44 protein-coding genes are annotated in these 47123 nt (G+C 67.6%); 19 read left to right on the top strand and 25 right to left on the bottom strand.

Going from position 1 to position 47123, the window contains the following annotated elements; all coding sequences use genetic code 11:
• Positions 1-203: 203 nt before the first annotated feature.
• Positions 204-3101: a serine/threonine-protein kinase gene (locus MMG85_RS16035; protein ID WP_241046943.1), complete on the top strand. Its 2898-nt coding sequence runs from the start codon at positions 204-206 to the stop codon at positions 3099-3101.
• 76 nt (positions 3102-3177) lie between these two features.
• A complete protein-coding gene (locus tag MMG85_RS16030; protein WP_241046942.1) occupies positions 3178-3975 on the top strand; it encodes a hypothetical protein in 798 nt (265 codons plus the stop codon).
• Between the two features lie 69 nt (positions 3976-4044).
• Here MMG85_RS16030 and MMG85_RS16025 read toward each other — a convergent pair whose 3' ends face one another.
• A complete protein-coding gene (locus MMG85_RS16025) occupies positions 4045-5502 on the bottom strand; it encodes a nucleotide sugar dehydrogenase (RefSeq protein WP_241046941.1) in 1458 nt (485 codons plus the stop codon).
• A 351-nt stretch (positions 5503-5853) separates the two neighbouring features.
• Here MMG85_RS16025 and MMG85_RS16020 point away from each other — a divergent pair, with 351 nt between their 5' ends.
• Complete coding sequence (locus MMG85_RS16020) at positions 5854-8586, top strand: LuxR C-terminal-related transcriptional regulator (RefSeq protein ID WP_241046940.1); 2733 nt, start codon at positions 5854-5856, stop codon at positions 8584-8586.
• Between the two features lie 10 nt (positions 8587-8596).
• Here MMG85_RS16020 and MMG85_RS16015 read toward each other — a convergent pair whose 3' ends face one another.
• From MMG85_RS16015 to MMG85_RS16000, 4 genes are all read right to left on the bottom strand, one after another.
• Positions 8597-9667 (bottom strand): DNA/RNA non-specific endonuclease, encoded by a 1071-nt coding sequence (locus MMG85_RS16015; RefSeq protein ID WP_241046939.1) that lies wholly within the window; start codon positions 9665-9667, stop codon positions 8597-8599.
• 1107 nt (positions 9668-10774) lie between these two features.
• Positions 10775-10975, bottom strand: a complete 201-nt coding sequence (locus tag MMG85_RS16010) for a hypothetical protein (RefSeq protein ID WP_241046938.1) — start codon at positions 10973-10975, stop codon at positions 10775-10777.
• 55 nt (positions 10976-11030) lie between these two features.
• A complete protein-coding gene (locus tag MMG85_RS16005) occupies positions 11031-12311 on the bottom strand; it encodes a glutamate carboxypeptidase (RefSeq protein WP_241046937.1) in 1281 nt (426 codons plus the stop codon).
• A gap of 27 nt (positions 12312-12338) precedes the next feature.
• Positions 12339-13109 carry a hypothetical protein gene (locus MMG85_RS16000; RefSeq protein WP_241046936.1) on the bottom strand — a complete coding sequence of 257 codons (771 nt, stop codon included), beginning with the start codon at positions 13107-13109 and terminating at the stop codon, positions 12339-12341.
• Positions 13110-13382: 273 nt separating this feature from the next.
• Here MMG85_RS16000 and MMG85_RS15995 point away from each other — a divergent pair, with 273 nt between their 5' ends.
• From MMG85_RS15995 to MMG85_RS15965, 7 genes are all read left to right on the top strand, one after another.
• Positions 13383-16241: a serine/threonine-protein kinase gene (locus tag MMG85_RS15995; RefSeq protein WP_241046935.1), complete on the top strand. Its 2859-nt coding sequence runs from the start codon at positions 13383-13385 to the stop codon at positions 16239-16241.
• 117 nt (positions 16242-16358) lie between these two features.
• Positions 16359-16679, top strand: coding sequence for a DUF2282 domain-containing protein (locus MMG85_RS15990; RefSeq protein WP_055939865.1), 321 nt, complete (start codon positions 16359-16361; stop codon positions 16677-16679).
• A gap of 22 nt (positions 16680-16701) precedes the next feature.
• A complete protein-coding gene (locus MMG85_RS15985) occupies positions 16702-17598 on the top strand; it encodes a DUF692 domain-containing protein (RefSeq protein ID WP_241046934.1) in 897 nt (298 codons plus the stop codon).
• Positions 17595-18383, top strand: coding sequence for a DNA-binding domain-containing protein (locus MMG85_RS15980; RefSeq protein ID WP_241046933.1), 789 nt, complete (start codon positions 17595-17597; stop codon positions 18381-18383). Before MMG85_RS15985 ends, MMG85_RS15980 begins: the two co-directional genes overlap by 4 nt.
• A gap of 1 nt (position 18384) precedes the next feature.
• Complete coding sequence (locus MMG85_RS15975; protein ID WP_241046932.1) at positions 18385-18918, top strand: DoxX family protein; 534 nt, start codon at positions 18385-18387, stop codon at positions 18916-18918.
• 28 nt (positions 18919-18946) lie between these two features.
• Positions 18947-19603 carry a sigma-70 family RNA polymerase sigma factor gene (locus MMG85_RS15970; RefSeq protein WP_241046931.1) on the top strand — a complete coding sequence of 219 codons (657 nt, stop codon included), beginning with the start codon at positions 18947-18949 and terminating at the stop codon, positions 19601-19603.
• Complete coding sequence (locus tag MMG85_RS15965; RefSeq protein ID WP_241046930.1) at positions 19596-20258, top strand: DUF1109 domain-containing protein; 663 nt, start codon at positions 19596-19598, stop codon at positions 20256-20258. Before MMG85_RS15970 ends, MMG85_RS15965 begins: the two co-directional genes overlap by 8 nt.
• Before the next feature lie 48 nt (positions 20259-20306).
• Here MMG85_RS15965 and MMG85_RS15960 read toward each other — a convergent pair whose 3' ends face one another.
• Positions 20307-20696 (bottom strand): hypothetical protein, encoded by a 390-nt coding sequence (locus tag MMG85_RS15960; RefSeq protein ID WP_241046929.1) that lies wholly within the window; start codon positions 20694-20696, stop codon positions 20307-20309.
• A 181-nt stretch (positions 20697-20877) separates the two neighbouring features.
• Between MMG85_RS15960 and MMG85_RS15955 the strand changes: the two genes are divergently transcribed.
• Complete coding sequence (locus MMG85_RS15955) at positions 20878-21114, top strand: hypothetical protein (RefSeq protein ID WP_241046928.1); 237 nt, start codon at positions 20878-20880, stop codon at positions 21112-21114.
• 463 nt (positions 21115-21577) lie between these two features.
• Here MMG85_RS15955 and MMG85_RS15950 read toward each other — a convergent pair whose 3' ends face one another.
• Both MMG85_RS15950 and MMG85_RS15945 read right to left on the bottom strand, forming a co-directional pair.
• Positions 21578-22951 (bottom strand): amidohydrolase family protein, encoded by a 1374-nt coding sequence (locus tag MMG85_RS15950; RefSeq protein WP_241046927.1) that lies wholly within the window; start codon positions 22949-22951, stop codon positions 21578-21580.
• Between the two features lie 472 nt (positions 22952-23423).
• Positions 23424-23990 carry a hypothetical protein gene (locus MMG85_RS15945; protein ID WP_241046926.1) on the bottom strand — a complete coding sequence of 189 codons (567 nt, stop codon included), beginning with the start codon at positions 23988-23990 and terminating at the stop codon, positions 23424-23426.
• Positions 23991-24167: 177 nt separating this feature from the next.
• Between MMG85_RS15945 and MMG85_RS15940 the strand changes: the two genes are divergently transcribed.
• Both MMG85_RS15940 and MMG85_RS15935 read left to right on the top strand, forming a co-directional pair.
• Complete coding sequence (locus MMG85_RS15940) at positions 24168-25604, top strand: M20/M25/M40 family metallo-hydrolase (protein WP_241046925.1); 1437 nt, start codon at positions 24168-24170, stop codon at positions 25602-25604.
• A gap of 108 nt (positions 25605-25712) precedes the next feature.
• Positions 25713-26294, top strand: coding sequence for a pyridoxamine 5'-phosphate oxidase family protein (locus MMG85_RS15935; RefSeq protein WP_241046924.1), 582 nt, complete (start codon positions 25713-25715; stop codon positions 26292-26294).
• Between the two features lie 70 nt (positions 26295-26364).
• Here the strand turns inward: MMG85_RS15935 and MMG85_RS15930 are convergent, their stop codons facing one another.
• The 6 genes from MMG85_RS15930 to MMG85_RS15905 form a co-directional block, all read right to left on the bottom strand.
• Positions 26365-26892, bottom strand: a complete 528-nt coding sequence (locus MMG85_RS15930) for a hypothetical protein (RefSeq protein WP_241046923.1) — start codon at positions 26890-26892, stop codon at positions 26365-26367.
• A 10-nt stretch (positions 26893-26902) separates the two neighbouring features.
• Positions 26903-27256, bottom strand: a complete 354-nt coding sequence (locus MMG85_RS15925) for an FKBP-type peptidyl-prolyl cis-trans isomerase (RefSeq protein ID WP_345778861.1) — start codon at positions 27254-27256, stop codon at positions 26903-26905.
• Positions 27257-27463: 207 nt separating this feature from the next.
• A complete protein-coding gene (locus MMG85_RS15920; RefSeq protein ID WP_241046922.1) occupies positions 27464-29326 on the bottom strand; it encodes a hemolysin in 1863 nt (620 codons plus the stop codon).
• Between the two features lie 44 nt (positions 29327-29370).
• Entirely contained in the window at positions 29371-29895 is a 525-nt protein-coding gene (locus tag MMG85_RS15915; protein ID WP_241046921.1) for a hypothetical protein, read from the bottom strand.
• Between the two features lie 130 nt (positions 29896-30025).
• The gene (locus tag MMG85_RS15910) at positions 30026-30571 is read right to left on the bottom strand and encodes a hypothetical protein (RefSeq protein WP_241046920.1); all 546 of its coding nucleotides are present in this window, start codon (positions 30569-30571) and stop codon (positions 30026-30028) included.
• Between the two features lie 208 nt (positions 30572-30779).
• Positions 30780-31247: a hypothetical protein gene (locus MMG85_RS15905; RefSeq protein ID WP_241046919.1), complete on the bottom strand. Its 468-nt coding sequence runs from the start codon at positions 31245-31247 to the stop codon at positions 30780-30782.
• A 692-nt stretch (positions 31248-31939) separates the two neighbouring features.
• Between MMG85_RS15905 and MMG85_RS15900 the strand changes: the two genes are divergently transcribed.
• Together MMG85_RS15900 and MMG85_RS15895 are read left to right on the top strand one after the other, a co-directional pair.
• Positions 31940-32614 (top strand): hypothetical protein, encoded by a 675-nt coding sequence (locus tag MMG85_RS15900; RefSeq protein WP_241046918.1) that lies wholly within the window; start codon positions 31940-31942, stop codon positions 32612-32614.
• A gap of 175 nt (positions 32615-32789) precedes the next feature.
• A complete protein-coding gene (locus tag MMG85_RS15895) occupies positions 32790-33260 on the top strand; it encodes a nuclear transport factor 2 family protein (RefSeq protein ID WP_241046917.1) in 471 nt (156 codons plus the stop codon).
• A gap of 101 nt (positions 33261-33361) precedes the next feature.
• On the opposite strand, the gene MMG85_RS15890 is transcribed toward MMG85_RS15895, so the two are convergent.
• The 11 genes from MMG85_RS15890 to MMG85_RS15840 form a co-directional block, all read right to left on the bottom strand.
• Complete coding sequence (locus tag MMG85_RS15890) at positions 33362-33787, bottom strand: hypothetical protein (protein ID WP_241046916.1); 426 nt, start codon at positions 33785-33787, stop codon at positions 33362-33364.
• A gap of 248 nt (positions 33788-34035) precedes the next feature.
• Entirely contained in the window at positions 34036-34782 is a 747-nt protein-coding gene (locus tag MMG85_RS15885) for a hypothetical protein (RefSeq protein ID WP_241046915.1), read from the bottom strand.
• A gap of 293 nt (positions 34783-35075) precedes the next feature.
• On the bottom strand, positions 35076-36290 hold the full coding sequence (locus MMG85_RS15880; protein WP_241046914.1) for a hypothetical protein: 1215 nt from the start codon (positions 36288-36290) through the stop codon (positions 35076-35078).
• A gap of 44 nt (positions 36291-36334) precedes the next feature.
• Positions 36335-37123 (bottom strand): sel1 repeat family protein, encoded by a 789-nt coding sequence (locus tag MMG85_RS15875; protein ID WP_241046913.1) that lies wholly within the window; start codon positions 37121-37123, stop codon positions 36335-36337.
• A gap of 24 nt (positions 37124-37147) precedes the next feature.
• On the bottom strand, positions 37148-37852 hold the full coding sequence (locus MMG85_RS15870; RefSeq protein ID WP_241046912.1) for a hypothetical protein: 705 nt from the start codon (positions 37850-37852) through the stop codon (positions 37148-37150).
• 35 nt (positions 37853-37887) lie between these two features.
• Positions 37888-38370, bottom strand: coding sequence for a hypothetical protein (locus MMG85_RS15865; RefSeq protein WP_241046911.1), 483 nt, complete (start codon positions 38368-38370; stop codon positions 37888-37890).
• 62 nt (positions 38371-38432) lie between these two features.
• On the bottom strand, positions 38433-38783 hold the full coding sequence (locus MMG85_RS15860) for a hypothetical protein (RefSeq protein WP_241046910.1): 351 nt from the start codon (positions 38781-38783) through the stop codon (positions 38433-38435).
• Between the two features lie 65 nt (positions 38784-38848).
• Positions 38849-39535, bottom strand: a complete 687-nt coding sequence (locus MMG85_RS15855) for a serine protease (protein ID WP_241046909.1) — start codon at positions 39533-39535, stop codon at positions 38849-38851.
• On the bottom strand, positions 39502-40311 hold the full coding sequence (locus MMG85_RS15850) for an NrdJb (protein WP_241046908.1): 810 nt from the start codon (positions 40309-40311) through the stop codon (positions 39502-39504). The genes MMG85_RS15855 and MMG85_RS15850 overlap by 34 nt, the downstream gene beginning before the upstream one ends.
• A 121-nt stretch (positions 40312-40432) precedes the next feature.
• The gene (locus MMG85_RS15845; protein ID WP_241046907.1) at positions 40433-41017 is read right to left on the bottom strand and encodes a hypothetical protein; all 585 of its coding nucleotides are present in this window, start codon (positions 41015-41017) and stop codon (positions 40433-40435) included.
• A 262-nt stretch (positions 41018-41279) separates the two neighbouring features.
• Positions 41280-43430, bottom strand: coding sequence for an adenosylcobalamin-dependent ribonucleoside-diphosphate reductase (locus tag MMG85_RS15840; protein WP_241046906.1), 2151 nt, complete (start codon positions 43428-43430; stop codon positions 41280-41282).
• Positions 43431-43983: 553 nt separating this feature from the next.
• Between MMG85_RS15840 and MMG85_RS15835 the strand changes: the two genes are divergently transcribed.
• The 4 genes from MMG85_RS15835 (at position 43984) to MMG85_RS15820 (ending at position 46927) form a co-directional block, all read left to right on the top strand.
• A complete protein-coding gene (locus tag MMG85_RS15835) occupies positions 43984-45450 on the top strand; it encodes a Do family serine endopeptidase (protein WP_241046944.1) in 1467 nt (488 codons plus the stop codon).
• 194 nt (positions 45451-45644) lie between these two features.
• Complete coding sequence (locus MMG85_RS15830; RefSeq protein ID WP_055941183.1) at positions 45645-46010, top strand: hypothetical protein; 366 nt, start codon at positions 45645-45647, stop codon at positions 46008-46010.
• A gap of 9 nt (positions 46011-46019) precedes the next feature.
• Positions 46020-46499: a phage holin family protein gene (locus MMG85_RS15825; protein WP_241046905.1), complete on the top strand. Its 480-nt coding sequence runs from the start codon at positions 46020-46022 to the stop codon at positions 46497-46499.
• A complete protein-coding gene (locus MMG85_RS15820; protein WP_241046904.1) occupies positions 46499-46927 on the top strand; it encodes a hypothetical protein in 429 nt (142 codons plus the stop codon). Before MMG85_RS15825 ends, MMG85_RS15820 begins: the two co-directional genes overlap by 1 nt.
• The last annotated feature ends 196 nt before the right edge of the window (positions 46928-47123 follow it).

The raw sequence follows: 47123 nt of genomic DNA, 5'->3' as shown, positions 1-47123 counted from the left end.
CGCAGCGCCACTCCGGCTCATGCCCGTGCCGCCGGTCGCTGATCACCCCGGACCACGCGAGGACGCCAGGCCCTCGCCCGGTGGCCGGGTCCTGTAGCCCTCGGCCGCCACGATATAGCCAGTTCAGCCGCAGCAAACAATGGCGGGCGCCGACGATGCCGCGCCTGCCCGCGCTGTGCCCCTGCCTTGCCACGAGTTCCTCGATGAATCCCGCCACGCTCCGCGCCCTCGACCTTTTCGATCGCTTCGTCACGCTGACGGGCGCCGCGCGCAAGGCGGCGCTCGACACGCTCGCCGAGGAAGAGCCCGATGCCCACCGGGCCCTGCGGCGCCTTCTGGCCACCGACCTGGGAATGGCGGACCACGTCCCGCTGCTCGACGCATTCCGCGACGTCGCCGACAGCCCGCTGTTCCGCGATGCGGAGGAACCCGCCACGCGCATCGGCGAACGGCTGGGATCGTGGCGCCTCACCGGCGTGCTCGGCAGCGGCGGGATGGGCACGGTGTACGAAGCGCAGCGCGCCGATGGCCAGTACCACCAGCGGGTGGCGCTGAAGTGCATCCGCCAGGACCTGTCGTCGCCGCGCGTGATCGAAGGCTTCCTGCGCGAGCGCGACATCCTGGCCAGCCTCGATCACCCCGGCATCGTGTCGCTGATGGATGGCGGCGTGGACGACGCCGGACGCCCATGGTTTGCGATGCGCCACGTGCAGGGGACGCCCATCGATGCCTGGTGCGACCAGCGAAGCGCCAGCGTGCGCGAGCGCGTGGCGATGCTGGCACAGGCCTGCGATGCGCTGGCGCACGCGCATGCCGCGCACGTGCTGCACCAGGACATCAAGCCTTCCAATCTGCTGGTGACCGACAGCGGCGACGTGCAGTTGCTGGACTTCGGCCTGAGCGTGTCGCTCGCCGCGCCGTACAGCACGCAGCGGCTGGCGGTCTCGCACGCCTACGCCGCGCCGGAGGCACTGGCGTCGGTGGCGCCCACCGTCGCCGCCGACATCTGGTCGCTGGGCATGGTGATGTATCGCCTGCTCGCCGGCACGCTGCCGCGCACGCGCTCGCAACTGATGATGGTGGCGGGCGACGGATCGGCGGTGCCGGTCGCGGCGTCGCTCTCGCGGCTGGCCGCGGCGATGTCCACCGAGGACGCACGCCGCCGCGGCTGCCGTCATGCCGGCGCGCTGGCCCGGCACCTCGCCGGCGACCTCAACGCCATCGCCCGACGCTGCATCGCGCAGGACCCGGCTGCGCGCTACGGCAGCGTCCGCGCCCTGCACGACGACCTGCGCGCCTGGCTGGACAGGCGCCCGGTCAGCGCGCGTCCCGACAGCTGGGCCTACCGCAGCGGGCGCTTCCTGGCCCGCCACCGCATCCCGGTGGGCCTGGCGGGCGTGCTGGCGCTGACCGTGGCCGGCAGCATCGGCGGCGTCGCCTGGAAGCGGGAGCAGGCCACCCACGCCGCGCGCGCCGCGCAGGCGATGGCCTCGGTGTTCGAACAGACCCTCGGTACGGCCACCCTGTCGGGGCTGGGCGAAACCCCGATCTCCTCGCACTCGCTGCTGCGACAGACCGAGCAGCGCGTGCGCGCGCTGCCGCTGGCCGATCACCCCGACGTGCTGGCGCAGGGCCTGGGCATGCTGGCGCGCAACCATGCCGTGATCGGCGACTACGCGCGCGCCACCGCACTCGCCCGCGAGGCCGCCGCCCTGCCCGGCGAAGACGCCACCAGCGCGCGCAGCCAGGCCACCCTGGCCGCGCTGCTCAACCTGCAGGGCAAGCCGGCGGAAGCCGAGCGCGTCGCCCGCGCCGCCCTCACGCGCACCGCCACCGATGAACCCACGTCGGCACGCCGGCAGTTGCTGACCGAATCGGCGCGGGCCCGCTGGCACCTGGCCGACCATGACCAGGCCCGCGCACTGCTCGACGCCGCCCTGGACGAGGCCCTCGCCGCCGACGACAGCGCCGCACAGGCGGAACTGCGCACCCAGCGTGCGCTGTGGAACATCAGACTGCAGCGTTTCGCCGCCGCCGGCGCCGATGCGCAGCGCGCCATCGCACTGGCCACGCCGCGGCATCCGCTGCTGGCGAACGAGGCGCGCCGCATCGCCGCGCACAACCTGGTGATGCAGGAGCGCCTGCCGGAAGCACGCACCACCATCGACCGCGTGCTGGCCGATTACCGCGCGCGGCTGGGCGAATCGCATCCGCTGGTCGGACGCACCTGGCGCGTGGTCGCCGGCCTGCGCTGCAGCGGCGGCGAACTCGACGCCTGCGAAGACGCACTGGACCGCGCCAGCGACATCACCCTGCGCCTGTACGGCGACCGCCATCCCGAACATGCCGAGCTGCTGCAGATCCGTGCGCTGCTGCTCGGCTTGCGCGGGCGCCACGACGAGGGCATGGCCCTGCTGCGCCACGCCGAAACCCTGCTGCGCGCCGCCTATCCCGAAGACCACAACTCCGTCCAGCACGTGCGCTTCATGATCGCGCGCCGCCTGCTGTATTTCCCGCAGGTCTCGCCGCAGCCGCGCCAGCAACAACTGGCCGAGGTGATCGAACGGATGGAAGCGGTGCATGCCAGCTTCGCGCGCGTCGGCCTGCCGCTGCGGCCGCTGGACCGCATGGCGCTGGCCGACGCCCTGCAGCAGCGCAGCGCACCCGGCGACCTCGCCCGCGCACGACGCGTACTGGACGACAACGCCGCGACCCTGCGCGCGTTCCCGCCCACCTACAGCGTCTACTACCGCAACGACTACGACCGCGCGCGGCTGGCCTATCTCGACAACGACACCGCCGCCGCAGACCGCCTGCTCGCGCCGGTCACGGAAGCGCTGGAAACCTATCTCGACCGGCCCGAGCGCACCCGTACGCACAGCACGCTGTCGACCGACAACAACCGGCGCACCCTTTGCCTGGCCTACGCACTGCGTGCGGCCCTGCTGGCGCGCAACGGCGAGCGCGGACAGGCACGCGCCCTGCTGCAGCGCGCGAGCGACAGCCTGGCGAAGGCGCGCGGCATCGAGGATGGTTTCGCCGAACGTGCACACGCGCGGCTGGTCGCGTTCGACCGTACCGGCGACGTGATGATCGACTGACATTGAGCGTGACCGCGTCCTGATTTTTGCGGTGAGTGCGAACAGACAAGAGGATCGGAATCCGGAGTCTTGCCTGATGTGTGGCCACTGCACCGAGCGCGCCGCGCTCGCCGAGCGCGTGCGGTTGCTGCGCACACAGCCAACACCTTCCTCCGATCCGCTGTTGTCGACGATCCACCTGCAGGAGATGCGCAACTGGCGACAGCCCGCCTGGCTGGCCGCCGCGCAGGACGACCCGACCGCCGCGCTGGTGGTGATGTGCCGCAGCTGGACCGACGCGGTGCACGGCGAACAGGACGAACTGCCGCACGACCTGCTTCCCGACCGGCTGCGCGCGCAACTGGAAGCCTGGCGCGCCCGCGTCGACCTGATGCCGATCCCCGCCGCGCCCGATCCGCGTGCCCTGCAGGATGCCCGTGCCGAACTGGATGCCTACCTGGGGGGCTGGTTGCATCTGCGCGGCCACACCGGCCCGCGCTGGGACGAAGCCACCCTGCACGAGCGCCTGCCGCACGTATCGGTGGCGCTGGACACGCTGGTGCGGCATGCGCCGCACGATGAGCGCCTGACCCTGCTGGCCGTGTCCTCGCCCGGCGCCGCCTCGCCCTTCAGCGCCATCGACCTGTGGCTGCAGCGGCGGGCGCTGCAGGCGCTCGCCGCTTACCACGGCATCACCTTCGTGACCGGACTGCTGCCGCACCTGCGCAGCGGCGCCGTGCTGGCGCTGGTGCTGCGCGGCGACCTGGACGAAGCCGCGCTGCTGGCGCTGCACACCGCCCTGCGCGACCGTCCGGACAACGGCAACGAGGGCGCGAGCGATCTGCGCACCGCCGTGGCACTGCTGCTGGCGGCACCGGCGGACGCGACCGCCTGACAAGGCGCCAACCCACGTCGGCGACGCGCGCCAGCGGACGCATTGCGCGCCCGCCGGCGTACGTCTCCCCTAAAGCGCAAGATAGAACACGTCCTCCGGCAGCAACGCCGGATCCACTGCCCCTTTCAGGTCCACGAACATGCCCTGCGGACGCAGCGACTGCTCGGCCTGGTCGTAGATGCGGGCGGTGAACTCCGGGTGCGGCACCGCCAGCACCAGCACGTCCAGGTCGCCCCAGTCGGTCTCGTCCTCCAGTTCGATGCCGAACGCGGCGCGGCTTTCGTACACGTCGGCGCGCGGGTCGGCGATATGCGCCTGGATGCCGTAGACAGCCAGCGCCTGCGCCAGTTCGACCGTCTTCGAGTTGCGGATGTCCGGCACGCCCTCCTTGAAGGTGACGCCCAGGATGCCGACCCGCGCACCGCGGATGCACGTCTCCTGCGCCGCCATCGCCAGCACGATCCGGCTGGCGATATAGGCGGGCATGCCTTCGTTGACCTGCCGCGCCGCCAGGATCAGCCGGGGCTGGTAGCCGAACCGCTGCGCCGTATCCGCCAGGTAGTACGGATCGATGCCGACGCAGTGCCCGCCGACCATGCCCGGCGAGAACGGCAGGAAGTTCCATTTGCTCGCCGCCGCGCCCAGCACATCGGCGACGCGGATGCCGAGCAGGCCGCAGATCTGCGCCATCTCGTTGATCAGCGCGATGTTGACGTCGCGCTGCGTGTTCTCCAGCAGCTTCGCCGCTTCGGCCACCTTGATCGACTCGACGCGGTGCACGCCGGCGCCGACGACCGTGCCGTACACCGCGGCGACCAGGTCGAGCGTCCGGCGATCCTGCGCCGCGATCAGCTTCACGATCGAAGCCAAATCGCGCCGGGCATCGCCGGGATTGAGCCGCTCCGGGCTGTAGGCGAGCTGGAAGTCCACGCCGCAGCGCAGCCCGCTGGCCTGCTCCAGCGCCGGACCGCAGACCTCTTCCGTGGTGCCGGGGTACACCGTCGACTCGATCACCACCGTCGCGCCCGGCGCCATCACCCGGCCGATCGTCGCGCACGCCTCCACCAGCATGCCCAGGTCGGGCTTGCCGGCCGCCGTCAACGGCGTGGGGACGGCGACGATGAAGAAGTTGCTGTCCGCCAGCGCCGCCGGATCGGAATGCAGCATCAGCCTGCTGTGCGCCAGTACGTCCGGGCCGACCTCGCCAGTGCAGTCGATGCCGTTGCGCAACGTCGACAGGCGCGTCTCGTCGATGTCGAAACCGAGGGTGGGGAAGGTGTCGGCGAATGCCGTGGCCACGCGCAGGCCCACATACCCCAGTCCGACCACGGCGACCGTCACGTTGCCCAGCAGGCTGGCGTCGCCGGCCGCAGGCGGATCGTAGTGTTCGATGCAGGCCGCCGTGCAGGCATGCGCAGCGGGTGCTTCCTCCACCAGCGACAGATCGCCTGCGGACGCCTCGTCGTATCCGGGCGCGGCGGGACGATCGGACTTCGAGCGGAAGTACGGATGTTCGTGGCGTTCCATGGTGTCCTCCTGGCCATCGACATTCAGAACTCGACGGATACCAATGTGGGACGCGGTTGGCGGAAGGTCACCGTCCGGAAGGACGGCACATTCGCCGGAGGCGTACCCGTCCTGTCACCTCCGGAAAGTGAACTCACACAAGACAGACGGCATGAGGATCAGGCGTAGAGTGGCCCTATCGCCGACGCCGATCCGCCGAGGCCGCTTGCACCGCCCCACTGCCGTTGCGCACGCAACCACACGGCGGCGCGGAAACGGAACGTACCCACCGGGTACGTCGTGGCACCAGGACGACGCCACCGCTACAGGTGCCATGCCGGCACCGCCTGCATGTTGCGACTGGAAGACATCATGTCGTCCGCTGCCCCGCAAATCCTGTCCACGAAACTCCGCCCGCCAAGCCGACCCGCGGGCGCCATCGAGCGGCCGCGGCTTGCGATGCCGGTGATCGACGACCTGCCCAAGGTCGTGCTGGTCGTCGCGGCGGCGGGCTTCGGCAAGACCACGCTCATCACGCAATGGCACCAGCATCTGGGCGACCGTGCGGTGTGGCTGTCGCTGGACCGCAACGACCAGGACCTCTTCATCTTCGTGCGCCACCTGATCGCCGCCTTCAACCGCGCGCAGGCCGTGATCTCGGCGGCGACGACGAGCTTCGTGGAAGGCCGCGTATCCGCGCTCGACGGCGACGAGACGACCATCAGGATCGCCAACGACCTGGACGGCCTGGACGAAGACCGCGTGCTGTTCCTCGACGACTACTACCTGGCCGAAACGCCCGCGCTCAACGACCTGGTCCACCAGCTGATCGAACGCTCGTCGCCGCGCCTGCACGTGGTGATCGCCAGCCGGGTGGCGCCGGCGCTGCCGGTCGCGCGCTACCGCGGACGCAACGCGCTGCGCGAACTCGGCATGCGCGACATGACGTTCAACCGCAGCGAGGCCGACGCCTTCCTCGCGCAGGCCCGCGGCCTGCGACTGGCCCCGCGCGAACTGGACCTGCTGCTGCGGCATACCGAAGGCTGGGGCGCCGGCCTGCAACTGGCCAGCCTGTTCCTGAAGGACAGCCGCGACGCGCGCAGCGCGATCCACGCGCTGTCCGGCGACACCCGCGACATCGCCGACTACCTGGCCACCGAGGTGGTGCGGCGGCAGCCGCCGGCGGTGCAGCAGTTCCTGCTGTACTCCTCGATCCTCGACCGCCTGAACGCCGATGTCTGCAACGCGCTGCTCGGCTTCGACGATGCGCAGGCGATGATCGAACAGGTCGAGACGCTGGGGCTGTTCCTGTTCCCGCTCGATGCCCGTCGCCACTGGTATCGCTATCACCACCTGTTCCGCGACTTCCTGCGTGCGCAGCTCAGGCGCCGGCACCCGGAATCGCTGGCGACGCTCTACCGCGACGCCAGCAACTGGTTCGCCGACGCGGGCCTGCACGAGGAAGCCGTCAACATGGCGCTGGACGCGGACGACTTCGACCATGCCGCGCTGCTGGTGGAGCGGTTCGCCGTGGACATGATCAAGCAGGGACACATCCCCCAGGTCGCACGCTGGATACAGCGCTTCCCGCCGCAGGTGCTCGACCAGAATCCGCGGCTGCCGCTGTACCAGTGCTGGGCGGTGGCGCACATGGCCCAGGTCCACCTGGCCGAAGCCTTGCTGCAACGGGTGGAAGCGGCCGCCGACACGCTGTGCCAGGGCGTCGAGGAAGCCCGCCGCGTGCTGGAAGGGGAGATCCACACCCTGCGCACCATCGTGGCGCTGATGGCCGACGACATCGACCGCACCCGCGCGCTGTCGGCGGTGCGCTTTCCGGATGCGCCCGACTACCACTTCCTGTCCGGATGCCTGAACAACGTGGCCGGCTTGGTCGCGCTGGCCCGGGGCGAATTCGCCCATGCCGTCGAGTCGGCCAGCCTGGCCAGGCGCTTCCACGCCGACTCCGGCTGTTCCTACGGCATCTGCTACAGCCATTGCATCAGCGGCCTCACCGACCAGGCCCAAGGCAGGCTGTCCGATGCGAGCACGCAGTTCCTGCGCGCGCTGGACGTCGCCGTCCGCGCCAGCGGCGAGCATTCGTTCAACGCCGCCATGCCGCGCGTGCTGCTGGCCGTGCTGCACTACGAAGCCAACGAGCTGGACGACGCCTACGCCATCCTCGAGAACGACCTGCCGCTGGTCGACGAATGCGCCTACGTCGACATCCGCACCGGCGGCTTCGTGGCGATGGCCGGCATCCTCGGCGCGCGCGGCCAGGTGCACGCCGCCCTCGCCCACCTGGACCAGGCCGTCACGATCAATGTCGAAGCCGCCTTTGAACGGACCTGTGCGCTGGCCAACAGCGAGAGCATCCGCCTGCGCCTGCTGGCCGGCGATGTCGCCGGCGCACGGCGGTTCGCGCACCACACCGGCATCGACGACGGTATCGCCCTGCCGACGGTGTGGTCGCGCCCGGCGGGACTGCGCGCGATCAGCCAGTGCCGCCTGCTGATCGCCGAGGGCCATGCCGCTGCGACCATCGCACCGCTGCAGGCACTGGCCCTGCTGGCCAAGGCCGCGGAGCGACGTGCGCGCAAGATCCAGATCCTGTCGCTGCTGATCGTCGCGCTGGTGCAGGTGCACCGGCAAGACGCCGCCTTCGCGACCGCACGCCGGATCCTGGCGCTGGGCGCCGAGGAAGGCTTCCTGCGCAGCATCCTCGACCAGGGCCAGGCGGCCGGCGACACCTTCGTGGCGTTCGCCCGCGACCGCGCCGGCACCTCGGTGCTGTCGCCGCTCGAAGCGGACTATCTGGCGCGCATCTGCGCCGCCGCCGGGCAGCCGACGACCCGCGCCGCCACACCGTTCTCGGCCGGCACGCGCGTGCCCTTTCTGGTCAATGGCGTCGCCGAAACGCTGAGCGGGCGCGAGCTCAAGGTGCTGCGCCTGCTCGCCGAAGGCGCCACCAACACCCACATCGGCACGACGCTGTTCATCTCGGTCAACACCGTGCGCTGGCACGTGGCCAACATCCTCAGCAAGCTGCAGGTGGAGAACCGCACGCAGGCCGCGGCGGCGGCACGCGAACTGGGACTGACGACGTAGCGCGGCACCGTCACTGGCACTGGATCGGATGCGCCACGCGCTCCAGCGCCGCCTGCTCGCGCGTCTCCAGGTCCGGCAGCACGTCGAAGCCGGTGGCGTCCTCGATCGCATCGATGCTGGCGACGAAATCGCCGAGCTGGGAGTTTTCCGGCAACACCTGGTTGGGCATCACCGCGGCCCAGGCACGCAGCTCGCCGGCCGGCGTGCGGTAGACCAGGATCTTCCAGGTGTGGGTGGGAATGACCACGCCGTCGCCGAGGGTATCGACGGTGATGAACTGCACATCGCGCTCGGTATAGATCATCGGCCCGCTGATCACCCACTTGGCCCCGCGCACCGGGCCGGTGGTGCGCGCACAGGCTTCCAGCCGCGCCCACTGGCCGCGGTTCATCGCGCGATGCTGCGGCACCGCGTTGGAAAGATAGAACGTGTCGGCGATGCGCGACTCGCTGCTGGAATGCGCCTCGGCCGGCGCCATGTGGCCGATGTCGATCGGGAACAGACCGGCGCGCGTGCGGTGCTGCGACGAGCCGGCGTAATCGGCCGGCACCGCGCGCGCCTGCTGCACTGACGGATCGGCCTTGAACGACAGTCCCGCCCGCTCGACGTTCTTCTGCAGCGAGCGCGTGGTGTAGGTCTCGCACACCCAGTACGGCGTCTTCAGGTCGGCGCTGTGCAGCAGCGCGTACCCGGCGCGCACGACGCGCTCGGTGGCACCGAAATCCAGTCCGCGACGCGGCACCGGCTCGCCGAAGGGACAGTGCGATGTCGCTGACGTCGACGCCCGCGCGGTCGTCGCGGTCGCGACCGCGTCTTCCGTCGCCGGCGGTGGGAGCGCGGCATCGCCGGCCAGCGCGGGTGGATCGAAAGCATCCTCCGCCATCGCGACGGACCCGGCTTCGTCATTGAAGTACGGACGGCTGACCGCATCGACGGGAACGCGGCTCGGCACCTGCTTCACCTCCGCATCGCCCCGCACGGCACGCGCCGGTCCCCGCGTCGTGCAGCCCCCGGCCACCACGCCCAGCAGGAGCAGCAAGGCCAGCCGCGGCCACGGACGAAGGTGCGGTGGAAGGCGCATCGTGGGCATCCGGTTGTCGGACAGGCGGACGGGCGCCGTGCAACGACCGTCCTGGCCGGTCGCACGGATCGCGGGGATCTCTCCTGCTGACACGCAGGTGCCTGCGCGGGTCGGCCATCGTTGGATCAGATGACACCGTCAGGCCACGGCCGTCCGCAATGCGGCGCCTCGCACGTTGTTGCGCGACTCGGAATGCGCCCGCTCCTCGCGACATGGGGACCCGCGCCAGCGAAAACCCCGTGCCATGAGCACCGCTCGTGGTGAGCCCGTCGAACCACGCTCTTTGCGGTGGATCGACGGGTCATGACGCTGCCGAAGTACGGTGAAAAGCGTGGTTCGACGGGCTCACCACGAACGGAAATCGAGGACGGCCCCAGCCAGCCGGATGCGTCCCGCCATGGCCTCCGCTTTTCATACACGCACGCGCATACAGGCACAGACCACATCACCGAAAGAGATCCCTCTGCACCGCACCACCCCGCACGTCACTGCGCGCCCCGGAGCGCTTCCGGCCCTTGCATCATCAAGACCCGGACCGGTGGAATCACCGGGACACCGACTCCGTTCGTGGTGAGCCCGTCGAACCACGCTCTTTGCGATGGATTGACGGATCATGACGCTGCTGCATTACGGTGAAAAGCGTGGTTCGACAGGCTCACCACGAACGGGAATCTGGGGACCGCATCAGCCCGCAGGATGCGTCCCGCTCTGACAACTTCTTTTCACACACGCACGCGCATACAGACACAGGCCACATCACCGAAAAGATCCCTCTGCACCACACCACCCCGCACGTCGCTGCGCGCCCCGGAGCGCTTCCGGCCCTTGCATCATCAAGACCCGGACCGGTGGAATCACCGGGACACCGACTCCGTTCGTGGTGAGCCCGTCGAACCACGCTCTTCGCGATGGATAGACGGGTCATGACGCTACTGCATTACGGTGAGAAGCGTGGTTCGACAAGCTCACCACGAACGGAAATCGAGGGACGGCATCAGGCAAGCGGACTTGCTGAACTTTTCCGATGCTCCGTACCGGCACCAGCACCGACGCCGGTGCCATCATCCAGCCATTGCATCGACACGGCACCAACCCGCACGGCGTGCATCACCTCGCACCATGCCGCTCGCGGATCACCTGCAGGCGTTCGCGGTAGTACAGGGAATCGGCGGCCTTCTCCGGCGGGTGGTCGGCCAGCCAGTCGAGCGCCTGCTGCAGGATCGCGGGCTTGTCGGCCTCGGGGGCTTCCATCGCGGTGTCCACGCGGTCGAGTTGCAGGATGACGTCTTCACGGGTCGAGGCGGGCATGGGGGCACTCCATCAGGAAAGGCCCCAGCCTAGGTCGCGCCGTGTATGCGTCGCGTCATGGCGATTCGGTATGCGCGCGCCGGCCCAGTTCGATCAGCATCCGCGCGGCCAGGTACAGGCGCGGCGGAATGGAATCGATCTCGATGTATTCGTTGCGCGCGTGGTAGCCCCAGCCCGCCAAGCCCAGCCCTTCCAGCACGGCGGCGTTGCCGGACCGCCCGGCGAAGCCGGCATCGGTGCCGCCGTTGGTGGTGGGATGCATCAGCAGCTGCCGCCCATCGAGCTCGGCGTAGATGTCGCGCGCCAGGTCGGCCAGTGCGCGGCCGCGGTCGCCGGCCACGTAGATCGGGCGCAGCGGTTCCAGCGTCACCGTCGTGGTGGTGTCGGGAACCAGCGGACGCTCCTTCACCTTCGCCTGCAGCGCCGCGAGCAGCTTCTCGTTGCTGTCGGCCTGCATCACGCGCACGTCGCCACCGGCCTCGGCACGCTCGGGGATCTGGTTGCGCGCGGTGCCGGCATTGGCGGTGGTCCAGTTGAGTTGCGCGCCGGGCACGCCGACGGCCACGTCCTTCGTCTGTAGCAGCTGGTGCGCCAGTTCGAGCAGCGCGTTGCGGCCCTGCTCCGGCGCGGCGCCGGCGTGCGCGGAGAGGCCCTGTACGCTCATGCGCACCTGCGAGGTGCCGGCGGCGCTCAACAGCACGCCTTCGTGTTCGATGACCGCCTTGGCCGGCGAGGGCTCGAACGACAGCACCACGTCGTGGTCGGCGGCCAGCGTGGCGATGGTTTCGCCGGAACCGGGCGAACCGATTTCCTCGTCCGGGTTGAACAGCACCGTGACCGTGGCGTAATCGTTCCAGCCGCGCGCCTTCAACAACGCTATGGCATGCAGGATCACCGCGATGCCGCCCTTGTCGTCGGCGATGCCCGGCCCATACAGCAGGTTGCCTTTCTGCTGGTACGGCTCGCGGGCGAGGATGCCGCGGTCGTATACGGTGTCGGCGTGGGCGATCAGCATCACCTTCAGCGCGCCGTTGCCGGTGAACACGCCGCGCACCATGTCCGGACCACCGGTGGCGGAGGGCATGCGATCGACCTTCGCATCCAGCGCGCGCAGCCGTGTGTCCAAGTACGCCATCAGCGTGGCGACGCCCTCGTGGTCGGTGGAACCGGATTCGGTCGTCACCAGCTCGCGCAGCGTCTCGATCACCGCCGGCTGCGCCTGCGTGGCGGCGTCACGCAACGCCGTGTCGACCTGTTCGGCCGAAGCCTGCGCGCCGGCACCCGCGGTGGCCAGCAGCAACACGGCGGTGTGCAAAGCGGTACGTGCGATCTGCATGGCGTCACTCCTGTGCGTGGGGGGCGATCAGAACCGGTATTCCAGCCCCAGGCCGGGGCCCTGCATCGTGGTGTCGAAGCGGAAGCCGCCGCCGGTCTCGAAGTCGGTCGACAAGCGCCGGTAGCCGGCGATCACCGCGAGGCGTTCGTTGATGTCGTAGCCGGCCAGCAGCATCAGGTCGGTGGACAGGTCGGATTCGCCGGTACCGGCCAATACCCATCCGCCGACGAACACGCCGTTGCCGAAGCCGTGCCGCCCCTTCACGCCGACCTGCGCATCGACCCAGCGGTGCGACTGCTCGCCCGAATACTGCTGCGGCACCGGCGGTGTCGGCACCGGCGCGGCGTAGGCCAGGCGCACGCGCGCCGACCACACGCGCACGCCGGCCACCAGGTCCAGGTGGGTGGCGTCGCGTTCGAGCAGGCCGTAGCGCCAGGCGAGCAGACCGCTGGTGGTGCGCGTCTTCAACCGCACCGGCAACGCGGCGCCGGCGACCGGCACCTGCACCGTGGTGGAGAGCTTGGCGAACTGGCCGTCCAGCAGCAGGCCATGGCGGCCCCTGCGTGCCTCGAACGCACCCATCGCGCCGGCGTCCAGTTCCTCCAGCGAGTCGCGGAAACTTTTTGAGGTATTCACCGTCACCGGCAGCCGCGCATGCGCGAACGAACCCTCGGTCGACGAGCCCCAGACATACGGCGTGAGCCGGAACGTCCACGCATCCGCCGCCTGTGCCTGCGCCAGCATCGGTGCGCTGCACACCAGTCCCGCCAACACCCTGACACGCCACGTGATCGCCATGCCGTTCCCTCGTGGTGGCCGTCGCCCCTGCCCCGCGACGGGCGGTGGAACCGCCGCCGTGCGGCGTTCCCCGCGGCCGCCTGTGTAGCACCAATGTGAGTCGACTGCCACCGGCCCCGCGTCCTCTCCGGCCGCGACGGCCCGATCACCTCACATGACACCGCCCGTCCTCCCCGGGCCCAGGGCACTCGCGATGCAGGTCCCCCCTTCCCGTCCGCCGCCGAGGCGCACGCCACGTTCCCCACGCCGTCCGCGCGCGACGCAGGCGCGGACATGAGCACCTCCGCCACGCGCGCACTGGCGCTGTTCGACGAATACATCACGCTCACGCCGGCACGGCGCGCCGCCGCGCTGGCGACGCTGGCGCAGGACGACCCGGCCACGCACCAGTTGCTGGCCCGGCTGCTGGCCTCCGACCAGGCGCTGGACGCGGGCCACCAGTCCGACCTGCTGGACGAACTACCCGGCACCCTGTCGGACCTGCAGACCGCATCCGAGCCCGGCGAGGACGCGCGCCTGCAGCAGCGGCTGGGGCCGTGGCGGATCGAGCGCCTGATCAGCGAAGGCGGCATGGGCAGCGTCTACGAGGCGCAACGCGCCGACGGCCAGTACCAGCAGCGGGTGGCGCTGAAGTGCATCCGCCGCGAACTCTCTTCGCCCGCGCTGATCGACGGCTTCCTGCGCGAGCGCGAGGCGCTGGCCGCGCTGGACCATCCCGGCATCGCCAGCCTGATCGATGGCGGCGTGGATGGCGACGGCCATCCGTGGTTCGCGATGCGCTACGTGCAGGGCGACCACATCGAGGACTGGTGCGATGCGCGCGGCGCCGACCTGCGCCGGCGCGTGGCGCTGCTGGTGCAGGCCTGCGACGCGCTGGCGTACGCGCACGACCACGGCGTGCTGCACCAGGACATCAAGCCGTCCAACCTGATGGTCAGCGACGACGGCCAGGTGCAGCTGCTCGACTTCGGCCTGACCGCCTCGCTCGCCGCGCCCGGCAGCCTGCCGCGGCTGGCGGCGTCGTTCGGCTATACCGCGCCCGAGGCGATGGCCGGCGCGCCGCCGCGGGTGACCGCCGATGTCTGGTCGATGGGCCGGCTGATGCATGTGCTGCTGGCCGGTGTGTTGCCGCGCAGCCCGTCCGTGCTGGCCTCCGTCGGCGGCCAGGACGCCGCGGTCGAGCCGATGTCCGCGCTCGCCGCGCTGCAACCCGTGGACACCGCCACGGCGCGCGCCTGCCGCACGCCGGCGGTGCTGGCGCGGCAGTTGTCCGGCGACCTGGACGCCATCGTGCAACGCGCCACGGCGACCTCGCCCGCCGCGCGCTACGCCTCCATCACCGCCCTGCGCGCCGACTTGCAGGCGTGGCTGGAGCTGCGCCCCGTGCAGGCCCGCGACGGCGGCATGGCCTACCGCCTGGGCCGCTCCATCGCCCGCCACCGCACGGTGGCCGCGGTGTCGGCCGGCTGCGCGCTGCTGCTGGTCGCCGGCGCCGGCGTGGCGGTCTGGCACAGCCTGCGGCTGGCGCACGAGGCGGCCGAATCGCAGGCGCTGTCGCAGGTGTTCGAACAGACAGTCGGCACCGCCACGCTGTCCGGACTGGGCGCCACGCCGATGTCCTCGCAGCAGCTGCTCGCCGACGCCGAACGGCGCATGCGCGCGCTCGACCTGCAGGACCATCCCAACGTGCAGGCGCGCGGGCTGGCGATGCTGGCGCGCAACTACATGGCCATCGGCGACTACGGCCGCGCCACCGCGCTGGCCCGCGAGGCCGGCACCCTGCAGCGCGACGATCCCGCCAGCAACGCCGCCACGCTGGCCGCCCTGCTCAACCTGCAGGGCAAACCGGCCGAGGCCGGCCGCGTGGCGCAGCAGGCGCTGGCCACCGCGGACAAGGACACCGCCGTCGCCGTGACGCTGCAACTGCTGACCGAACAGGCGCGCAGCCAGTGGCACCGGGTGCGGCACGCGGACGCCTACCGCACGCTGCAGCAGGCCCTGGCGCTGGCCGAACGCGCCGGCGACACCACCGCGCAGGCCGAACTGCGCACCCTGCGCGGCGAGTGGGCGCTGCGGCAGGTGCGCTTCGCCGATGCCGACGCCGACCTGCACGCCGCCATCCGCCTGTCCGGCGACGGCGCGCCGCTGGTGGCGCAGGCGGCGCGCCTGCTGTCCGCCCACACGCTGATGGCGCAGGGCCGCATGGAGGAAGGCCATGCCGCCACCCGCCAGGTGCTGGCCGAGTACCGCCGCCTGCTGGGCGATCAGCATCCGCTGGTGGGCCGCAGCTGGCGCCTGCTGGCGCATGGCGACTGCGTGCGCGGCCGCTTCGCGCCCTGCCTCGCCGCGGTGGAGCGCGCCGAGGCCATCGTCCGCCGCGACTTCGGCGAGCAGCATCCGGAATACGCCGACGTGCTGCGCGTGCGCGCGCTGGCGTCGATGTTCGACCCGGCCAGCACGGTCGACGGCACCGCCCTGCTGCGCCGCGCCGATGCCATCCTGCGCACGGCCTATCCGCCGGACCACACCGACGTGCTGCGGGTGGAATCGATGCTGGCGCGGCGCCTGCTGACCCTGCCGGCGCCGACCCCCGCGGCCCGCAGGCAGCAGCTGGAAGACGTCATCGGCCGGCTCGACGCGACCCTGGCGCAGAGCCGGCGCAGCGGGCTGCCGGTGCCGGCCTCGCACCGCATCACCCTGGTCGAGGCCCTGATCGAGCGCGACCGCCCCGGCGACCTCGGCCAGGCGCGAGGCCTGCTGGAGGAGAACCGGATACTGCTGCGCGCCTACACGCCCGACTTCGGCTGGCGCCTGCTCAACGAACAACTGGATGCCTCGCTGGCACTGCGCGACGGCGACCTCGACCGCGCCGATGCACGCCTGTCCGACCTGCTCGCCACGCCGCCGACGCAACCGGCCACGGCGGCGCAACGCAGGATGCGCGGACAGGCGCTGGTGATGCGCGCCCACCTGGCCCTACGCCGCGGCGACCGCGTGCAGGCACGCGCCTGGCTGGACCAGGCACTGGCGCACACGCAGGCCACGGCCGGCCCGGCGCATGCCGACACCGCCGCGATGCGCGCCACGCTGGCCACCTTCGAGCGCGGCGACCGCATCGCCGTGCCCGAGTGAGCGCGTGTCCGCGCGACGGCGGACGTAACCTTTTTTGCTCTGCGCACGAAGTCTTCCTGCGAGAGGGACATCCGGCACGGTGCCGGCCCCTCCGGTCCACCTACAGGAGACTTCCCGATGTCCAGCCCCTTCACCACCGCCGTCCCCGCCTTCGCCCTCGCCGCCGCCCTCGGTTCGGCGCTGGCCATGGGCGCCACGCCCGCCTCCGCCGCCGACAAGGCCGCCAAGGAACGCTGCTATGGCGTGGCCATGGCAGGCAAGAACGACTGCGCCGCCGGTCCGGGCACCACCTGTGCCGGTACCTCCAAGACCGACTACCAGGCCAATGCGTGGAAGTACGTGCCGGCCGGCACCTGCACCAAGATGGCGTCGAAGACCTCGCCGACCGGCTTCGGCCAGCTCGCCGCGTTCACGCCCAAGCCTGCCAAGGCCGGTTGATCGCAACGCCGGAGATGCGACGGTGACCTTTGCGATCCTTCCCCGTGGCACCGATCGTCTCCCGGTCGATGCCGGCCTGCCCGCGCAGGCCGGCATCGGTTTCAAGCCCCCGCACTTCGACGCGCTGATCGGCGACCCGCAGCCGCCCGGCTTCATCGAAGTGCATGCGGAAAATTACCTGGGTGCGGGTGGCCCGCCGCATGCGCAGCTGTCCGCGCTGTGCGAACGCCTGCCGCTCTCCGTGCATGGCGTCGGCCTGTCGCTGGGCGGCGAAGCGCCACTCGACACCGCCCATCTCGCCCGCGTGCAGGCATTGCTCGCGCGCTACCGGCCGGCCGTGTTCTCCGAACACCTGGCGTGGTCCACGCACGACGGCCGCTTCTTCAACGACCTGCTGCCGCTGCGCTACGACGCCGCCTGCCTGGCCCGCGTGTGCCGGCACATCGAACAGGTGCAGGAACGGATTGGCCTGCAACTGCTGCTGGAAAATCCCAGCACCTATTTCCCCATCACCGGCAGCACCTACAGCGAGCCCGACCTGCTGTCGGCCATCGTGCAGCGCACCGGCTGCGCACTGCTGCTGGACGTCAACAACGTGCACGTGTCCTGCCACAACCAGGGCCACGATCCGCTCGCCTATCTCGCCGCCCTGCCGCTGCACGCGGTGCGGCACATCCACCTGGCCGGCCACGCGCGCGACGTCGATGCCGCCGGCGAGACGGTGCTGATCGACGATCACGGCGCGCCGGTCGATGACGCGGTGTGGGCACTGTACCGGCACGTGCTGGACCGCACCGGGCCGCTGCCCACGCTGATCGAATGGGACACGCACGTGCCCGACTACGCCATCCTGCGCGCGCAGGCGCGGCAGGCGCAGGCGTGGCTGGACGAGGCCGCCACCCGGCGCGCCGCCGCATGAGCGCCGCGGCCAGCCTGCACGGCGCCTTCTCGACCGCGCTGCGGCATGCGGAGACCGCCTTGCCTGCCAGCGTCGCCGGCGAGCGTGCCGCGCGCCGACTGGCGATCCATCGCAACACCTTCGTCGTCAGCCTGGTCGATGCGCTGGTCGCGTCGTTCCCGGTGACGCAGGCGCTGGTGGGCGAGACGTTCTTCCGCGCGATGGCGCGCGAGCGCGTGCTGGCCGATCCGCCCCGTTCGCCGGTGCTGACCGACTACGCGTTGGACTTCCCCGATTTCATCGCCGCCTTCGCGCCGGCCGCCGCGGTCGCCGGCCTGGCCGACGTGGCGCGCATCGAAGCGCTGCGCATCCGCGCCTACCACGCCGCCGATGCGGTGCCGCTGCCCGACGCCGCCTACCACGCCCTGCTGCAGGCACCGACGCGCCTGCCCGGCACGCGCGTCGTGCTGCATCCGGCCTGCGCGTGGTTCCGTGCCTCGCATGCCGCACTGAGCGTGTGGCAGGCGCACCAGGGACTGGCCGATCTGGCCGACGCGCATCTGGACGGCCTCGACACCCGCGTGTCCGACGACGTCCTGATCGCACGTCCGGTCTTCGATGTCCGCGTGGCTGCACTGCCCGCCGGCGCCCTCGCCTGGCTCGACGCGCTCGCCGCGGGCCGCACGCTGGGCGAGGCCTTCGCCCTGGCGCATGCGTCTTCGCCGCACACCGATGACGGCGCGCTGTTCGCCCTGCTGCTGGCGCACGGCCTGGCCATTGCCTTCGACCTTCCACCGGAGTCCTGATGTGAGCACCCTCGATACCTCTCCCACGACCGCCCAACCCCGTCGCGCCGCCGGGCAGCGACTGGCCGACGCGCTGGCGCACTTCGCGCGCATCCCGCACAGCCTGATCGCACTGCTGGCGCGCGTGTCGGTGGCGGTGACGTTCTGGCTGTCCGGGCAGACCAAGATCGAGGGGCTGGTGCTGGATCCGCTCGGCGGCACGGTGCAACTGGGATGGCCGCGCATCTCGGAGAACGCCGTCGAACTGTTCCGCAGCGAGTACGCGCTGCCGCTGCTGCCGCCGGAGCTGGCCACGTATCTTGCGGCCGTCGCCGAGCACGTGTTTCCGCTGCTGCTGCTGGTCGGCCTGGCGAGCAGGCTGTCGGCGCTGGCGCTGCTGGGGATGACGCTGGTGATCCAGCTGTTCGTGTATCCGGCGGCGTTCGCCACGCACGGCCTGTGGGCGGTGTCGTTGCTGTATGTCATGTCACGCGGACCGGGCGTGCTGTCGCTGGACGCGCTGATCGCACGCCGCTACGGCGTGTCCACGCGCTGACTTGGCAGCCACCGACGCGAGCCGCATGATGGCCACCCTCCTCGCTTTCCCGTCACCCGTCGTGGTCGAGCCGCAACGCACCGATGCGATGCCTGCCGACGCCGTGCAGACGCCTGCCGGCGACGACGAAGCATGGGGCGCGTGGATGGGCCGCGCGCAGGGCGGCGACAACGCCGCCTACCACGCCCTGCTCAGCGCCATCGCACCGTACCTGCGCGCCATCGCGCGCCGCTACCTGGGCAACCGCGAAGACGCCGAAGACGCCGTGCAGGACATCCTGATGATCGTGCACGGCGTGCGCCACACCTACGAACCCGGGCGCCCGTTCAAGCCCTGGCTGGCCACCATCGCCACGCGCCGCTGCATCGACGTGCTGCGCCGGCGCGCGCGCCGGGTGGAGCACGAAGTGCTGGCCGAGGAACCGTTCGACCGCATCGACGACACCACCCCCGGCCCCGACGACGCGCTCGCCCGCGGCCAGGCCGCCCGCCACGTGCGCCAGGCGGTGGCCGACCTGACGCCACGCCAGCAGCAGGCCATCGAACTGGTGCACCTGAAAGACCTGTCGTTGAATGAAGCCTCGTCGGAAAGCCGGCAGAGCGTCAGCGCGCTGAAGGTGGCCTGCCACCGCGCGCTGAAATCGCTCCGGCACGCCCTGGGCAAAGAGGACGTCCCCCATGACTGACACCCGCCGCCTGATCGACCAGCTGGCCGCACGCGCCGAACCGGTGCGCCCGCTGTCCTCGCCGCTGCGCCGCACCGCGGTGTGGGTGGCGCTGGCCGGCGTGCTGATCGCGATGATCGCCTCGGTCTACGGCCTGCGCACCGGCCTGATGGCCGACCTGGCGCAGGCGCCGCTGCTGCTGGAATGGATCGCCAGCGTGCTGACCGGGCTGCTGGCCGCGTATGCGGTGTTCCAGATCAGCGTGCCGGGACGCTCGCCGCGCTGGATGTGGCTGCCGGTGCCGGCGCTGCTGCTGTGGCTGGCCGGGCTGGGCTGGGGCTGCCTGCGCGACTACGTGCGGATGGGCGCGGACGCCTTCCTGATGGAAGCGGTCAGTTCGGAATGCGCCGTGGCCATCACCATGACCAGCGTACCGCTGGGCCTGCTGATGCTGGTGATGGTGCGCCACGCCGGCGTGGTGCGCCCCACACCGACGGCGATGCTGGTGGCGCTGAGCGCGGCCGCGCTGTCCGCGGCCGGCGTCAGCCTGTACCACGGCGGCGAGACCGCGCTGATGGTGCTGCTGTGGCACCTGGGCGCGGTGGTCGTGCTGTCGCTGCTGTGCCTGCTGTTCGGCCGCCCGCTGTTCGCGTGGATCGGCTACGCCAAGCGCTGATAAGTCACGCAGGGACGACGCGCCGGCTGTCGACAACGGGCGGCGCCGTCACCGGTCGGGCGTGGATCCACGCTCGCTGGCGACGGGCGCACGCGTGGCGTTCCAGTTGAACAGGAAGTCGCGGTGCTCGGCCCAGGTCTGTCCACTGGCGGTGTCGCCGGTCAGGCAGACCGCGGTGTGGTACGGCCCCACGCCATCGGTAGTGCGGAAACTGGCACACAGGCGGCCGCGGCTTTCCTTCCACCGGCCGGCCTCGATGACGCTGTTGTAGAAGCTGCCCGTCACCGTGCCGTCGGCGTTGAGCGTCAGCTGCATGGGCTGGGTGTACGGCGTGCCCGGCTGGGTGGACAGGTCCACCACCCAGGCCCCGTCCAGCGACGTGGCCTGCAGGGGCATGGACAAGGACAGCGCGGCGGCGGCGATCAGGAACAGGCGCATCGGGATTCCGTTTGTCGGCGGGTGGCTCCAGCGCTACGCGTCGCGCAGGTAGAACGGATGCGCGACCACGACGACGGTGTGCCTGCGGGGGCATGTGCCTTCCCTCCCCCGATGCGGCCGCCGTCGCGCGCCTCCCACGGCCGTGGCGACAACTGCCCGCGTTTGGAGGTAAGGTCGTGGCATGACCGTCAAGACGATCACCGAAGACGGCCGCCAGCTGACCGTGCAGACGCTGCAGAAAGTCGATCCGCTCGGCGTCACCTACTGGCAGGGTCGCGCGATGTTCCGCATCGCCCACGGCAGCGCCCGTGCCGATGTGGTCACGCGCACCCGCCACGCCACGCGCGAATCCGCCGAGAACGCCGCCATCGCACTGGCCCGCGCGAACGGCTGGGTGGACGACGCCACCTCCCCGTAGGGTGGGCCTTGGCCCACCGCCTGTGATCGCATCGGGATGAAGACGAGCGTCTGCGTCTGAGCGGGCAATGCCGGCGCGCGGTGAAAGGTGTCGGGAGTGGATCACCGGAGTCAAGGACGGTCGTGCGTATTTCCCGTGGAGGGTGTTGTATTCCACACGCTCCCGACGCCCGCAGTCTGCGTCGACCACACGGCGCACGTCCATTTACATTTCTGTCTGCGTCGCATGGTTTCCCGCGTAGCCCGGGTACGGCCAACGGCCGCACCCGGGGACCCGGACACCTTCCGTGGAAAGCCCTCCCGGGTTCGCTGCTCGGACCCGGGCTACGGGTGTCGAGCGGCGATGCGCCACGCGCTGGCGCTGCCTTCGTAGCCCGGGTATGGCCGACGGCCGCACCCGGGGGCTCGGACACTCTCCGTGGCAAGCCATCCCGGGTTCGCTGCGCGGACCCGGGCTACGGGTGTTACGGGCGCGACAACGTGTCCTTGTAGATCCTTCCGTCCTTCATGATCAGACGGAAATTCTTCACCGGATCCGCGACCAGTGCGATGTCCGTGGTGGGATCGCCCTCCACCAGCAGCAGATCCGCCAGCGCGCCCTCTTCGACCACGCCCAGCCGACCCGGATACGGATTGCGCTCGCCCGACAACGCCAGCAGTTCGGCATTGCCCGAGGTCGCCATCCGCAACACCTCGACCGGCGTGTACCAGCGCGTGGTGGTGGCGAGGATCGCGCCCTGGTTGGCGGTCATCGCCGGGTCGAACAGGATGTCCGTGCCCCATGCCACTTTCAGCCCATGCTTCTTCGCGAGCCGGAACGCCAGATCGGTGCCGGCGAATACCTGCAGTTGCTTGGTCCGCCTGTCGCCCGTCTGGGGATTCGCGTATTCGTTGTCGATGAAGGGCTGCGCGCTCAGCCAGACTCCTTTTTCCGCCATCATCCTGGCGGTCTGATCGTCCATCAGCTGACCATGGTCGATCACCTTCACCCCACCCCGGATGGCGGCCTGCATGGCGCGCGGCGTATAGGCATGCACGGTGACGTAGGTGCCCCAGTTCTCCGCGGCCTCCACGGCCGCCCTGAACTCGGATTCGGTGTACTGACTGACATCGATGGGATCGTAATTGGACGACACGCCACCGCCGGCGGCCAGCTTGATCTGCGTGGCACCCAGCATCAGTTGCTCGCGCACGCGCTTGCGGACTTCATCCGCGCCATCCGCGATGACGCCGCCATTGATCGCTTCGCCGCGGCCGGGAGCCGCATTCCGTGCGGCCGGTACTTCATAGGGCATGCGGAAATCGCCATGGCCACCCGTCTGGGAGATCATCGCGCCCGACGGCCAGATCCGCGGCCCGGCCACGATGCCGGCGTCGACCGCGCGCTTGAGGGCGAACGCGGGTCCGCTGAGGTCACGCACGCTGGTGAATCCGCGCATCAGGGTGTTGCTGGCCTCGTGCGCCGCGACCAGGTTGATGTCGCCCACGTCGGCGACCAGCATCGTCGTCATCGGCATGGCGGCCATCATCGTGTGCCAGTGCGCGTCGATGAGCCCCGGCATCAGGGTTCGCCCGCCGCCGTCGACGATCCGCGCCCCGTCACCTGCCGCACCTTCCAGTGGGTCCGCGTCGATGCGCTCGATCAGGTTGCCGCGGACCAGGACATTGAGCGGGCCGGACAGTCCGGCGGAGCGGCCATCGAACACCCGCACATTCTTGAGCAGCACGGCGGTGGGCCGTACCGCGTCCTTGCCGTCGGGCGCTGCCGGCGAAGCGGCATGCGCGCACGGCACGACCATCGCGGCCGCCACGACGATCCGCACGACAGACCGAAGCATCCTGCTGACATTCATGCACTTCTCCTCGACGCGTAGTGGGTCATGAAGGACCGGCTGGTGACCGGCACCATGGGGCCAGGAGGCGCGAACCGCCGCACCGCGGGCGACAACCGGGCATGCCTGAAGCAGATGGGTACGTTGCGCCACGCCAGTCTGAGCGTGATGCCCCGCCCGAATGTGACATGACTATGCCACGCAACACGGGCAGTGTCAGGCAAGGACGGCAGCGGGAATCCTGATGCCGTACGGGCTACGTGTATCGCGCCGCAGTGCACCATGACCCCGTCGGCGGCAGACCTGCCCGCGTCGCCCGGGCAAAGCCGAAGGCGGCACCCGACTGCCCTGACACCTTCCGTGGCAAGCCTTCCCGGGTTCGCTGCGCAGACCGGGGCTACAGGGCTGCAGGTTGCGTTCCGCGTAGGGTGGGCCTTGGCCCACCGCCTTTCATCCTGCGCACGTGCGGGTGCACCGCTCAATGATGCCTACGCCGGACGCTGTCAGGCGAAAACGCGAGGGTCAGGAGCAGCGCATGCAGGAAAAGGGTCATTTGGAAAACACACGCTTGCGCGGCGGCACCGAGTGGGAAGAGGTGGCTGTCCGGGTGCATCGCCAAACGCAGCATGCGGCGGCGGCCCCGCACACCGGTATCCAGTGGTTCAATATCACCGTTAAGCGTAAGGAGTAGCACGGCATCCAGGACCAGCGTCACAAGGAGAAGCATCAGCAACGGCGGTGCGGATCTTGGCTTGGCCAACCGGCTCGCAGACATGGTTTTCTGCAGCAGCGGATACGCCGCGAGTGTGGCGATCGCGAACGCGGCCACCTTGCCCGGGCTGGAAGCCTCGTCGAGCATGCTGCGTAGCAGCGGCACGGCGCGCAGTGCGTCTTCCAGCCACGGCAGCAGGCCGATCCGGCCAGGCGCAAGCGCGACCGCGAGTGGTACCGCACCCAGCCAGAGCCACCAGCCATACCGTCGCCACCACTGCGCGACACGTGAATTGTCCCTAAAGTCCTGGGGCTGGATGTCAGCGTCGTACATGGCAGGGCTCCTTGCGCGTGTGTGTAGGCCGGCGCCGCCTCGCGTGCGTCGCGACAGGGATGGTAGCGCGGCCATGCATCCTTTTCGCGCTCGCTCACCGGCATGAAGCAACTGCGGAAGTGGTAGCGTGGCAACTCTCACATCGCGCCACATGCCGTCATCCAGAGAAAAGTCACGATGAAACCGATCATCTTGGGTCCGACCACGTTTCTGTTCTCGTTGCTGATCCTCACCGTATTGCTGCGAGCGGACAGCAGTCGTGCCGTGCAGGCCGCTGCCGGGTCGTCGCCAGCGGGCGCATGGAAAACGTCGCGCGAGGCAGGCGCGCCGAGAGCGTCTGCGGTGCGCAACGTCGCGGTGCCGGCCTTGACCCCGACCGCGCAATCCGCCGCATCCTCACCCACCGACCCCTTCGCACCCGTCTACATCGTGACCTCGCGCGACACCTGGCAGGGTATCCGTGGCCTGGGCCGCGAGGCGGTCACGCAGCACGACAGTACCGGCCAGCCGCTGGTGATTGCCGAGACGCGGGCCGATCGGCTGGGGGCGATCAGCGAACACGTGCACGTCAACGAACGCCGCTGCGGCGGTTACTTCGCGTTCCCGACACGCGCGCAGGCCGAGGCCTTCGTGCAGGCGGACCGGGCCAGGCAGGCGATGGCGACGTCGATGCTCGCCGGCTACACGCTCGACAACCAGGCCACCGTGAACCGCTGGTTGCCGCAGGTGCAGGAGCAGCGGCTGTACGACACCATCAACCACCTGTCGGGCTATCGCAACCGCTACTTCGCCAGCAGCCACGGCAAGACATCCGCCGAGTGGATCCGCACGCACTGGCAGTCGCTGGCTGCGGGCCGCAGCGACATCACCACCGAACTGTTCACCGCGTGCAGCAATTGCGGCACGCAGCCGTCGGTCATCCTCACCATCCCCGGCTGGGACCTGCCCAACGAGGTGGTGGTGCTGGGCGCGCACCTGGATTCGATCAACGGCAGCAATCCCTACGACCCCAACCAGCACGCGCCGGGCGCCGACGACGACGCCTCCGGCATCGCCACGCTCACCGAGACGCTGCGCATCGCGCTGGCTGACGGCTGGCAGCCGCGGCGCACGGTGAAGTTCATGGGCTATGCGGCGGAAGAAGTCGGCCTGCGCGGTTCCAACGCCATCGCGCAGGCGTTCCGCGCCAGCGGCGTCAACGTGGTCAGCGTGCTGCAGGTGGACATGACCAACTACAAGGCCGGCGCGGTCACCGACATGAAGCTGATCAGCGACTACTCCAACACCGAGCTGAAGGCCTTCTTCATCACCCTGTTCGACACCTACCTGGCGCCGATGGGCCTGACCCGCGGCAGCGTGGCCTGCGGCTACGCGTGCTCGGACCACGCGTCGTGGACCAACGCCGGCTACCCGGCGGCGATGATGTTCGAGGCCGGCGATCCGAACGGCAGCTTCCGCTACATCCACACGCCGTACGACACCTTGGCGACGATGGGCGAAAGCGCTCAGCACAGCGTCAAGTTCACCCAGTTCGCCCTCGCCTACCTGGGCGAAACCGCGAAGACGCGCGGCAGGGTCACCGGCGGACCGGCGCAGGTGTTGGTGATGCCGTAGGGCGGGCCTCGGCCCGCCGCTCGATGAGTGCGGACACGATGCGAGGGTGGGCTTGAGCCCACCCTATGCGCTTACCCGGGCTACGTCGTAGCCCCCTTGGAGACCGACATGAGACACGCATTCGCGAACATCGCCTTCACCCCTGCGGTCCGCGAGGTGCAGGCGCGCGACGGCAGCCGCGCGCAATACGCACGCGCCTTCGAGTCCGGCGACGAGGTGCGCAATGCCGAACTCGGGGCCGACGAGGCGGCCTTCATCCACGCGCAGCGCAGCTTCTACATGGCCACCGTGTCGGAAACCGGCTGGCCGTACGTGCAGCACCGCGGCGGCGCGCCGGGTTTCCTGCGCGTGGTCGATGCGAAGACGCTGACCTTCACCGACCTGCCCGGCAACCGCCAGTTCATCAGCGTGGGCAACGTGGCCAACGACGACCGCGTGGCGCTGATCCTGATGGATTACACGCACCGGCAACGGATGAAGCTGCTGGGCCGGTTGAGCGTGGAGGAAACACCGGGCGACGCGCGCACCGAGCGCACCATGACGATCCACATGGAAGCCTTCGACTGGAACTGCCCGAAGTACATCCCGGTGCGCTTCGAGGCCGAAGACGTGCAGCGTGCGCTGGATGAGCGCGACCGGCGCATCGCGGCGCTGGAGGCACAGCTCGCCGAGCTGCGCGGCACACCGTAGGGCGGGCCTTGGCCCGCCATCGCACGCCATCCGTACGCCTTGAACGGCGGGCCCAGGCCCGCCCTACGTGCTAGCCCTTCCTGCGCGCGGAGACCTCGACCAGGCAATGATCGCCGCGGCGCGCGTGCAGGAACAGCAGCGTGCTGCCGGAGTCGCGGCGATACACAGGTTCGGGAAACTCCACTGGCGGATGTCCTGGCGAATCAAGGCCCGCGCCGATGCGGCGCGCGAGTTCGCGGGCATCGATGCACGGCCCGCCGCGCAGCTTCGCGTAGGACCGATAGGGCCTCCCGGCCGCATCGACGCGCGTGTACGTCTCGTACACCGACACGCCGTCCGTGGTGGAGAAAGGGCGACCGCGGAAGTCCCATGGGCCGCCGCCAGACGGGGCGGCTGTCGCGGACCAGGACAGCGACGCCAGCGCGGTCACTTCATCGCCTGGCACGGTGACGCTTGCGAGCCACTCACTGCTGGACAGGCGTCGTGCGGTACGCGCGCCATCGACATGGGCGCAGGCGACGACGACGCCGAGCGCGATGACCGCCGTGACACGGATCGCGGACGGCCCGGTCCGCAGTGTCGCGACGGTGCGTGCCATCGCGTGCGCCTCAGGTCCCCAGCAGTTCCACGTCGAACTTCAACGTGGCATTCGACGGGATGACGCCGCCGGCGCCGCGGGCGCCGTAGCCCAGGTTGGCGGGGATGATGAGGGTGCGCTGGCCGCCCACCTTCATGCCCTGCACGCCTTCGTCCCAGCCCTTGATGACCATGCCGCCGCCGAGGGGAAAGATGAAGGGTTCGTCGCGGTCCTTGCTGGAATCGAACTTGGCGCCCTGCGCGCCGTTCTCGTACAGCCAGCCGGTGTAATGCACGGTGACGTTGCTGCCGGGCTTGGCCTCGACGCCGCTGCCGACGAAGGTGTCTTCGTACTGCAGGCCGGACGCGGTGGTGGTGAATGCCATGAGGGTGTTCCTTGTGGGGATCAGAAGTATCGGGGCCGTAGTTTATCGCCCGTGCACCGGAGACGTTTCACGTAGCCCGGGTACGGCCGACGGCCGCACCCGGGACTCGCACACCTTCCGTGACAGGCCACCCCGGGTTCGCTGCGCGGACCCGGGCTACGCGAACCCCATATCGATCTGCTTACTGCGGCGATTACGTCGGGCGCATCACATGCGCATGGCCGGCCCCTCACGCGCCTGCACCTGTTGATCCTGCAACGGCGTTTGCGCCTCACGCTGCTGCTGGATCAGCATCTGTTCGCCCAGCTCCGCCATGCGCTGCCCCTCGGGAGACCGGGAGAACGCGCCGGCGATGCGGTCAAGCTCATTGCTGTCGCCCGCCAGCAGGGCGGCATAAACGCTGTTGGCGTACGGGTCGTCGAAGGGTCCGCGTGCAGGCTCACGGCTGGTTTGGCGATCATCGGTGTCCAGAGCAGGGGCTGGAATGCTTGGCGCCGTGTTGCCGGTCCCGCGATCCTCCTCACTTGCCCTCACGCGCTCCTGTTCTTCCGCGCTTGGCGGCGCTGCCTGCGGTCGTGCGACGCCGCCTGCTTCGCTCAGGGTGATCCCCAACTGGCCGTTCTGGAAGTTTTCGATCACCGCCGGCTCGCGTCCCATCTGATCCCGGGCCAACGTGTCCGTCACCGAGAGGTTGTTGTTCTCCAGCGCGTAGGTGAAGCGCCCATCTTCGCTGCGGTAGGTGTTGGCAGGATCGTTCGCTGCGCGCGCGCCGCCTGTCAGCGGCTGCCCGCCCCAGCGCAGCTCGCCCACCCCGTCGCTGTCCCTCACGGTGTCGCCCGCATCGATCACATAGGTATCGCGGCCCTCACCGCCTTCCATCCGGTCCCGGCCCTGCCCGCCCATCAGGATGTCATCGCCACGATGGGACCGCAGGGTATCGTTGCCGCCTTCGCCGATCAGCAGGTCGTTGCTTGCGATCTCCTGTGGATTCCGCCCGCGCGACATCCGCTGCGAATCGATAGTTGCACCGTGGTTCTGGTCAACATCTGATGTAGTGGTGCTGTGCTGCTCACGCCTCAACGCGACGTTGCGGTTGTTGACGCGATCATTGTTGGTATCTATCGGATACTGGCGGTCGACTTCACCACGGTCGCGCAAATCTCTGCCGGGATCGAGGTAAAGCTGCCCGGCGTTGAAATCGGCATCAGTCAATCTATCAGCCAGATCCGGATGTTCCTGTCGAAGCTCTCGCAAGAGCACAGTACGGGCCGGCCCCAGCGCATCCGCTATGTTTGGTACGTTTCCGTACTGATCGACAAGCCCGGGATAATCGCGGTTGGCCTGCGCGATACGATTTCGCGGGGCGGCTTCACCCTCAACGGTGACCCCGAAACCACGCTCCACCCGGGCGATCTCGTCGCGATGGAGCTGATACATACGGTAGACGTTGCGCGCTTCGTCAGGTGTGACGTTGTTGGGATCGTCATACAAGCCAAACACTTGCGCTTCGGCAAACCGACGCTTTCTTAGGCCAGCTTCTGCCTCGTTGTTGCTTCCCCAGCAGTTGTAGCGCATCTGGAACCACGCCTCTGCGCGATCGCCGTCGCGAACCGCGTCCATGATCGCGTGCTCTGGAACACCACTTCGAGGGATGCCATTCAGCATTCCCACGCCGCGATTGTAGGCAAGCGAAACGAGGGCGATCCGCTCATCGGAAAGTGGCATCTGCAGACGGTTGGCCGGTCCCTCGTATTCCGCCATGGAAGCCCTCAGCAATTGGTCGGACTCGGCCGCATTCAGTTGTCGCGAAAATGTCAGACCAACTCTGGTCCTGTCGTCGGCGGAAGCGGCATCGACAGCAGCCAATGTTTGCCACTGCTGCTGGGTCAGCTCGATACCACTCTCTCGCCAGATCGCAACGTTGTTGTCTCGGTTGAGGGTATAACCCCAACCTATCGTCGCGCGGTTGTCACCAATGTCTTGTGCGTGCGCATGCAGGCTCTCGGACTCAACTATTACCATGCGAAGTTTGCGATCGTACTCCGCCCGGCCAAGTTCCCTGTAATCCATGTCGGTTACCTCAGCAATGTGGCTTTATGGTCGTCATCCATGCATCAATCCGGTGTTCTTATCGGCATGCCGCGGCAGTCAATCTTCTGCTTTGCTTCACTGCTCGACGAAGCATTACTCGCCTTTGTCAGTACATCTTCTCCTGCAATGATGTCGATGTCCCGTTCGCTTCTACGAATCGTATCCCGCATCTTCCAATGCATGCAGCGCCCATCGATGGTTGCCTCGACGAGATAGATGCCGCCGCTACGCAGGCTTTCTATGGTAAGGATGGCCGTACTTCCGATGGCGATGCCGTGTACAACCCCGCCTTCGTCGATCTGGGCAAGCCGCGCTCTCGCGCCGAAGGATTCGCCGCTGATCTTGTCGCCTACCTGGGTAAGATCGACGTCGAACCCGCCACAGTCCGCATCCGGATCGGTCTTGTCGCACCACTGCACTGACCACTTGCCGTTGAAATCGACTTTGGCAGTTTGCGCGGGTGGGCTGGACGTGCAAGCAACCAAGCCAGCGCACGAGAAGATTAAAAAGCTTGCGCACACGCCAATTGTGAATCTTGGGATTGCCATGGGGTCCTCCTGACCTTTTCCTGACAGGCGGCAGTCTGCCAGAGGTGAATAAGCGCCACAGTGATCTGCGGTACGGGGTTGGTATTGATTCTGGCACGACACCTTGGCTGCGCCGTGCCTTGACGCGTGGCTAGTCGGACGGGATCTCATCCGGCCAGCGGCAGGGAAGCTCCTCTAAGTCACGCAACGCCAACCGTGCACGCTCTGATGTGTCTTCGCTCAACATCCGCCTCCCGCCGATGATGCTGTCCCCAGGCCACGCGCCTCGTACCGCTGTGCCGATCACGCGCCATTGCAGACCCTTGGGCGTAAGGGTCACGACAGCGACATTCTTTTCTCCGGTTCGCGCGTTGTCGATCAACAGGACGGCCGTGTTGCCAACGGCGGTGCCGAGCACCGAGCCGGGCTCCCCTTCCTCAAGCTTGGACAGTCTTGGCGTTGCAGCGAAGTGTTGGCCACAGATTCGCTCGCCACGCTGAGTCAGGTGCAGGGCGAAGGTGCCACATGGGTCGCTGGGATACTCCCGGTCGCACCACGGGGCTGACCAGGCACCGTTGAAATCCGGCGTTGGCGTTTGGGCGGATTGATGGGAAGCACACGCCACCATGCCGGCACACAAGCCGAGCGCCGTACCCGCTCGCAGACGGCGGGCTGCACCACGATGTCCATTGACCATGCGCCTGCTCCTTGCTTGGTTTCGATGCGCTTCGACGGCGGATAGCTCTATCGGCGCCGTACTGTCCGGCCAGGCCGGCGGCCTGGGCCGGCATCGGAAGGCTCCGTGTAGCGCGCTCCCGGGTGCGCTGCGCTTCCCCGGGCTACGTCTGATGGCGACTTCACAAGAAGGGCGAGCCGAAGCTCGCCTTTCTTGCATAGTGCCGCACTCACACCGCCGGCTCAGGCTCCTGCCGCCGCTTACGGTTGAACCGGGCACCCAGGGCCTCCTTCAGGGTGTCCAGCCCATCGCCGCGGCCGGCGACCTTGAGGTGGGCGTAGCCTTCCAGTGAGGCGACCATCAGGTCGCTGCCGAGCGCCATTTCGGTGTCGACCATGCGGTCGTACAGGCGCTGCAGGCGGTTAAGCAACGGGCGCAGTATGTCGAGGGCGGCGAGGTCGGCTTGGTACTCCTCCAGACTGAAGCCGCGCGGCAAGACGTCCTGGTGGTTGGCCAAGGTGGTGACAGCGGCGCGGCAGAAGGCTTCGGACTTGTCGCCCATCTTGGTCAGCTCGCGGCGCTCGTCGGGGCTCAAGCCGATCAAACCGGTGAGGCGCTGTTCCATGGTGGTGATGGCGCCTTCGATGTCGGTGACGTCGTCGTTGGTCAGGCGCAGGGAAATACGGTTCTGGGGCATGGTCACTCCATTGATCATCGTGAAAGAACGTCGGCGCTTGACGCCGACGACCGCAGCCTAGCCTGCCTGCGCGCGCTTTACCTCTCACAAATACAGGGCCGCGATGGGGCGGATCGAGCACGGAATGCCAAGGGTCGGGCACGGAAAGCGATCGATGGCTTTCGGAATGTGAGGTGCGAGGCGAAAAGTGCCATCGATGGCTCTCGGGAAGCGATGGCATGGCCGTCGGAATGCCATCGATGGGTCTTTGAAAGCGATCGATGGCTTTCAATGTGAGCGCGATGGCTTGCAATGTGCCAGCGATGGCTTCGGAAAAGTGATCGATGGCTTCCGGAAAGCGATCGATGGGTTGAGGGTGCCTCGCGCGTAGGAATTCATGCACAGCGCGAGAGGCTCTGGGCACCGTCGATGGGGCACGGAGCTTCGTCGGTGGCGCTTAATGTGAGAGTGATGGGGCTCGGAATGTCATCTCACGTAGGGTGGGCCTTGGCCCAGCGCCCAGGGTGCGCGAATGGCGTGCGGCGGTGGGTGTGAGGCCCGCCCCATGTGCTGCACGCGTGCACGCATTCGCACCACCCTTCCGTCGCTTCGTCGTCGCCAGCCGCGCTTCGTCCGGGCGGCCTGTGCGCGATGCCGTGGCGCCCCGATACTGCCGCACCGCCCGCGTGCCGGGCATCGGACCCGGGACCTGCATGACCTCCGCGCATCTTGCGAACATCGCCGTCCATGTCGGCGCCGGCACCCTCGCCCTGCTGATCGGCTTCGCGATGCTCGCGCGCCGCAAGGGCACCGCCGCGCACCGGCGGTTGGGCAAGGTGTTCTGCTTGCTTGCACTGGTGGTGTCGCTGTCGGCGGCGGTCGGCACGCTGTGGTTCCGCTTCATCCCGGTGTTCGCGGTGCTGACGGTGCTGGTGCCGTATCAACTGGTCAGCGGCTGGCGGTCCATCCATACGCGCGAACGCGGGCCGTCGGGCATCGATGCGGCGTGGACACTGGCGGCGCTGGCCCTGGCGCTGATGCTCACGCCGACGCTGGTTGCGGCGCCGGGGCGGCCGGACATCGTGGCGTATGCGTCGCTCGGCACCCTCTTCCTGCTGTTGGCCTACGACGCGGTGCGGTGGCTGTTTCCTCTCCGCTGGTTCGCCACGCTCTGGCGCTATGACCACGTCTACAAGCTGGTCGCCTCGTTATTCGCCCTGCTCTCGGCGCTGGTGGGCAACGTGATTCGGGCGGGACAGCCGTGGTCGCAGATCGCGCCGTCGGCGATCGGTCTGCTGACGATCGGCTACTTCTTCGTGCAGTTGCGAAGGCAGCAGGTCGCGGCGCGGTCGGCGGGTTACGGGCAAACGGATGCCGCAGCGTCGTAGCACCGTAGGGTGGGCTTTGGCCCACCGTGTGGGGATACGCAGGGCTCGCGCGGGCGCTGCGGGGCGGCCCGGCCTGCGGTGTACGATGCGCCCCAGGGGAAGGCTGGCTCGTCGGGGCGCCGTGCATCGGTGCGACGGTGGGCTGCGACATTCAGATGCTCTGCGGAGAGGCCCGATGAAGCACGCGCTGCACGTACTGCTGTTGATGGTGGCCCTGCTCGCGCCGGCCCACGCCCATGCCGACGACGCGCCGCCGTCGGTGCAGGCGCAAGTGATGCCGCTGCTCGACGAGATGATGGCGGCGGCCAATGCGCACGATACGGACCGGTTCATGGCGCTGTATGCGCGCGGCGATGCGCTGGTCGTGCAGTTCGACGACCAGACGCTGCGCGGGTGGCAGACGGTGCGGGACCAGCAGGACGAATGGTGGGCCGGCGGTACGTCCGATGCCGTCTACCGCTACCGTTCGGCGCCGGAGATCACCGTGATCGCGCCGGATGTGGTCAGCACGCTGCAGTCGATGGAGGTGGCCAGCACGATGCCCGATGGCAAGCAGGGCAACGTGCGGGTGATCGCCACGTCGGTCTGGCGGAAGCTGCCGGAAGGGTGGCGCATCGTGGTGGCGCACGAGTCGTTGATCCAGTAGCCCGGGCAAGGCCGAAGGCCGCACCCGGGGGCTCGGAACGTATCCGTACACGTCGTCCCGGGTGCGCTGCGCTTACCCGGGCTACGTGTCTAGGTGCCTGGCTAACCGGCCTTGGCCGCAAACCACCGACGGCTGGCAGGCAGCAACAGCAGAACCGTCACTGCGATGCGCAGTACCGCAGCGAGGCAGGCATGCCACTGCTCCGGCGAGAGGCCACGCCAGAGCATGCGGATCAGGAAGAAGGCCGTGACCGCTGTGGTCAGGACCAGCCATAGCCTGGCCCACTGCCAGCGCCGCCACAGGGCGAACGTCATCACCAGGGTGTAGACGCCCATTGCCGCCATGCTGGGCACGAACAGCTCGAACCTCGACATGGGCGTACCGATCAGCGGGACGACTTCGAGCGGATAGATGACCAGGTAGATCGCCAGCGCCGCCATCATCGGCGGCGGCATGCGCATGGGGGTGCGCTCCGTCTCGACCAGCACGGCGTGTGGGGCGTCGTAGGGGTTGGGGGTTTCAGTCATGGCGAGGCGGGGTGGCAATGGACTTCATCGCCAACGCTTCGGCCAGCAGCGACTCGTAGAGCTGCAGGCGGATGCGCTTGAGGTTGCGGACGGTCGTGACGACATTGGTTTGTTTGGATCAACGTCCGGGTTGATGGGTATCGCCTCGCTCAAGCCATCCTGCTTGCTATGGCGTGCAGTAGTCGCCCTAGCAACGACTTGAGAAATGTACTCTGACCGCTATTCTCAAAGGGCGGCTTGAGTCCGCCCTACTTGTCTCGAGGAGGCTTCGCAGTTAATTGATGGGTGAACCGCGCAGCCCACCATTTCCTGACAAGTCGCTTAGCAGCCGCCATTAGTGCCTTAGCGCGATCACTACGCTGTTTCGCGCGCTCCTTTGCTCGCTCCCGCGCCAGCACGGCGCTGCTGCAGGCATTGGGGGCGTGCTTCACCACGTATGCGTAGTCTCCAGCGGCAAAGACCAGAAGCATGACGTGCACCAGACATGCGATGCCCATACCGCTGAGAACGAGCCCCACGACTACGGTTTGTATGCCAACGCTACCCAACACCAACTTCAGGCCAAAGACCATGAATAAGCAGTACGCCAAGACGCCGAAAAGAAACTCCAGCGCCAAGCCCACATCGTGATTCCTGTGCTGCCGCGTCCACACCAGAGATCCTTCTTTGAAAGCGAATCTTCGGTATGAGATAACCATCCGATAAAGAAGCGAAGACGTATGGTCGGTCGCCAGAAAGGCGCGAATGAGAGGCGCACAAAGATTGACCCCATAACCATATCGAATAATGCCCTCCAGCCAGAATCCATCGTGCGCGGCACGAACGGGATCCCACATCTGCAGGAATGCCTCTCTCCTCTTTGCTCGCTCTGAAACGAGCACATGCCACCCTTTCGACAGCCCAACAAGGACGACGACAAGTAGGCCCACTAATGCGCTAATTCCTTGGACCCCGAAGAGATCGTCCACCAGGCCCATCGTCTCTGCGTTCAACATTTATCAGCCTCCTGCCTGTTGTAAAGGCACAATCCTGCCGCGTTTAGTTCTCGCGCCGTGAGACAGATGCACCACGCCGTCCTGTCTTGCCACGCAGGACGGCCATGAGCCAACGGTCGGCGTTCGCGGATACGTCTACCGCCGGGCTTGAGCGCGCTCTACTCGCTTCGGCATGAAGCACGTAGCCACGGCAAGATCGAAGGCCGCACCCGGGAATGAGGCCTGTCCGTGCAAAGCGCAACGAGTGCGCTGCGCTACCCGGACTACGCTGGCTTCGATGCACTTAGGCTCCGCTACGCTGACTGCGTCATCAATCCGGCCGCCTGGGACGCAAAACCCACCAAGGCTTCGACGTTCGCCGCTTTGACCACCGTGTACGCGCGACGCTGATTGGGTGCAACGGTGAACGGCGTGCTTAAGGCAAGCAAGCGATCCGCGACCTCGTCATGCCCGGCACCCCGCAGGTAGCTGAAGAGCACGAACATGCGCCCATCCGTCTTGATAGTCAGAAAGCGCTGCTGTCCGCCTTCCCGACCCACGCGGTACAGATTCATCGAGCCGACTTTCAGCTCCAGCCGAATCCGGCCAGGGGCGGCGGATCGAACTGCTTCGAAGGCCCGGACGATCCGCTCAATCTCCGGCAGGATGTGCGGCGCGGCGCGACCGGCCTCCTCAAGGAAGGCATCGATGGAAACCAGCAGGCTGCCGCGTGATTGCACTGCCGGGCTGTCGCTTTCAGACAGGTGTTCGACCACCACTTTTGCCTTGGGATTCTCGCCCTCCACCTTGACGCGGACCACTTGGCGGACGTCCGCCTGCACCGTACCCAGAAGTTCCGGCACTACCAGAAGCGTATCGGCGCCGATCTCCCTGTAGACATTCAGGTCGATCATGGCGAGGTCCCACTCATTGGTCAGGTGGCGCGCCAACAGCGCTTGTGAAAGCCGCAGCGCGCGGGGGTCCAAGGCGTCGCCAGCGACGACCAGCAGGAACTTGCCCGACTGCAACGCGTCGACCAGATCAGACTCGTCCGGCGCGTGTGGGGAAGCGGGGAGCTCCGGCAAGTCTTCGCGGTCGGTGTCCTGCAGCGAGAGGGCGTAGTCAAGCACCTGCGCCACGACCTCGCGGCGCTTCTGGGGGTTGTAAGACAGCTTGGTTTCCACGATGCCGATGCGGCCGTACGAGGACACCAGCAACACATCGATCGGTCCGGAGCCGAAGTTGCTCTCGATGCGCCAAGGAAGCCACGTCTCGTCCGCCGTGACGCGCCCGGCTTCGCGACAGGGCGCTATGACCAGCTCCGGATTATCGAAGATGGCGTCGCGGAACCAAGTTTCCTGCAAGCCGAGATCACGCGCGAGGACGCGCTCGAACCGAGGTTTGGGTGCTGCTTGCTTGCCCGCGCTGACTACGAAGAGATGGGTGCCAATGGACTTCAACGCGGTCTCCGGAAAAGTGATGTACAAATGCCGCGACAGATCATGCCGATCACCGGCACTCTGTGCCACTGGGCCATCTATGTTGCGGTCGCAGGCCGACCCCCACCTGTCGATTAATTGCAGAACCCGCTAACACTTACGTACACGGTGTCGCCGACGGACGATCCGGACACGAAATGGCTGCAGTACACCGGCTTGGTCATGGTCAGGGGTTGCGTGCCGACGGCGCGGATAGTTGGCGCGGCGGGAGCAGCAGGGATGGTCGTCTTGCTGGGCGACACCACGACGGGCTGCGCCGCCTTCGCTACGGCATAGACCGTAGCGGTATCCACGAGGAAACGCGCCAGGTCCCTGACCATGCGATCGCGATCCGCAGCCTGCCCTCGCGCGAGTTCGTTCTTGGCGTGCTCCATAGCGACGGAATAGGAGTTCGGCGTGACGGCGGTCGGCACCTTCTCTCCGGCGCGCTGCAGGAAAACGGCGGCCTCCGCACTGCCCTCCATGGCAGCGGAGGTAAGCCAGGCCAGACCGGCTTCCTTGTCCTGGGCTACCCCATCCCCCTCATAGAACATCTTGCCCAGCTTCCACTGGGATTCGGGCAGATGCTTGACGGCAGCGCTCTGGTACCACCGCGCGGCTTCAACCTTGTTCGGGCTAAGCGCTGCCTTCTCGCATCCCCTGAAGTGGAGATCGCCCAGCAAGTCATACGCCCGGAACCCCATCTTGTCGGGGTTGTACATGATGTAGGCATCGCTTGAGCCAGGAGGCCAGTACTTGACGAAGTTCTCCGCTCGCTTGAGCGTCGTAGCGCACTTCTTTGGGCTGAGTTGGTCCTCGCGTTCGGCGAAATCGCTGGACGTGGATGCCAGCGCGAAGAAGAAAAGAGAGGCCGAGATCAACATCCAGTACTCCTATCGACTAATGACTCAACCTTCGATCAACTTCTTCGGGAATGATGGCGCCGCGCGGGCATCCGCGAACAGCACCATACCGATCTTCCATGCCCCTTCGTCAGGAAACTGGGAATAGAAGGTCTTGCTTGTGTAAGTACGCCTCAGCAGTGGCCTGCTCCTGCTTTGCACGAACTCAGATGCAAGATCGTTAATACGCGACGTAAGTACTTCAAGCTTCTCCTTTGCCAACTTCTTCTCTGCGGAGAGCAAGGATTTCTGTTTGTAGTCGGCCGTCGCAAAGAAGACAAATGCGCAGAACTGGTACGAAGAGTCCGTGCTCGCTGTCAGCGTCCGCGTTAGCCGCTCGAAATCGCCTCTGAACAGTGCGGTGTTCATGACCCTCACGCCGTTCTTCACTTCGATCGCGACCCTTGGACGTTCGTTAGCCCAGTAATGAACCAGGTCATATCGACCTTGCATCCGGTCTCGCTTGCTCGGCTTTCCGCACCGGATGGCCCCCGCCTCTTCTCGGCACGCGGCTACCGGAACCTCCAGATGGGTAGCTCCCTTGCACTTGGACAACGCCTCGAAGATGCCCCCCGTCAGGAAGTGCTCACTGGCATCACTCAACCTGCAACCCCCCGTCGCGCGATCGAACACTTTGGCCGAACGGAGCGCACCCGCAAAGATCTGGCTGATGATCCTGTCTGCCGCTTCCATGCCCTTCTTGCTGCTCATTGAGTCTCCATTGCTTGTGGTTGTCCTTTGAAAGATCAGCGCGCGCAGCCAACTGATCGCGGAGTCACGGGGTAACAGTCGCCCACTGACTTCCCATCGAGCGGGCAATAGATGTGGTTGGACCGCGCCGTGATCTGGGTCCAGCTATTGCCATCGCGATACAGCAGCGCGCCGCCGGCGCAGCGGTAGCCGGGTGGAACGGGATGGATGACGGCGGCGGGACCGGGCGGAGGAATAGCGATTGTGCGGAGGGCGGCCTGCGCCTGACGCTCCAGCTTGGCGGTTTCCTGCTTGAGGACCTGCAGCACCTGCTCAGCGTCACGTCGGGCTTGGTAACGCTCGTAGGCGTTGAAGATCAGCAGTGCGGCGAGTACGCCGATGCCGACGGCCACGCCGATCTTCCAGGCGAAGCCGTCGTTGTCACGAGAGTGAGGTGGCAGTGATGGGCCGCGATAGTTGAGCGGACGGAGCTCCACGTCCTGCGTGTCCTTGTCGAACTTGGGCTCCTGACGTTCCATGGCATCCCTTTGCCTTGTCGTCCCGATCGATGGGTATCGCTTCGCTCAACCCATCCTACGCGCTATCCGACAGCACAGTATGCCTGTACACCCATTTTTGCCACTGCATATAGGAGCAATGCGACAGCGGGCGCCAACAAAGTCGCCGCATAACCGATCGTCGCTCCGATTGCTCCGGAAACCGCCGAGATGATGACAGCTTTGGAGATGGGCGCTTCTTTGGCAAATGAGCTCTTTACATCCGAGTAAGCAGTTTCATCACAGATGAATTTGCGAAACTCTGCTTTAAAACGATCCCAGAAAGGCTTTGGATCAGATATCCCGCCGAATGGGACAATCTGACTACACCCCGTGGCACTCAGCCACTCCTGCGCCGCAGCTTCCTCATCAGAGTTAAGTAAGAAGGATTTCAAGTGCGCGCGCTGAAAGGGCTTCAGGGAGCCGAGCCAATCCTCGAGATCTCCTGCAGGTAGAACAATCACAACATCTCCCTCAAGTACTCGGCAGGAACGCAATGAGTTGTCTGATGCAACTCTCTCGGATTGATGCCTCCAAGCGATATACCATCTCGGCCGGGAGCCCATGCACCAATCAAGACCCCTACAACCCCTCCGCTGGCGGGGTCAAAAACCAACGACCCCGACTGCCCAGGACGTGCCTGGACATTAATAACAGCATGCTTCGTAGTGACGTTCTTTTCAGTGATTTTTACCTTGGCACCGAGCTCTGCCTTTTGAAAAGTAAGAGCCCTCCTGCCTTCTGTGCAATGGGGATAGCCGAAGATTCCAACCTCCGCGCCAACATCCACTTTGTCAAATGACGTGAGGGGCGGCAATGTTCCACTGAACCCGAGATCTGCCTTCAAAACTGCAAGGTCGCGGATTGGATCCAATTCGACAACCGAAACATTGACCGGAGTGCATCTCGTATCCGACAAATCTTGATACTCATTCATGCTTTTTATGTGTGGCATGAGAATAACCAGATTGGCTGGATCAACGCCCACAACGTGCTGCGTGGTAGCAATGTAGCCATCAGCTCGAAACAAGAACCCAGTTCCAAGCATCTGCACGCCATCGGGCATCAGGCGGCCAATGACGTAGGTGATCTGCGTGAAGAGATCCAAATTTCTCACCCGCACTTCGAATAACCACAGTTCAAGCACGTCGCGCACCCGTCCATGATGACGAGCGCCTTGGTGTTGCACTTGTGGCAGAGCGTGGCGGAGGGCGGGAAGCTGGCGCCATCGCCGGTCACGGCGATGTCCTCGGCGGCGCCCTGCGCGGGCGCGGCCGGTGCAACGGGCGCGGCGGCGGGGGCCACGCTTACGTCAGAGTTTTTTTTTGCGCGGTCTTCGTACTGCTTGCGCTTCTCGGCCAGGATGGCGCGCTGGTGGGCGCTCATTTCCGGGTCGTGGATCAGGCCGATCGACTTCATGTGCTCTTCCACGATGGCGCCCAGCTCGGCCACCAGCGACGGCATGTACACGCCACCGGCCTTGAAGTAACCCCCGCGCGGATCGAACACGGCCTTCATCTCGTCCACCAGGAACGTCACGTCGCCGCCCTTGCGGAACACCGCCGACATGATGCGCGTCAGCGCCACGATCCACTGGAAATGCTCCATGGACTTGCTGTTGACGAAGATCTCGAACGGACGGCGCAGCTCGTGCTCCGTGCCCGCGTTCAACACGATGTCATTGATGGTCACGTACATGGCGTGTTCCACCAGCGGCGACTTGATCTTGTACGTACTGCCGATCAGGACTTCCGGGCGCTCGATGCGCTCGTGCATCTGGATGATGTTGTCCTGCGGCACTTCCTTTTCCACCGTCTCGCGCGGCACCGACGCCACCGGGATCGCGGCTGCGGCTTCGCGCGCCTTGTCCTCGGGGGTGAGCACGCTGTAGCCCTTGATTTTCTTGTCGATCTTGACGGCCATGACGGTGGAATCCTGTTCGTATTCGGTGTGGTGTCGTGAATGGGCGGCGCCTGGCCTTCCGGGCCGGCTTCCGCCCCAACCCTCCCCCGGACCCGGGGGAGGAGGGGTGAAGCATCAGGTCTTACTTACGGGCGGCTTTTTTCGCCGCTTTCTTCGGGGCTGCCTTGCGGACGGCTTTCTTGGCCGCCTTCTTCGGCGCGGCTTTCTTCGCCGCTTTCTTCACGGGCGCCTTGCGGGCGACCTTCTTCACTGCCTTCTTGGCGGCCTTCTTGACCGGCGCCTTCTTGGCGGCGGCCTTGCGGGCGACCTTCTTCACCGCCTTCTTGGCGGCGGTCTTCTTGGTGGCGGCTTTCTTGGTGGCCGACTTCTTGGTCGCCTTCTTGGCCGTCTTCTTGCCGGTCACCTTCTTCTGCAGGCTGGCGGCTTCGGCCTTGGCGGCGCTGCTGGCGGCGGCCAGCTTCTTCTTGGCCTTGGCGACGGTCTTCTTCACCGCCTTGGTGGCCTTGTCGGTGCGCTTGGCCACGGCCTTCTTCGCCTTGGCGATGTCGGCACTGACCGTCTTGCGCGCCTTCTTGGCCGCCTTCTTGGCCTTGGCGACCGTCTCGCTGGCGGTGGAGGCCACCGCTTCGCCGATGCCGGTGACTGTTTCTTTCACGCTCTCGGCGGCGCCGGAGAGCGTCGCCGTGACACCATTACCGTTGCTCATGTTGCCCTCCTAGTGGGCGAGTGGGTTGACGCTGCCGATGCTATACCCGATAGCGCGGGGTGGAACGGTGAAGCCGGTGAATCGGTGGTTCAACTTTCTGGAGCAGCCCCTTCCCCCGCATGCGGGGGAAGGGTGGGATGGGGGCGCTGTTTGCGCTGAGAGCAAGAGCCACTCGCTGCGCTCGCTCCCCCTCTCCCGCCCCTTCGCGGCACCCTCTCCCGCGAGGGGAGAGGGGTAACGCGGGCAAGGACGGGGGGTTGCCTCAGAACTTGCCGTAATACCCTTCCTTCAATGCGTCGAACAGGTTGGCGGCGGTGTGCATTTCGCCGTCGTATTCGATCTGCTCGTTGCCCTTCACTTCGATGGTGCTGCCGTCTTCCAGCTCGAAACGGTAGGTGGTGTTCTCCAGGTCGGCTTCCTTCACCAGCACGCCCTGGAAGGCGGCGGGGTTGAAGCGGAACGTGGTGCAGCCCTTCAGGCCCTGCTGGTGGGCGTAGCGGTAGATGTCCTTGAACTGCTCGTACGGGTAGTCCGTGGGCACGTTGGCGGTCTTGGAGATGGAGCTGTCCACCCACTTCTGCGCGGCGGCCTGGACGTCGACGTGTTCCTTGGGGGAGATGTCGTCGGCGGCGATGAAGTAGTCCGGCAGCTTGGCGTCCGCATCATCGGAGAACGGCATGGCCTTGCCGTTGACCAGTTCGCGGTAGGCCAGCAGCTCGTAGGAATAGACGTCGACCTTTTCCTTGGACTTCTTGCCTTCGCGGATCACGTTGCGGCTGTAGTGGTGCGCGAACGAGGGCTCGATGCCGTTGGAGGCGTTGTTGGCCAGCGACAGGCTGATGGTGCCGGTGGGGGCGATAGAGCTGTGGTGGGTGAAGCGGCTGCCGACTTCGGCCAGTTCGTCCACCAGCTCCGGGGCCACCGTGGCCACGCGCTGCATGTAGCGGCTGTACTTGGCGTGCAGCACCTTGCCGGGGATCTCCTGGCCGACCTTCCAGCCGTCGGTCGCCATTTCCGGGCGCTGGCGCAGCATGGCGGCGGTGACGGCGAAGCGCTCTTCCATGATCGGGGCGGGGCCCTTTTCCTTCGCCAGGGCCAGGCCCATTTCCCAGCCGGCCACGGCCATTTCGCGGGCGATGGCTTCGGTGAACTCGCAGGATTCGGCGCTGCCGTACTTGTGCTTGAGCATGGTCAGGGTGCTGCCCAGGCCCAGGAAGCCCATGCCGTGGCGGCGCTTGCGCAGGATCTCTTGGCGCTGCTGTTCCAGCGGCAGGCCGTTTACTTCGACCACGTTGTCGAGCATGCGGGTGAACACGCGCACGACTTCCTTGTATTCCTCCCAGTCGAAGCGGGCCTGGTCGGTGAACGGGTCGCGCACGAAGGTGGTCAGGTTGACCGAGCCCAGCAGGCAGGCGCCGTACGGCGGCAGCGGCTGCTCGCCGCAGGGGTTGGTGGCGCGGATGGTCTCGCACCACCAGTTGTTGTTCATCTCGTTGACGCGGTCGATCAGGATGAAGCCCGGCTCGGCGTAGTCGTACGTCGAGACCATGATCATGTCCCACAGATGACGGGCACGGATGTGGCCGTAGATCTTGCAGGCCACCAGGCCGTCGTCGCGGACGATGTAGTTCTTGTGGGTGGGCCACTCGCGCCAGACCACCTGGGCGGCGTCCTCGATGTCGATGTCGCCCTTTTCCTTGATGTTCACCGGGAACACCAGCGGCCAGTCGGCGTCGGTGTCGACCGCTTCCATGAAGCCGTCGGTGATCAGCAGCGACAGGTTGAACTGGCGCAGGCGGCCGTCTTCGCGCTTGGCGCGGATGAAGTCCTTGACGTCCGGGTGGGAGATTTCGAACGTGCCCATCTGCGCGCCGCGGCGGCCGCCGGCGGAGGACACGGTGAAGCACATCTTGTCGTAGATATCCATGAAGGACATCGGGCCGGAGGTGTACGCGCCGGCGCCGGCGACGAAGGCGCCCTTCGGGCGCAGGGTGCTGAATTCATAGCCGATGCCGCAGCCGGCCTTGAGGGTCAGGCCGGCTTCGTGGACCTTGTCCAGGATGCCGTCCATCGAGTCCTCGATGGTGCCGGAGACGGTGCAGTTGATGGTGCTGGTGGCCGGCTTGTGCTGCTGGGCGCCGGCGTTGGAGGTGATGCGGCCGGCCGGGATGGCGCCGCGGCGCAGCGCCCACACGAAGCGCTCGTACCAGTAAGCGCGCTTCTCGGGGGTGGCTTCGGCGTCGGCCAGGGCACGGGCCACGCGCTGGTAGGTACCGTCGATGTCGGCGTCGAGGGCCTCGCCCTGCTTGGTCTTCAGCCGGTACTTCTTGTCCCAGATGTCCTGGGACGCCGGTTGCATGGGGACCAGGGTGGGCTGTTCCGTCTTGATCGCCTCGAGGCGCACCGTACTCATGGTTGTGTTGTTCTCCTGAAAACGACTGGAACTTCTAATGACTGTGGTGGCGGACGGGCCAGCGCCCCTCCCGGTGTTTCATCGCGGTCCCGGACGACGGGGACGGCACGCCGGGCGGCCGCACTCGCTGCGCCGCACCGGTGGCCGGATTGTGGAAGTGGGACCTGCCGTTGCCGTGGTGCCCACTGCTTCCCTCGCCCTCATGCGCCAATCCCCAAAGGCGCCCGATTTCCCAAGCGCAAAGCCCGTAGGCGTTGTCGACAAAAACACCAGTGCTTGGGTCCGCCCCGTGCTGGACCGCAACATCTTGTGTCAGCACGAAGTCGCCAAACTACGCCCGGGGGTCCCCCCTGTCAACCGGATTGACATGACAATTGCATGGCGTGCACCCCACCGTCCGTCATCCCGCGGCGGGCGGCGTCGCACACCCGCGGGCAGTGAACTTCATTGCAGGTTTAGGGGTCGGTCAGCAGACTCATTCAGGTTCGCGGGAAGGCCGCCGGCCCCCGTTCCCTTCGACGCCACGAGCTGACGACCGACCATGAAGAAAGCGCTGCGCCCGCTCCCCACCCTGATCGCCCTGACCGCCGCCGCCGCGTTCGGCGGCTTTGCCGCCACCGGCCTCAACGAGCTGTTCCAGCAACCGGCCCAGGCCGCGCCCAGCGCCGCCGCCGTGCCGATGGCCGCCGCCCTGCCGACCACGGTGGACGGGCAGGCGCTGCCGTCGCTGGCACCGATGCTCAAGCGGGTCACCCCGGCGGTGGTCAGCGTGTACAGCCGGCAGACCGTGCGGGTGGCCAGTCCGCTGGGGCCGTTCGGCGACGACCCGGTGTTCCGCCGCATCCTGGGCATCCCCGACATGCCGCGCGAGCGGGTGGAGCGCGCGCTGGGCTCGGGGGTGATCGTCGATGCCACGCGCGGCTACGTGCTGACCAACCACCACGTGGTGGAGAACGCCGACGGCGTGTCGGTCACGCTGAGCGATGGCCGCCAGGTGGAAGCCGAGTTCATCGGCTCGGACCCGGACACCGACGTGGCGCTGATCCGCATTCCCACCCAGGGCCTGACCGCGGTGCCGATGGCCAACAGCGACCAGCTGCAGGTGGGTGACTTCGTCGTCGCGATGGGCAACCCCTACGGCCTGGGCCAGACGGTGACCTCGGGCATCGTCTCGGCGGTGGGCCGCAGCGGCATTCCGGTGGCCGGCTACCAGAACTTCATCCAGACCGACGCGTCGATCAATCCCGGCAACTCCGGCGGCGCGCTGGTCGACCTGCAGGGCCGGCTGGTCGGCATCAACACCGCCAGCTTCAACCCGCGCGGCAGCATGGCCGGCAACATCGGCCTGGGCTTCGCCATCCCGATCAACATGGCGCGCGGGATCATGGACCAGCTGATCGCCAACGACGGCGTGGTGCGCCGGGGCACGTTCGGGGTGGAATCGCAGGACCTGGACGAGCGCACCGCGCGCGCCCTGGGCCTGGAGCTGCCGCGCGGCGCCCTGGTGACGCGCGTGTATCCGGGCTCGGCCGCGGCCACTGCCGGCCTGCAGCCGGGTGACGTGGTGCTGTCGGCCAACGGCCAGCGCATCGACAACCGCGCGGCGCTGCACAACTTCGAGGGCCTGCAGCCGGTGGGCACGCGGGTGGCGCTGGACGTGCGCCGCGACGGCAAGCCGCTGCAGCTGAGCGTGGCGCTGAAGGAAGGCGTGCGCAACGCCGAGGGCGCCACGATCGACCCGCGCCTGAGCGGCGCCACGCTGAAGGAACTGGACGAGTCCGCGCGGCAGCAGCTGCGCGGAATGCTCCGTGGCGCACAGGGCGGCGTGCAGGTCGACAACGTGGTGCGCGACAGCCGCGCCTGGAACAACGGCCTGCGCCCCGGCGACATCATCGTGGGCAGCAGCAGCGGCGAATTCGGCGACCTGCCGGGCTTCCGCGCCAGCTTCGAGCGCAAGCCGGCGCAGCTGGTGGTGCAGATCCTGCGTGGACGCGGCACGGGGCGGCTGCTGATGCAGTGAGGGAGATGACGCGGGAATGGGGAACAGGGAATGGATTCTTGCGTCCGCCGAAAGTCGCCGGACTTCCGGCGACGATATCGCCTCATTCCCCATCCCCCATTCCCCATTCCCCATTCCCTGCTCCACCTAACAGCGCGTTCACCGCCGTGCATTACAGTGGCCCCATCCCCCGCCTGCAGGAGACACCCATGAGCATGCCCACCAATACCGATGCCCTGAAGTCCAACCTCGGCGAAGCCGGTTCGCACCTGGCCTCGGCCGCCGCCGCGGCCGGCGAAGCGATCAAGGGCGCCGCCAGCGCCGCCGGCGACGAACTGCGCCTGGGCAAGGCGCACGTGAAATCCGAACTGGCCGACGGCGCGCTGTCGGGCCTGGCCGCGGCCGAAGCCGGTGGCGGTGCCGCGCGCGAGCAGGTCGATGCACTGATGGACAAGGGCCGCGACCTGATCGACAGCGCCGCCGACCTGATCCGCGAACGCCCGATCGCCTCGTTCGGCGTGGCCTTCGCGGCCGGCTGGATCATCGCCAAGCTGGCGCGCAGCGGCGGCGGCGACAAGTAAGCCTGCCGCGTGAGCGACACGCCCCGCGACAACGACGTGCCACCGCCGCCCGACTTCATCGACAGCCTCAAGGAGGTCGGTGAAGCCGGGCGCGCTGCGTACGGCTCGGCCAGGGACACCGGCCGCGCGATGCGCGCGCTGGTGTCGGCCGACTTCGCGCTGGCCCGCAGCGCGTTCGGGCGTGCGCTCGCGTGGGCGTGCGTGGCGATCGTGTTCGGCGCCTCGGCCTGGCTGCTGATCACCGGCGCGCTGATCGCGCTGATGCAGCGTTTCGGCTTTTCGTGGCTGCAGTCGCTGTCGCTGGCGGCCTTCATCAGCCTGGCCATGACCGCGTTCGCGGCGTGGCGGGTGGGTCGCTATTTCGACTACACCGGCATGCACGCCACGCGCCGGCAGCTGTCGCGGCTGGGGCTGTTCGACGAGAACGGCAACAGCGACGACGACGAGGCGCTGCCCGCGTCGCCGCCACCCGGCAACGGAGGCCCCTGATGCGCTTCGAACAGTTGCAGCAGCACGTGGCCCGGGCCGAGAAGCGGGTGGAACTGCGCAGCGCGCAGTCCTCGCTGTACTGGACCATCCTCAAGCAATCGTGGCGCGAAGGCTGGACGCCGGCGCGGATCGTCATCGCCGGCGTGGTCAGCGGCTTCCTGGTCGGGCGTTCCGAACCGCTGCGCAGCCTGACCGGCGCGCGCTGGATGCAGATGTTCACCGCGGTCTCCAGCTTCCTGGCCACCGCGCAGGCGGCCGCCGCCGCCGAGACCGCCGAGCAGGCCGCCGACACCGCGCAGGACGCACAACAGCAGACCGAAGGCGTGGCCGAGGACGAACCGATGGTGGACGAGGCCTTCGACGAGGACGAGATCGTCGTCACCGCGCCCCGCCCGGCCGAAGCGGCAACCGAGCTGTCCGAGCGCTGACAGCGCCCGGGGCTGCTGTAGGAGCGACGTCAGTCGCGACCGCACGAAGGACGCGCCCATGGCACCCAACCTGTGCGGAAACACCGCGGCCGTCCCGTGCTCCCCTGGTCGTCACCGCTCGCGGTCGCGACTCACGTCGCTCCTACAGCGATGCCTGCACAATCGCGCATCCTTCCAGGCGGCCACCTGCCCATGA

The organism is Pseudoxanthomonas sp. LH2527, assembly GCF_022539275.1.
GTDB lineage: Bacteria > Pseudomonadota > Gammaproteobacteria > Xanthomonadales > Xanthomonadaceae > Pseudoxanthomonas_A.
The sequence above is the reverse complement of the archived record's forward strand: the minus strand, read 5'-3'. Positions and strand labels throughout refer to the sequence as shown.

What these genes read in the sequence shown, in the direction of transcription:
- MMG85_RS16035 (WP_241046943.1), top strand. Translation starts at nt 204, where the DNA reads ATGAATCCCGCCACGCTCCGCGCCCTCGACCTTTTCGATCGCTTCGTC.
- MMG85_RS16030 (WP_241046942.1), top strand. Translation starts at nt 3,178, where the DNA reads ATGTGTGGCCACTGCACCGAGCGCGCCGCGCTCGCCGAGCGCGTGCGG.
- MMG85_RS16025 (WP_241046941.1), bottom strand. Translation starts at nt 5,502, where the DNA reads ATGGAACGCCACGAACATCCGTACTTCCGCTCGAAGTCCGATCGTCCC.
- MMG85_RS16020 (WP_241046940.1), top strand. Translation starts at nt 5,854, where the DNA reads ATGTCGTCCGCTGCCCCGCAAATCCTGTCCACGAAACTCCGCCCGCCA.
- MMG85_RS16015 (WP_241046939.1), bottom strand. Translation starts at nt 9,667, where the DNA reads ATGCGCCTTCCACCGCACCTTCGTCCGTGGCCGCGGCTGGCCTTGCTG.
- MMG85_RS16010 (WP_241046938.1), bottom strand. Translation starts at nt 10,975, where the DNA reads ATGCCCGCCTCGACCCGTGAAGACGTCATCCTGCAACTCGACCGCGTG.
- MMG85_RS16005 (WP_241046937.1), bottom strand. Translation starts at nt 12,311, where the DNA reads ATGCAGATCGCACGTACCGCTTTGCACACCGCCGTGTTGCTGCTGGCC.
- MMG85_RS16000 (WP_241046936.1), bottom strand. Translation starts at nt 13,109, where the DNA reads ATGGCGATCACGTGGCGTGTCAGGGTGTTGGCGGGACTGGTGTGCAGC.
- MMG85_RS15995 (WP_241046935.1), top strand. Translation starts at nt 13,383, where the DNA reads ATGAGCACCTCCGCCACGCGCGCACTGGCGCTGTTCGACGAATACATC.
- MMG85_RS15990 (WP_055939865.1), top strand. Translation starts at nt 16,359, where the DNA reads ATGTCCAGCCCCTTCACCACCGCCGTCCCCGCCTTCGCCCTCGCCGCC.
- MMG85_RS15980 (WP_241046933.1), top strand. Translation starts at nt 17,595, where the DNA reads ATGAGCGCCGCGGCCAGCCTGCACGGCGCCTTCTCGACCGCGCTGCGG.
- MMG85_RS15970 (WP_241046931.1), top strand. Translation starts at nt 18,947, where the DNA reads ATGGCCACCCTCCTCGCTTTCCCGTCACCCGTCGTGGTCGAGCCGCAA.
- MMG85_RS15965 (WP_241046930.1), top strand. Translation starts at nt 19,596, where the DNA reads ATGACTGACACCCGCCGCCTGATCGACCAGCTGGCCGCACGCGCCGAA.
- MMG85_RS15960 (WP_241046929.1), bottom strand. Translation starts at nt 20,696, where the DNA reads ATGCGCCTGTTCCTGATCGCCGCCGCCGCGCTGTCCTTGTCCATGCCC.
- MMG85_RS15955 (WP_241046928.1), top strand. Translation starts at nt 20,878, where the DNA reads ATGACCGTCAAGACGATCACCGAAGACGGCCGCCAGCTGACCGTGCAG.
- MMG85_RS15950 (WP_241046927.1), bottom strand. Translation starts at nt 22,951, where the DNA reads ATGCTTCGGTCTGTCGTGCGGATCGTCGTGGCGGCCGCGATGGTCGTG.
- MMG85_RS15945 (WP_241046926.1), bottom strand. Translation starts at nt 23,990, where the DNA reads ATGTACGACGCTGACATCCAGCCCCAGGACTTTAGGGACAATTCACGT.
- MMG85_RS15940 (WP_241046925.1), top strand. Translation starts at nt 24,168, where the DNA reads ATGAAACCGATCATCTTGGGTCCGACCACGTTTCTGTTCTCGTTGCTG.
- MMG85_RS15935 (WP_241046924.1), top strand. Translation starts at nt 25,713, where the DNA reads ATGAGACACGCATTCGCGAACATCGCCTTCACCCCTGCGGTCCGCGAG.
- MMG85_RS15930 (WP_241046923.1), bottom strand. Translation starts at nt 26,892, where the DNA reads ATGGCACGCACCGTCGCGACACTGCGGACCGGGCCGTCCGCGATCCGT.
- MMG85_RS15925 (WP_345778861.1), bottom strand. Translation starts at nt 27,256, where the DNA reads ATGGCATTCACCACCACCGCGTCCGGCCTGCAGTACGAAGACACCTTC.
- MMG85_RS15920 (WP_241046922.1), bottom strand. Translation starts at nt 29,326, where the DNA reads ATGGATTACAGGGAACTTGGCCGGGCGGAGTACGATCGCAAACTTCGC.
- MMG85_RS15915 (WP_241046921.1), bottom strand. Translation starts at nt 29,895, where the DNA reads ATGGCAATCCCAAGATTCACAATTGGCGTGTGCGCAAGCTTTTTAATC.
- MMG85_RS15910 (WP_241046920.1), bottom strand. Translation starts at nt 30,571, where the DNA reads ATGGTCAATGGACATCGTGGTGCAGCCCGCCGTCTGCGAGCGGGTACG.
- MMG85_RS15905 (WP_241046919.1), bottom strand. Translation starts at nt 31,247, where the DNA reads ATGCCCCAGAACCGTATTTCCCTGCGCCTGACCAACGACGACGTCACC.
- MMG85_RS15900 (WP_241046918.1), top strand. Translation starts at nt 31,940, where the DNA reads ATGACCTCCGCGCATCTTGCGAACATCGCCGTCCATGTCGGCGCCGGC.
- MMG85_RS15895 (WP_241046917.1), top strand. Translation starts at nt 32,790, where the DNA reads ATGAAGCACGCGCTGCACGTACTGCTGTTGATGGTGGCCCTGCTCGCG.
- MMG85_RS15890 (WP_241046916.1), bottom strand. Translation starts at nt 33,787, where the DNA reads ATGACTGAAACCCCCAACCCCTACGACGCCCCACACGCCGTGCTGGTC.
- MMG85_RS15885 (WP_241046915.1), bottom strand. Translation starts at nt 34,782, where the DNA reads ATGTTGAACGCAGAGACGATGGGCCTGGTGGACGATCTCTTCGGGGTC.
- MMG85_RS15875 (WP_241046913.1), bottom strand. Translation starts at nt 37,123, where the DNA reads ATGTTGATCTCGGCCTCTCTTTTCTTCTTCGCGCTGGCATCCACGTCC.
- MMG85_RS15870 (WP_241046912.1), bottom strand. Translation starts at nt 37,852, where the DNA reads ATGAGCAGCAAGAAGGGCATGGAAGCGGCAGACAGGATCATCAGCCAG.
- MMG85_RS15865 (WP_241046911.1), bottom strand. Translation starts at nt 38,370, where the DNA reads ATGGAACGTCAGGAGCCCAAGTTCGACAAGGACACGCAGGACGTGGAG.
- MMG85_RS15850 (WP_241046908.1), bottom strand. Translation starts at nt 40,311, where the DNA reads ATGGCCGTCAAGATCGACAAGAAAATCAAGGGCTACAGCGTGCTCACC.
- MMG85_RS15845 (WP_241046907.1), bottom strand. Translation starts at nt 41,017, where the DNA reads ATGAGCAACGGTAATGGTGTCACGGCGACGCTCTCCGGCGCCGCCGAG.
- MMG85_RS15840 (WP_241046906.1), bottom strand. Translation starts at nt 43,430, where the DNA reads ATGAGTACGGTGCGCCTCGAGGCGATCAAGACGGAACAGCCCACCCTG.
- MMG85_RS15830 (WP_055941183.1), top strand. Translation starts at nt 45,645, where the DNA reads ATGCCCACCAATACCGATGCCCTGAAGTCCAACCTCGGCGAAGCCGGT.
- MMG85_RS15820 (WP_241046904.1), top strand. Translation starts at nt 46,499, where the DNA reads ATGCGCTTCGAACAGTTGCAGCAGCACGTGGCCCGGGCCGAGAAGCGG.